Origin of the sequence: Thermomonas fusca (assembly GCF_005862345.1) — a bacterium.
Lineage (GTDB): Bacteria > Pseudomonadota > Gammaproteobacteria > Xanthomonadales > Xanthomonadaceae > Thermomonas > Thermomonas fusca.
In genome coordinates this window covers 283,195-336,444 of the sequence record NZ_SROY01000002.1, presented here as the reverse complement: position 1 = coordinate 336,444, position 53,250 = coordinate 283,195, and the positions used below count along the sequence as shown (strand labels likewise).

54 protein-coding genes, 1 tRNA gene and 2 pseudogenes (2 of these 57 cut by a window edge) are annotated in these 53,250 nt (G+C 68.7%); 20 read left to right on the top strand and 37 right to left on the bottom strand.

All coding sequences use genetic code 11. From position 1 onward, the window contains the following. Nucleotides 1–732, bottom strand: the 5' portion of a protein-coding gene (locus E5S66_RS05820; protein WP_171033482.1) for an FHA domain-containing protein. 24 nt of this gene lie to the left of the window's left edge; the window shows 732 of its 756 coding nt (coding positions 1–732); it begins with the start codon at nt 730–732; its stop codon lies beyond the left edge, outside the window. Nucleotides 733–828: 96 nt separating this feature from the next. On the opposite strand from E5S66_RS05820, the gene E5S66_RS05815 reads away from it, so the two are divergent. Then, entirely contained in the window at nt 829–1,143 is a 315-nt protein-coding gene (locus E5S66_RS05815) for a DUF3301 domain-containing protein (protein WP_425472172.1), read from the top strand. Between the two features lie 57 nt (nt 1,144–1,200). Here the strand turns inward: E5S66_RS05815 and E5S66_RS05810 are convergent, their stop codons facing one another. The 6 genes from E5S66_RS05810 to E5S66_RS05785 all read right to left on the bottom strand — a co-directional run bounded on the left by E5S66_RS05810 (nt 1,201) and on the right by E5S66_RS05785 (nt 6,055). Further along, nucleotides 1,201–1,662 carry a ClpXP protease specificity-enhancing factor gene (locus E5S66_RS05810; protein WP_138348333.1) on the bottom strand — a complete coding sequence of 154 codons (462 nt, stop codon included), beginning with the start codon at nt 1,660–1,662 and terminating at the stop codon, nt 1,201–1,203. Next, on the bottom strand, nt 1,662–2,297 hold the full coding sequence (locus tag E5S66_RS05805) for a glutathione S-transferase N-terminal domain-containing protein (protein WP_138348699.1): 636 nt from the start codon (nt 2,295–2,297) through the stop codon (nt 1,662–1,664). The genes E5S66_RS05810 and E5S66_RS05805 overlap by 1 nt, the downstream gene beginning before the upstream one ends. 119 nt (nt 2,298–2,416) lie before the next feature. Next, nucleotides 2,417–3,160 carry a cytochrome c1 gene (locus E5S66_RS05800; protein ID WP_138348331.1) on the bottom strand — a complete coding sequence of 248 codons (744 nt, stop codon included), beginning with the start codon at nt 3,158–3,160 and terminating at the stop codon, nt 2,417–2,419. Further along, complete coding sequence (locus E5S66_RS05795; RefSeq protein WP_138348329.1) at nt 3,153–4,436, bottom strand: cytochrome b; 1,284 nt, start codon at nt 4,434–4,436, stop codon at nt 3,153–3,155. Before E5S66_RS05795 ends, E5S66_RS05800 begins: the two co-directional genes overlap by 8 nt. Before the next feature lie 3 nt (nt 4,437–4,439). Further along, nucleotides 4,440–5,039, bottom strand: a complete 600-nt coding sequence (gene petA / locus E5S66_RS05790; protein ID WP_138348327.1) for a ubiquinol-cytochrome c reductase iron-sulfur subunit — start codon at nt 5,037–5,039, stop codon at nt 4,440–4,442. 95 nt (nt 5,040–5,134) lie between these two features. Beyond that, complete coding sequence (locus tag E5S66_RS05785; RefSeq protein WP_138348325.1) at nt 5,135–6,055, bottom strand: lytic transglycosylase domain-containing protein; 921 nt, start codon at nt 6,053–6,055, stop codon at nt 5,135–5,137. Between the two features lie 139 nt (nt 6,056–6,194). On the opposite strand from E5S66_RS05785, the gene miaB reads away from it, so the two are divergent. Next, a complete protein-coding gene (miaB, locus tag E5S66_RS05780) occupies nt 6,195–7,595 on the top strand; it encodes a tRNA (N6-isopentenyl adenosine(37)-C2)-methylthiotransferase MiaB (protein ID WP_138348323.1) in 1,401 nt (466 codons plus the stop codon). Between the two features lie 60 nt (nt 7,596–7,655). Here miaB and E5S66_RS05775 read toward each other — a convergent pair whose 3' ends face one another. Beyond that, the gene (locus E5S66_RS05775; RefSeq protein WP_138348321.1) at nt 7,656–7,967 is read right to left on the bottom strand and encodes a cupin domain-containing protein; all 312 of its coding nucleotides are present in this window, start codon (nt 7,965–7,967) and stop codon (nt 7,656–7,658) included. Between the two features lie 17 nt (nt 7,968–7,984). Further along, nucleotides 7,985–9,646 (bottom strand): amidohydrolase, encoded by a 1,662-nt coding sequence (locus E5S66_RS05770; RefSeq protein ID WP_138348319.1) that lies wholly within the window; start codon nt 9,644–9,646, stop codon nt 7,985–7,987. Nucleotides 9,647–9,760: 114 nt separating this feature from the next. Between E5S66_RS05770 and E5S66_RS05765 the strand changes: the two genes are divergently transcribed. The 5 genes from E5S66_RS05765 to corA all read left to right on the top strand — a co-directional run bounded on the left by E5S66_RS05765 (nt 9,761) and on the right by corA (nt 14,436). After that, on the top strand, nt 9,761–10,738 hold the full coding sequence (locus E5S66_RS05765) for a PhoH family protein (protein ID WP_138348317.1): 978 nt from the start codon (nt 9,761–9,763) through the stop codon (nt 10,736–10,738). Between the two features lie 9 nt (nt 10,739–10,747). Continuing rightward, entirely contained in the window at nt 10,748–11,230 is a 483-nt protein-coding gene (ybeY, locus tag E5S66_RS05760; protein WP_138348315.1) for an rRNA maturation RNase YbeY, read from the top strand. A gap of 75 nt (nt 11,231–11,305) precedes the next feature. Beyond that, nucleotides 11,306–12,184, top strand: coding sequence for a CorC family transporter (locus tag E5S66_RS05755; protein ID WP_138348313.1), 879 nt, complete (start codon nt 11,306–11,308; stop codon nt 12,182–12,184). Beyond that, nucleotides 12,171–13,409, top strand: a complete 1,239-nt coding sequence (locus E5S66_RS05750; protein ID WP_138348311.1) for a lipoprotein N-acyltransferase Lnb domain-containing protein — start codon at nt 12,171–12,173, stop codon at nt 13,407–13,409. The genes E5S66_RS05755 and E5S66_RS05750 overlap by 14 nt, the downstream gene beginning before the upstream one ends. A gap of 31 nt (nt 13,410–13,440) precedes the next feature. Next, the gene (corA, locus tag E5S66_RS05745) at nt 13,441–14,436 is read left to right on the top strand and encodes a magnesium/cobalt transporter CorA (RefSeq protein ID WP_138348309.1); all 996 of its coding nucleotides are present in this window, start codon (nt 13,441–13,443) and stop codon (nt 14,434–14,436) included. Here the strand turns inward: corA and E5S66_RS05740 are convergent. The 4 genes from E5S66_RS05740 to E5S66_RS05725 form a co-directional block, all read right to left on the bottom strand. Beyond that, nucleotides 14,433–14,612, bottom strand: coding sequence for a hypothetical protein (locus tag E5S66_RS05740; protein WP_083960981.1), 180 nt, complete (start codon nt 14,610–14,612; stop codon nt 14,433–14,435). The two genes, corA and E5S66_RS05740, sit on opposite strands and share 4 nt — an antisense overlap. A 51-nt stretch (nt 14,613–14,663) precedes the next feature. After that, on the bottom strand, nt 14,664–15,917 hold the full coding sequence (locus E5S66_RS05735; RefSeq protein WP_138348307.1) for a DUF819 family protein: 1,254 nt from the start codon (nt 15,915–15,917) through the stop codon (nt 14,664–14,666). Between the two features lie 124 nt (nt 15,918–16,041). Beyond that, complete coding sequence (locus tag E5S66_RS05730) at nt 16,042–18,108, bottom strand: S9 family peptidase (RefSeq protein ID WP_138348305.1); 2,067 nt, start codon at nt 18,106–18,108, stop codon at nt 16,042–16,044. 59 nt (nt 18,109–18,167) lie between these two features. Further along, on the bottom strand, nt 18,168–20,138 hold the full coding sequence (locus tag E5S66_RS05725) for an OPT family oligopeptide transporter (RefSeq protein ID WP_138348303.1): 1,971 nt from the start codon (nt 20,136–20,138) through the stop codon (nt 18,168–18,170). Nucleotides 20,139–20,339: 201 nt separating this feature from the next. Here E5S66_RS05725 and E5S66_RS05720 point away from each other — a divergent pair, with 201 nt between their 5' ends. Next, complete coding sequence (locus tag E5S66_RS05720; protein WP_138348301.1) at nt 20,340–22,349, top strand: M13 family metallopeptidase; 2,010 nt, start codon at nt 20,340–20,342, stop codon at nt 22,347–22,349. A 63-nt stretch (nt 22,350–22,412) separates the two neighbouring features. Here the strand turns inward: E5S66_RS05720 and E5S66_RS05715 are convergent, their stop codons facing one another. Both E5S66_RS05715 and E5S66_RS05710 read right to left on the bottom strand, forming a co-directional pair. Next, nucleotides 22,413–23,084 (bottom strand): rhomboid family intramembrane serine protease, encoded by a 672-nt coding sequence (locus tag E5S66_RS05715; protein WP_138348300.1) that lies wholly within the window; start codon nt 23,082–23,084, stop codon nt 22,413–22,415. A 41-nt stretch (nt 23,085–23,125) separates the two neighbouring features. Then, nucleotides 23,126–23,464 carry an MGMT family protein gene (locus tag E5S66_RS05710; RefSeq protein ID WP_425472171.1) on the bottom strand — a complete coding sequence of 113 codons (339 nt, stop codon included), beginning with the start codon at nt 23,462–23,464 and terminating at the stop codon, nt 23,126–23,128. Between the two features lie 47 nt (nt 23,465–23,511). On the opposite strand from E5S66_RS05710, the gene E5S66_RS05705 reads away from it, so the two are divergent. Next, on the top strand, nt 23,512–23,922 hold the full coding sequence (locus E5S66_RS05705; RefSeq protein WP_138348296.1) for a hypothetical protein: 411 nt from the start codon (nt 23,512–23,514) through the stop codon (nt 23,920–23,922). Nucleotides 23,923–24,006: 84 nt separating this feature from the next. Here the strand turns inward: E5S66_RS05705 and E5S66_RS05700 are convergent, their stop codons facing one another. Together E5S66_RS05700 and E5S66_RS05695 are read right to left on the bottom strand one after the other, a co-directional pair. Continuing rightward, nucleotides 24,007–25,128: an inorganic phosphate transporter gene (locus E5S66_RS05700; RefSeq protein ID WP_028838925.1), complete on the bottom strand. Its 1,122-nt coding sequence runs from the start codon at nt 25,126–25,128 to the stop codon at nt 24,007–24,009. A 13-nt stretch (nt 25,129–25,141) separates the two neighbouring features. After that, nucleotides 25,142–25,768: a DUF47 domain-containing protein gene (locus tag E5S66_RS05695; protein ID WP_138348294.1), complete on the bottom strand. Its 627-nt coding sequence runs from the start codon at nt 25,766–25,768 to the stop codon at nt 25,142–25,144. A 304-nt stretch (nt 25,769–26,072) separates the two neighbouring features. Between E5S66_RS05695 and E5S66_RS05690 the strand changes: the two genes are divergently transcribed. Further along, on the top strand, nt 26,073–27,392 hold the full coding sequence (locus E5S66_RS05690; protein WP_425472170.1) for a hemolysin family protein: 1,320 nt from the start codon (nt 26,073–26,075) through the stop codon (nt 27,390–27,392). A 42-nt stretch (nt 27,393–27,434) separates the two neighbouring features. Here the strand turns inward: E5S66_RS05690 and E5S66_RS13905 are convergent. The 4 genes and pseudogenes from E5S66_RS13905 to E5S66_RS05675 form a co-directional block, all read right to left on the bottom strand. Then, nucleotides 27,435–28,178 (bottom strand): annotated as a pseudogene (locus E5S66_RS13905) (putative bifunctional diguanylate cyclase/phosphodiesterase); the annotation flags it as partial. Between the two features lie 69 nt (nt 28,179–28,247). Then, nucleotides 28,248–28,919, bottom strand: a pseudogene (locus E5S66_RS13900) (diguanylate cyclase domain-containing protein); the annotation flags it as partial. 650 nt (nt 28,920–29,569) lie between these two features. Further along, the gene (locus E5S66_RS05680) at nt 29,570–30,496 is read right to left on the bottom strand and encodes a phosphate/phosphite/phosphonate ABC transporter substrate-binding protein (protein ID WP_138348292.1); all 927 of its coding nucleotides are present in this window, start codon (nt 30,494–30,496) and stop codon (nt 29,570–29,572) included. Nucleotides 30,497–30,534: 38 nt separating this feature from the next. Then, nucleotides 30,535–31,332: an RNA methyltransferase gene (locus tag E5S66_RS05675; protein WP_138348289.1), complete on the bottom strand. Its 798-nt coding sequence runs from the start codon at nt 31,330–31,332 to the stop codon at nt 30,535–30,537. Nucleotides 31,333–31,428: 96 nt separating this feature from the next. Here E5S66_RS05675 and E5S66_RS05670 point away from each other — a divergent pair, with 96 nt between their 5' ends. Then, nucleotides 31,429–32,250: an inositol monophosphatase family protein gene (locus E5S66_RS05670; protein WP_028838919.1), complete on the top strand. Its 822-nt coding sequence runs from the start codon at nt 31,429–31,431 to the stop codon at nt 32,248–32,250. Between the two features lie 94 nt (nt 32,251–32,344). On the opposite strand, the gene secF is transcribed toward E5S66_RS05670, so the two are convergent. The 6 genes from secF to E5S66_RS05640 form a co-directional block, all read right to left on the bottom strand. Next, nucleotides 32,345–33,307 carry a protein translocase subunit SecF gene (gene secF, locus E5S66_RS05665; RefSeq protein WP_028838918.1) on the bottom strand — a complete coding sequence of 321 codons (963 nt, stop codon included), beginning with the start codon at nt 33,305–33,307 and terminating at the stop codon, nt 32,345–32,347. Between the two features lie 12 nt (nt 33,308–33,319). Next, the gene (gene secD / locus E5S66_RS05660) at nt 33,320–35,188 is read right to left on the bottom strand and encodes a protein translocase subunit SecD (RefSeq protein WP_138348287.1); all 1,869 of its coding nucleotides are present in this window, start codon (nt 35,186–35,188) and stop codon (nt 33,320–33,322) included. A 55-nt stretch (nt 35,189–35,243) separates the two neighbouring features. Then, complete coding sequence (gene yajC, locus E5S66_RS05655; protein ID WP_028838916.1) at nt 35,244–35,585, bottom strand: preprotein translocase subunit YajC; 342 nt, start codon at nt 35,583–35,585, stop codon at nt 35,244–35,246. Between the two features lie 106 nt (nt 35,586–35,691). Continuing rightward, nucleotides 35,692–36,816: a tRNA guanosine(34) transglycosylase Tgt gene (gene tgt, locus E5S66_RS05650; RefSeq protein WP_138348285.1), complete on the bottom strand. Its 1,125-nt coding sequence runs from the start codon at nt 36,814–36,816 to the stop codon at nt 35,692–35,694. 138 nt (nt 36,817–36,954) lie between these two features. Beyond that, a complete protein-coding gene (gene queA / locus E5S66_RS05645; protein ID WP_138348283.1) occupies nt 36,955–38,028 on the bottom strand; it encodes a tRNA preQ1(34) S-adenosylmethionine ribosyltransferase-isomerase QueA in 1,074 nt (357 codons plus the stop codon). Between the two features lie 11 nt (nt 38,029–38,039). Next, on the bottom strand, nt 38,040–38,471 hold the full coding sequence (locus tag E5S66_RS05640; RefSeq protein WP_138348281.1) for an Lrp/AsnC family transcriptional regulator: 432 nt from the start codon (nt 38,469–38,471) through the stop codon (nt 38,040–38,042). A 140-nt stretch (nt 38,472–38,611) separates the two neighbouring features. Here E5S66_RS05640 and E5S66_RS05635 point away from each other — a divergent pair, with 140 nt between their 5' ends. Then, the gene (locus E5S66_RS05635) at nt 38,612–40,105 is read left to right on the top strand and encodes an aminotransferase class III-fold pyridoxal phosphate-dependent enzyme (protein WP_138348279.1); all 1,494 of its coding nucleotides are present in this window, start codon (nt 38,612–38,614) and stop codon (nt 40,103–40,105) included. Nucleotides 40,106–40,194: 89 nt separating this feature from the next. Then, nucleotides 40,195–40,827 carry a uracil phosphoribosyltransferase gene (gene upp / locus E5S66_RS05630; protein WP_138348277.1) on the top strand — a complete coding sequence of 211 codons (633 nt, stop codon included), beginning with the start codon at nt 40,195–40,197 and terminating at the stop codon, nt 40,825–40,827. Nucleotides 40,828–40,834: 7 nt separating this feature from the next. Here the strand turns inward: upp and E5S66_RS05625 are convergent, their stop codons facing one another. The 7 genes from E5S66_RS05625 to rsmD all read right to left on the bottom strand — a co-directional run bounded on the left by E5S66_RS05625 (nt 40,835) and on the right by rsmD (nt 45,940). Further along, entirely contained in the window at nt 40,835–41,221 is a 387-nt protein-coding gene (locus E5S66_RS05625; RefSeq protein ID WP_138348275.1) for an MAPEG family protein, read from the bottom strand. Nucleotides 41,222–41,229: 8 nt separating this feature from the next. Continuing rightward, nucleotides 41,230–42,120, bottom strand: a complete 891-nt coding sequence (locus tag E5S66_RS05620; protein ID WP_138348273.1) for an MBL fold metallo-hydrolase — start codon at nt 42,118–42,120, stop codon at nt 41,230–41,232. A 24-nt stretch (nt 42,121–42,144) separates the two neighbouring features. Further along, nucleotides 42,145–43,866, bottom strand: a complete 1,722-nt coding sequence (ggt, locus tag E5S66_RS05615) for a gamma-glutamyltransferase (RefSeq protein ID WP_138348271.1) — start codon at nt 43,864–43,866, stop codon at nt 42,145–42,147. After that, nucleotides 43,863–44,123, bottom strand: a complete 261-nt coding sequence (locus tag E5S66_RS05610) for a YfhL family 4Fe-4S dicluster ferredoxin (RefSeq protein WP_138348269.1) — start codon at nt 44,121–44,123, stop codon at nt 43,863–43,865. The genes ggt and E5S66_RS05610 overlap by 4 nt, the downstream gene beginning before the upstream one ends. Nucleotides 44,124–44,272: 149 nt before the next feature. Then, nucleotides 44,273–44,761, bottom strand: a complete 489-nt coding sequence (locus E5S66_RS05605; protein ID WP_138348267.1) for a hypothetical protein — start codon at nt 44,759–44,761, stop codon at nt 44,273–44,275. A 59-nt stretch (nt 44,762–44,820) separates the two neighbouring features. Further along, nucleotides 44,821–45,321 carry a pantetheine-phosphate adenylyltransferase gene (coaD, locus tag E5S66_RS05600; RefSeq protein WP_028838905.1) on the bottom strand — a complete coding sequence of 167 codons (501 nt, stop codon included), beginning with the start codon at nt 45,319–45,321 and terminating at the stop codon, nt 44,821–44,823. 4 nt (nt 45,322–45,325) lie between these two features. Further along, complete coding sequence (rsmD, locus tag E5S66_RS05595) at nt 45,326–45,940, bottom strand: 16S rRNA (guanine(966)-N(2))-methyltransferase RsmD (protein ID WP_138348265.1); 615 nt, start codon at nt 45,938–45,940, stop codon at nt 45,326–45,328. Nucleotides 45,941–45,967: 27 nt separating this feature from the next. Here rsmD and ftsY point away from each other — a divergent pair, with 27 nt between their 5' ends. The 4 genes from ftsY to E5S66_RS05575 all read left to right on the top strand — a co-directional run bounded on the left by ftsY (nt 45,968) and on the right by E5S66_RS05575 (nt 49,874). Next, the gene (gene ftsY, locus E5S66_RS05590; protein WP_246037156.1) at nt 45,968–47,113 is read left to right on the top strand and encodes a signal recognition particle-docking protein FtsY; all 1,146 of its coding nucleotides are present in this window, start codon (nt 45,968–45,970) and stop codon (nt 47,111–47,113) included. Between the two features lie 66 nt (nt 47,114–47,179). Next, complete coding sequence (locus E5S66_RS05585) at nt 47,180–48,478, top strand: AsmA family protein (protein WP_138348263.1); 1,299 nt, start codon at nt 47,180–47,182, stop codon at nt 48,476–48,478. Beyond that, a complete protein-coding gene (gene mutY / locus E5S66_RS05580; protein ID WP_138348261.1) occupies nt 48,475–49,608 on the top strand; it encodes an A/G-specific adenine glycosylase in 1,134 nt (377 codons plus the stop codon). The genes E5S66_RS05585 and mutY overlap by 4 nt, the downstream gene beginning before the upstream one ends. Next, nucleotides 49,605–49,874 (top strand): oxidative damage protection protein, encoded by a 270-nt coding sequence (locus tag E5S66_RS05575; protein ID WP_138348259.1) that lies wholly within the window; start codon nt 49,605–49,607, stop codon nt 49,872–49,874. Before mutY ends, E5S66_RS05575 begins: the two co-directional genes overlap by 4 nt. Here the strand turns inward: E5S66_RS05575 and E5S66_RS05570 are convergent. Further along, nucleotides 49,856–50,281 (bottom strand): DUF6491 family protein, encoded by a 426-nt coding sequence (locus E5S66_RS05570; protein WP_138348257.1) that lies wholly within the window; start codon nt 50,279–50,281, stop codon nt 49,856–49,858. The genes E5S66_RS05575 and E5S66_RS05570 overlap by 19 nt on opposite strands. Nucleotides 50,282–50,433: 152 nt before the next feature. Here E5S66_RS05570 and E5S66_RS05565 point away from each other — a divergent pair. The 3 genes from E5S66_RS05565 (at nt 50,434) to E5S66_RS05555 (ending at nt 52,296) form a co-directional block, all read left to right on the top strand. Then, nucleotides 50,434–50,509 (top strand) — tRNA-Phe (locus E5S66_RS05565). Between the two features lie 112 nt (nt 50,510–50,621). Then, on the top strand, nt 50,622–51,185 hold the full coding sequence (locus E5S66_RS05560; RefSeq protein WP_138348255.1) for a cysteine hydrolase family protein: 564 nt from the start codon (nt 50,622–50,624) through the stop codon (nt 51,183–51,185). Further along, entirely contained in the window at nt 51,118–52,296 is a 1,179-nt protein-coding gene (locus E5S66_RS05555; protein WP_425472186.1) for a DNA topoisomerase IB, read from the top strand. The genes E5S66_RS05560 and E5S66_RS05555 overlap by 68 nt, the downstream gene beginning before the upstream one ends. Before the next feature lie 45 nt (nt 52,297–52,341). Here the strand turns inward: E5S66_RS05555 and E5S66_RS05550 are convergent, their stop codons facing one another. Then, entirely contained in the window at nt 52,342–52,860 is a 519-nt protein-coding gene (locus E5S66_RS05550; protein WP_138348251.1) for a hypothetical protein, read from the bottom strand. A gap of 17 nt (nt 52,861–52,877) precedes the next feature. Then, a protein-coding gene (locus E5S66_RS05545) for an FAD-dependent oxidoreductase (protein WP_138348249.1) crosses the window boundary here: on the bottom strand, nt 52,878–53,250 show its 3' portion. 1,127 nt of this gene lie beyond the right edge of the window; the window shows 373 of its 1,500 coding nt (coding positions 1,128–1,500); the start codon falls outside the window, past its right edge — the gene reads right to left on this strand; its stop codon occupies nt 52,878–52,880.

Genomic DNA, 53,250 nt, shown 5'->3' with positions numbered 1-53,250 from the left:
GCCGGCCGCTGCCAGCAGCAGCGCCCCCAGCCACGGCCAGCGGTTGGGCATCGAGGTGCCTGCGACCTTCGCCCGCATCGGCTGGCCGGGCATCAGCAGCTGGAAGCGCTGGGTATCGACGCGGATCTCGTCGCCATGCACCGCCGACGCGCGGGTGATGCGCTTGCCGTTGAGCCAGGTTCCATTCGCCGAACCCAGGTCCTCCAGCAGCACCTCGTCGCCGGCCGGGGTGAGCCGCGCATGCAGCCGCGAGATGCTGTCGAGGGGAATGCGCAGCCCGGCATCGTCGGCGCGGCCGATGGTGAGGCTGGCCTGCAGTGGGAAGCTGCGGCCGAAGTGATCACCGGACAAGCCGCGCAGGACGAACTTCGGCAGCACCGGCCGCACCATCGTGGCGTTGCGGTCTGCGGCTTCGGGGCTGCGCATCGCAGCGGGATTCGCCGTGCCCTCGGCCGCCGCGTCCAGCAGCCGGATGCGGCTGGCGGCCAGGTCCAGCGTATCGCCGGCGCGCAGCGCGATCAGGCCCTCGACCGGGCGCTCGTTGACCAGCACGCGGATGCCGTTGGGCACGCGCATCTGCACGCCTTGCGCGCCTACCTGCAGTTCGCAGTGCAGCGGTTCGACGCCGTCGGCAGCCAACACCACGTCGGCATCCGGCGCCGATCCGATCCGATACGCGCGCGGCTCGAGCAGCATCTGCGGTCGGTCGCCCTCGGGAAATACGAGTTTCATCATCGTGCAGGAGCCTGTCTCTTCGATGTCAGGGGCGCGCTTGCGCTTCCGGCCGGGTACCACCACATTAGGGCGATGCCGACCTTGCTAATTCTAATGATCGTGGGTGCCACGATGTTCTTCACGTTCACCGCCGCGCGCGCCGCCGCCGAGCGCGCCGCCGAGATCGGCCGCGACGCCTGCGCGTCTGCAGGCGTGCAGTGGCTGGACCAATCGGTACACGCCAACGGCCTGCGCCTGCGGCGCAAGGACGACGGCTGGCTGGGCCTGGAGCGCAGCTTCCACTTCGAGTATTCGGAGGACGGCCACGACCGCCACATCGGCCGGGTGGTGCTGCTGGGCGGAAAGCTGGTGGGCTTCAGCGGTCCGACACGGGCGGCGCAATCCATGGTCCGCAGCTTCAACTCCTAGCGGCGGACACCTCCGCACAACGATCTGCCACATCGGCCACACGGGCCCCGCTGCCGGCTACTTGACGATGCGGAGGTGCGCGCCACGCTTGGGCGGATCGGCTTCCGGTGGGGTTTCATCGGCAGCCGCGGGAACAGAAGCCGCTGCATCCGCATCCACTTCGACCTCACCGGGCTCGCTCGAATGCGGGTCCGGCGGCAGCGCCATGCCCTGGCCGGTTTCGCGGGCGTAGACGGCGATCACCGCGGCCATCGGCACCACCACCGATTGGCTGGCGCCATTGAAGCGCGCGGAAAAGCGCAGCGCGTCGTTGTCCATTTCCAGACGCACCACCGCCCGTTCGGCGATGTTGAGCACCACCTGGCCGTCCTTGACCGTGTGCGGCGGCACCCGCACGCCGTGCATGCGCGCATCCACCAACACGTGCGGGGTCATGCCGTTGTCGGCAATCCACTCGTACAGCGCGCGCAGCAGGTACGGGCGCTGGCTGGTCATCGGCGGCGGGACCGGCTCGCCCATCAGAGCGAGAGCTCGCGCAGGTTCTTTTCCTGGTCGGTCAGGCTGCGCACGAAGCCGGGATTGCGGAAGATGCGGTTGCCGTATTCCTCGATCACCTTGCCGTCCTTCGGCAGCGCCACGCCCAGCGCCTCCAGCCGCCAGATGATCGGCGCCATCGCGCAGTCGGCCAGGCTCATCTCGCCGTTGAGGAAGAACTTGTAGGCCTTGAACAGCGGCACCGACTGGGCCAGCAGCTCCTTCAGGCGCTTGCGCCCGGCTTCGGCCTGCTGCTTGTTCCCCAGCTGGATGGCCTGCACCTGCGGCACCCAGTCGTGCTCGATGCGCAACATGGCCAGGCGCAGGCGCGCGCGGGCCAGCGGTTCCACCGGCATCAGCGGCGGATGCGGGTAGCGCTCGTCCAGGTATTCGCTGACCACGCTCGCCGCGTACAGCACCAGGTCGCGTTCGACCAGTGTCGGCACCGAATGGTAGGGATTCAGGTCGATCAGGTCCTCCGGCGGACTCTGCGGATCGACGGGAATGAGGTCGTAGGTGACACCCTTGGCCGCCAGCACCAGCCGGACGCGATGGCAGAGAACATCGTCGACAGCGGAAAACAGGGTCAAGGCATTACGCATGCGCGGACTCACAGCCATCATCAGGACCACTCCCGCGCCCGGCCGTTGCCGGACGCACCTGCGCCGCCCGCACGATGCGGGCGGCCGTCAAGCTTCGTTCCCCATGGCGGGCGTCCCTGCCATCAGCAGCCGCCCTGTCAGTGAACGTCCCGCCAGTATTCGTGCTTCAGCAACCAGGCGATGAAGGCGAAGAAGACCAGGAACAGGATCGCCCACACGCCGACGTTCTGCCGCTTCAGCGCCACCGGCTCGCCCACGTACTCGAGGAAGGCGGTGATGTCGCGCACGGTACGGTCGAACTGCTGGGCGTTCTCGCTGCCCGGCTGGCTGATGGTGAAACCTTCGACCGGCATTTCACCGGTCGCGTCCTTCTTGCCGTACACCGGCTGCTGCACGCCCTGCAGTTCCCACAGCGGGTTCGGCATCGAGGCGTTGACGAACAGGGTGTTGTTCCAGCCCACCGGACGGGTCTCGTCCAGGTAGAACGACTTCAGGTAGGTGTAGACCCAGTCGCTGGTCCGCACGCGGGCAACCAGGCTGAGGTCCGGCGGCGCCTTGCCGAACGCGGCCACGCCCATTTCCGGGGTCATCGCGGAGATCACGTGGTCGCCGATCTTGCCGCCGCTGAAGTTGAGGTTGGCCATCACGTCCTCTTCGGACAGGCCAAGGTCTTCGGCGATGCGCGCATAGCGGATGTACTTCAGCGAATGGCAGCCACCGCAGTAGTTCATGTACAGGGCGGCACCCCGCTGCAGCGAGGCCTTGTCGTTCAGGTCGACGCCGGACTGCTGCAGGTTGCCGCCGACATTGGCGAGCGCCACGGTGCTGAGCAGGAGGCCGGCAGCGAACACCGCCGTGCGGGTCAGGAAGTTCTTAGTCATGCATCGTCACCCGGTCAGGCACCGGCTTGGTCTTGTCCAGCTTGGACCAGACCGGCATGGTGATGAAGAAAGCGAAGTAGAGGAAGGTCAATATGCGGCCGATGATGGCTTCGACCGGGTCGGTACCCGGGCCGGCGCCGATCTTGGCCAGCCACAGGAAGCTGACCGCGAACATCAACAGCATGCTCCAGCTGATCCAGCCGCGGTAGCGGTAGGACTTGACCGGCGAACGGTCCAGCCACGGCAGCAGGAACAGCATCACGATCGCGCCGAACATCACCAGCACGCCCCACAGCTTGATGCCGAAGAACGAGGGCACCACGCGCAGCATCGCGTAGTAGGGGGTGAAGTACCACACCGGCTTGATGTGCGGCGGGGTCACCAGCGGGTTGGCCTCGACGAAGTTGTCGTGCTCGAGGAACCAGCCGCCGAAGGTCGGCGCGAAGAAGATCACGAACGCGGCGATGATCAGGAAGCAGCCGATGTAGAACAGGTCCTTCACCGTGTAGTACGGGTGGAAGGGAATGCCGTCGGTGGGCGCCTTCTCGGACCAGCGGTTGCCCTTCGGGCCCTTCTTGATCTCGACGCCATCGGGGTTGTTTGAGCCGACTTCATGCAGGGCGAAGATGTGCAGCACCACCAGCAGCAGCAGTACCAGCGGCATCGCGATCACGTGCAGCGCGAAGAAGCGGTTCAGCGTCGCGTCGCCCGGATTGAAGTCACCCATGATCCATTCGGTCAGGCCGCCACCGATCACCGGGATCGCGCCGAACAGCGAGATGATCACCTTGGCGCCCCAATAGGACATCTGGCCCCACGGCAGCACGTAGCCCATGAAGGCCTCGGCCATCAGCACCAGGTAGATCACCATGCCCAGCAGCCAGACCAGCTCGCGCGGCTTGCGGTAGCTGCCGTACATCAGCCCGCGGAACATGTGCAGGTAGATGACGATGAAGAACAGCGATGCGCCGGTGCTGTGCATGTAGCGGATCAGCCAGCCCCACTCCACGTCGCGCATGATGTATTCGACCGAGCCGAAGGCTTCCGCCGCGCTCGGCTTGAAATGCATCGTCAGGAAGATGCCGGTCAGGATCTGGTTGACCAGCACCACCATCGACAGCACGCCGAAGATGTACCAGATGTTGAAGTTCTTCGGAGCGTAGTACTCCGACATGTGCTTGCGGTAGGCCGGCATCATGCCGGGGGCGCGCTCGTTGACCCAGTCCATCACGCCGTTGGCGGCGTTGCAGGCGGTCTGCACGATCTTGTTCGTCATGGCTTACGCGGCTCCCTTCGGATCAACACCGATGACCAGGGTGCTGTCGTTCTCGAAGTGATAGGGCGGCACCGGCAGGTTGGCCGGCGCCGGCTGCGCCTTGTACACGCGACCGGCGAGGTCGTAGCGCGACTTGTGGCAGGGGCAGAAATAGCCGCCCTTCCAATCCGGATCGAACGGCTGCGGCTTGACCTCGGCATGCAGCTCGGGGGCGCAGCCCAGATGGGTGCAGACGCCCACCAGCACCAGGATTTCCGGCTTGATCGAACGCCATTCGTTCTTGGCGTACTCGGGCTGCTGGTCGGCGTTGTTCGACTTCGGGTCGGCGACCAGCGCATCCATCTGCGGCAGGATGTCCAGCATCGCCTTGGAGCGACGCGCGATGAAGATCGGCTGGCCGCGCCAGTTGATGACCAGCTGCTGGCCTTCCTCAAGCGCGCCGATGTCCTGGGACACGGGCGCACCTGCGAAACGCGCACGCGCGCTGGGGCTCCACGACTTGATGAACGGCACCGCCGCAAAGCCGGCGCCCACCGCTCCCACCACCGCGGTCGTCGCGGTGAGGAACCGGCGTCGACCGGTGTTGACCTCTTCGTTGGCCATCCCGCACTCCGAAAGAAAATTGCACGAAAACACGCTGCGGCTGGTCGGCGCGAACGCTGGCCGGACGCAAAAGACAGGGAAGTGTAACGGAACGCTTAACGAGCCGACAATCCGCCGCGCAGCGGAGACGCCACCGGATTGAGCACGCCGCGATAACGTTCGGCCAGCACGCCCACCCGCTGGACGTAGCGCTGGGTCTCGCTGTAGGGCGGCACGCCGCCGTACTTGTCCACCGCACCCTCGCCGGCGTTGTAGCCCGCCGCGGCCAGGGTCAGGTTGCCGTTGAAGCGCTTCAGCAGCCAGGCCAGGTAGCGCACGCCGCCGCGGATGTTCTGGGTGGCATCGAAGGCGTTGGCCACCCCGAAACGGCTGGCGGTGGCCGGCATCAGCTGCATCAGCCCCTGCGCCCCGACCCGCGACAGCGCCCTGGGGTTGAACGCGGATTCGGCATGGATGATGGCGCGCACCACGGCCTCGTCCACCCCGTGTTCGCGCGCGGCGGCGCGGATCTCGTCCTGATAGGCGACGGTATTGAGCCGCAGGGTGCGGAAGTTCATCCCGGGCATCGCGCCGCAGGCGTAGCACTTCTCGATATAGCTGTAACTGATGGTGCGCACCGACGCCGTCGGCAGGCCGGCAGGCCGCACGCTGGTGTAGTTGCGCACGCCGGCAGCATCCACGAACGAATACACCTGCCCGCGCACCACCCGCGGTGCCGCAGGCGTGGAGGCGGATGCTTTCTTCGCGACCGTGACCGGCGCGGCGGCCGCTGTCGCCACGACCATCGGCTGGACCACGGCAGGCTGGGCGGCCACCGGCTGCGGCGCGATCCGCGGCTTCGGCGCACGGCCGGCGCGGTAGCTGCCCACCAACTTGCATTGGGCGCCCGGCAACCGCTTGCTGACGTAGCTGTCGACGCCGTCGCGGCCGGCGCACTTGTAGATCCCGCCGGCAAACGCAGGCAGAGGCAGCGCAAACAGCGCGCACAGCAGCAGAGAAACGAGCCTTCCCCTCATGGGCGGCAAGTCTCCGCGCATCGGCGCAAGTTGGCAAGTCCATGATTTTAAATGGCTCTCGTTCAGATGGCGTGACCTGCCGGTAGAATTGTCTCCCCATCACCGGCCCGGATTCCCCGCCGCGCCCCGGACACCCGCCATGACCGATCTGCATCCGCTGCCCTCGCCGCCCGCCGCCCGCCCAGCGCGTCCGGGGGCGAAAAAGCTGTTCATCCAGACCCACGGCTGCCAGATGAACGAGTACGACTCCGCCCGCATGGCCGACGTGCTGCACGCCGAAGAAGGCATGGAACTGACCACGAACGCCGAAGAAGCCGACGTGATCCTGATCAATACCTGCTCGATTCGCGAAAAAGCGCAGGAAAAGGTGTTCAGCCAGCTGGGCCGCTGGAAAGGCCTGAAGCGCGGTGACCGGCCGGTCCTCATCGGCGTCGGCGGTTGCGTGGCGTCGCAGGAAGGCGCAGCGATCCTCGATCGCGCCCCCTACGTGGACCTGGTGTTCGGCCCGCAGACCCTGCACCGGCTGCCGGAATTGCTGCGCGGGCGCCGCGAATCCGGCCAGCCGCAGGTGGACATCAGCTTCCCGGAAATCGAGAAATTCGACCGCCTGCCCGAGCCGCGCGCAGACGGCCCCACCGCCTTCGTTTCGATCATGGAAGGCTGCAGCAAGTACTGCTCGTACTGCGTGGTGCCCTATACCCGCGGCGAGGAGATCAGCCGCCCGTTCGAGTCGGTACTGACCGAAGTGGCCGAACTGGCGGCGCAGGGCGTGCGCGAGATCAACCTGCTGGGCCAGAACGTCAATGCCTACCGCGGCCCGTTGGGCGATGGCGGCGATGTTGCGGATCTTGGCCTGCTGATCCGCGCGATTGCCGAAATCGACGGCATCGGCCGCATCCGCTTCACCACCTCGCACCCGCTGGAGTTCGGTGATTCGCTGATCGAGGCTTACCGCGACGTCCCCAAGCTGGCCAATTACCTGCACCTGCCGGTGCAGGCCGGCAGCGACCGCATCCTGTCGGCGATGAAGCGTGGCTACACCGCGTTGGAGTTCAAGCAGAAGATCCGCAAGCTGCGCGCGGTGCGGCCGGACATTTCGGTCTCCTCGGACTTCATCGTCGGCTTCCCCGGCGAAACCGAGGCGGATTTCGAGAAGACCATGAAGCTGATCGAGGACGTGGGCTTCGACCAGAGCTTCTCCTTCATCTACTCGCGTCGGCCGGGCACGCCCGCAGCCGATCTCGAGGACACCACCGGCAGCGAGGAAAAGCACGCCCGGCTGGACCGCCTGCAGAAGCACATCAGCGCGCACGCAGCGACCATTTCGCAGGCGATGGTGGGGACGGTGCAGACCGTGCTGGTGGAGGGCCCGTCGCGCAAGGACCCGAACGAACTGACCGGCAAGACCGAGAACATGCGCTCGGTGAACTTCGCCGCGCCGAAGCGGCTGGTCGGCCAGTTCGTGGACGTGCTCATCACCGAAGCACTGACCAATTCGCTGCGCGGCAGGGTGGTGACGGCAGGCGAAGTCGCTGCCTGAGGCGGCCGGGAAGCGGTCGGCGGACCAGACGCCGCGGAGCGGCATCGCCCCGGGACACGCTCAGATGCTGCCTTCGCGTTCGACGACCAGGATCCTGGCTTCACCAATGGGATGGGCGACGTGCTCCGTGCCGATCGCGGCATAGAACACGTCGCCGGTTCCAAGCACCGTGCGATGTTCGACGCCGCTGTCCCTGTAACGCATCTCGACGCGACCATCGAGCACGGCGAAGACCTCCTCGCCGTCGTTCACGTGCCATTTGTACGGCTGGTCGGTCCAGTGCAACCGCACGGTGACGCCGCCCATGTTGGCGATGTCCAGTGCGCCCCAGGGTCGGTCGGCGGTGAAGGCGCTTGCGCGAAAGACTTCCATGGTGCCGCCGGCTCCCGCTACGGCTTAGCCGCCTCGTAAACCGGCTTGCCGTCCACATAAGTCGCCTTGACCGTCAGCGTGCGCAGGGCCGCATCCGGCACTGCCAGCGGGTCTTCGGCCAGCACCACGAAATCGGCGCGCTTGCCGGCGGCAAGGCTGCCGACTTCCGCCTCGGCGAAACCGGCATAGGCGGCCTCGAGGGTGAAGCCGCGCAGCGCTTCGAAGGCGGTCAGCTTCTCGTCCGGGTACCAGCCACCCGCCGGCAGTCCGTTCGCATCGGCGCGGCTGACCGCGGCGTACAGACCCAGCCGCGGGTCCACCGATTCCACCGGGAAGTCCGAACCCAGCGCCAGATGGGTGCCGGCATCGCGCAACTGGCGCCAGGCATAGGCACCAACGATGCGTTGCGGCCCCACCCGATCCTCCGCCCACGGCATGTCGCTGGTGGCGTGGGTGGGCTGCATCGAGGCGATGACGTGCAATTGCGCCAGCCGCGGCAGATCCTCGTGCGAGAGGATCTGCGCGTGCTCGATGCGCCAGCGGTGGTTGCCGGCGGCGTCCTTGCCCAGCTCGCGGGCGTAGGCGTCCAGCGCGATCCGGTTGCCGCGGTCGCCGATGGCATGGGTAGCCACCTGCACGCCGCAGCGGTGCGCCTTGGCCACCGCGGCAGCCACCTCCTCGGGCGACATCACCAGCAGGCCCAGGTTGCCGTGGTCGTCGCTGTAGTCGGATAGCATCGCCGCGCCGCGGCTGCCCAGCGCGCCATCGGCGTACAGCTTGACCGCGCGCATCTGCAGGCGGCCGGATGGGTGCCGGTAAAGGCCGTTGGCGCACAGGGATTCCAGCGCGGCGGCATTGCCGTCGGCCATCGCATAGACGCGCAGCGGCAGCTGGCCGCGGTCGGCCAGGCGCTGGTAGCGCTGCAGTTCCACCAGCGGGATGCCGGCGTCGTGCACGCCGGTGAGGCCGTGCTCGACCGCCGCGCGCATGCCCAGCTCCAGCGCCTTTTCGGCGGTGGCTTCGCTGGCGGCGGGCTGGGCGGCGTCGACCAGCGCCATCGCGTTGTCGATGAACACGCCGGTCGGCTGGCCCTTGTCGTCGCGGCGGATGCTGCCGCCATCCGGCTGCCAGTCGCCGGACAGGTCGCGCTTCACCGCGCGCATCGCGGCGCTGTTGGCCCAGCCGGCGTGGCCGTCGATGCGCGACAGCCAGACCGGGCGGTCGGGGAATGCGGCATCCAGGTCGGCGGCGGTCGGGAACGCCTTCTCCGGCCAGTCGTTCTGGTCCCAGCCGCGCCCGATCAACCATTCACCGGGCTTCAGTTCCTTCTCCTTGACCCGCAGCCGCTCCACGATCTCGGCCTTGCTGGCGGTGTCCACCAGGTCAGCGGTGAGCATCGCCCAGCCAAGCCCGGACATGTGGCCGTGGGCGTCGATCAGACCGGGCACCACGGTGGCGCTGCCCACGTCGAGCCGCTTCGCACCAGGATGGCGCGTCAGAACTTCCTTCGCGTCGCCGACGTCGAGCACCTTCCCCGACGCATCGAAGGCCATCGCCTGCACCTGCGGGCGCGCGGCGTCCATGGTGTGGATGCGGCTGGCGGTCAGCACGGTGACATCGGCGGCCCACAGCGGTATGGCCGCCAGCGCCAGCAGCACGGCACAGGTGAGTTTGCGCATCTTGATTCCCGGGTAAAAACAATCCTGCAACAATGCGGCAAGCCGCCGGCGGGAGGCAAGCCGCGCTGCCGCAACGTGGCGGGCGGGCGCCGGTCGCGCTACCCTGCGCGGTCTATGCCACACCGCGATTTCACCCTCGAGCCGGACGACATCGAACGTCTGGCCAACCTGAGCGGGCCGTTCGACGCCCACCTGCGCCTGATCGAGCTGCGCCTTGGCGTTGCCATCGCCAATCGCGGCGGCGTGTTCCGCATCGAGGCGGAGGATGCCGATGCGGCCGCGCGCGCGGAATCCTTCCTGCGCCAGCTCTACGAGGACGCCGCCGACGAGCCGCTGGACGAGCACGCCGTGCACCTGCGGCTGGGCGCGTTCGCGGGTGACGAACCCGCACCCGCGGCGCCCGCAAGCCAGACGCCGGAAGACATCGCGGTGCGGGTCAAGCGCGGCACCCTGCGCGGGCGCGGCGCCAACCAGCGCAGGTACCTGCACGAAATCGCCAGCCATGACATCAACTTCGGCGTCGGCCCGGCCGGCACCGGCAAGACCTTCCTTGCCGTGGCGATGGCGGTGGATGCGCTCAACCAGTCGCGGGTGCAGCGGCTGATCCTGGTGCGGCCGGCGGTGGAGGCCGGCGAGAAGCTCGGCTTCCTGCCCGGCGACCTGACCCAGAAGGTCGACCCCTATCTGCGCCCGCTGTACGACGCCCTCTACGAAATGCTGGGGGTGGAAAAGGTGGCGCGGCTGCTGGAGCGCAACGTCATCGAGATCGCGCCGCTGGCCTACATGCGCGGACGCACCCTGAACGATGCCTTCGTGATCCTCGACGAGGCGCAGAACACCAGCATCGAGCAGATGAAGATGTTCCTGACCCGGCTGGGCTTCGGCAGCACCGCGGTCATCACCGGCGACCTGACCCAGATCGACCTGCCCAAGCACCAGAAATCCGGCCTCAAGGACGCGGCGGAGGTGCTGCACGGCGTCGAGGGGGTGAGCTTCACTTTCTTCGAGGCGCGCGACGTGGTTCGGCACCCGCTGGTGGCGCGCATCGTCAACGCCTACGAGGCGCGCGATGCCGGCAACGGACAGGCGTAGGATGCGCCCATGACCAAGGGCCCGATCCGTCTCGATGTCGCCGTCGGCTATGCCGCGCCGCGCGCCGGCGTGCCTGCCGCGGTGAGCTTCCGCAAATGGGTGGCGGCTGCGCTGGAAGGCCGCATCCGAGAGGCCGACCTGGCCATCCGCATCGTCGACGAAAAGGAAGGCCGCGCGCTCAACCACCACTATCGCGGCAAGGATTACGCCACCAACGTGCTCAGCTTCCCGGCGGAGCTGCCGGAAGGCCTGCCGAAAGGCGTCAGGCTGCCGCTGCTGGGCGATCTGGTCCTGTGCGCGCCGGTGGTCGCCCGCGAAGCACAGGAACAATCCAAGCCGCTGGGCGCGCATTACGCCCACCTGACCGTACACGGCTGCCTGCACCTGCTGGGCTGGGACCACGAGGACGCGCAGGAAGCCGAGGCGATGGAGCAACTGGAGCGGGAGATCCTGGCCGGCCTGGGCCTGCCCGATCCCTACCTCGACGCCTGAAACGCACCGTTCCTGCCGCTTCCACGCGGATTCGCTAGACTCCCCACCGTTGCAACCACGAGGCCCCCACGCCCCATGTCCGAGGACGACAGTCGGCTCCCGGCCGACTCTGAAGAAAAACCCGCCGAAAAACCGCACCGGTCCTGGCTGGAGCGCATCAGTGCGGCGCTGTCCGGCGAGCCGACCAGCCGCGAGGACCTGATCGAGTTGCTGCGCGACGTGCAGGCCGATGGCCTGATCGGCCCCGATACCCTGCGAATGATGGAAGGCGCGGTGAACATCGCCGACATGACCGTGGGCGACGTGATGGTGTCGCGCTCGCAGATGGTCGCGCTGCCCGCGGACGGCAAGTTCCTCGACCTTATGAAGCAGGTGGTGGAATCCGGCCACTCGCGCTTCCCGGTGCACGGCGAGGACAAGGACGAGATCCTCGGCATCCTGTTGGCCAAGGATCTGCTGCGCGGGGTAGTGGCCGACAACGGCCCTGCCAGCATCCATGAGCTGCTGCGCCCGGTGGTGCTGATTCCGGAATCCAAGAACCTCAACGTGCTGCTGCGCGAGTTCCGCCAGTCGCGCAACCACATGGCCATCGTGATCGACGAATACGGCGGCGTGGCCGGGCTGGTCACCATCGAAGACGTGCTGGAGCAGATCGTCGGCGACATCGACGACGAGCACGACGATGCCGCCGACGAGGGCGTATTGATCGCGGCGCAGGCCGACGGCCAGTTCGTGGTCGATGCGCTGACCCCGATCGACGATTTCAACGAGCGTTTCGGCGCCGACTTCGCCGAGGACGAGTACGACACCATCGGCGGCCTGCTCACCGCCGCCATCGGCCACCTGCCGGAAGCCGGCGAGGAGCTGACCCTCGGCCGTTTCACCTTCCGGGTGGCCCGCGCCGACGCGCGCCGGCTGCTGGCGCTGCACGTGGGCGTGCATGCGGAACCGTAGCGTGACCGCTCCCGCGGTGGCGGGATCGGCGCGCCTGAGGATGGGGATCGCCAGGCTGCTGTTGGCCGCCGTTCTTTTCGCCTGCCTTGTCGGCAACGCACTGGCGCAGGCGCCCCCTGCCCCGCGCATCGGCGTGGTGACGATGGGTCCCGGCGACATTTTCTGGGAGCGTTTCGGCCACGACGCCATCGTGGTCGACGACCCCACGCAGCCCGGACCGGTCAGCTACAACTTCGGCTTCTTCGACCTGCAGGAGGACGGCTTCGCCCAACGCTTCGCCAAAGGCGAGATGCGCTACCTGCTGGTGGCGCTGCCGCTGGAAGAAGACCTGGCCTACTACCGCGAGGTCGGACGCGGCGCGAGCCTGCAATGGCTGGACCTGGAGCCCGCACAGGCGCGCCGGCTGGCCGCCGACCTGGCCGAGAACGCCAAGCCCGAGAATGCGCGCTATCGCTACGATTACTACACCGACAACTGCGCCACGCGGGTGCGCGACGCACTCGACCGCGCGCTGGACGGGCGCCTGCGCAAGCAGCTGGAAGGCCGCTCCAGCGGCGACACCTACCGCAGCGAATCACTCCGCCTGGCCGCGCCCGCGCCGTTGATGTGGCTGGGTTTCGACATCGCCATCGGGCCATTCGGCGACCGCGCACTGACCCGCTGGGAGCAGGGCTTCCTGCCGCGCCGGCTGGCCGACGATCTGCGCAAGGTGACCCGCGCCGACGGCCGCCCGCTGGTGGCGGCGGAGGTCGAGCTGCTGCCGCAGCGGCAGGCCGCCGAACCGGTCGAGCATGCGCAGCCACTGTGGCCGTGGCTGCTGGCGGGCACCACCCTTGCACTGCTCGCGCTGGCGCTGGGCAGGCGCTACCCGCGCACGCTGGCCGGACTGGCCGGCGGCTTCTGGTTGCTGTGCGGGTTGCTCGGCGCGGTGCTCGCGCTGAGCTGGGCGTTCACCGAACACCGCGCGCTATGGACCAACCGCAACCTGCTGCTGATGGACCCGCTGTGCCTGCTGCTGCTGCCCGGTGCCTGGGCGCTGCTGCGCGGGCGCATGCCATCGAAGCGCTTCCGCGCGCTGCTGCTGGCGGTGGCGGTGCTGGCGGCACTGGCCTGCCTGCCGCTGTGGCTGCAGGCGGTGCCACAGCGCAACGGCCACTGGATCGCCCTGCTGCTGCCGCTGCATCTGGCGTTCGCGCGGCTGTGGTCGCGTCCTGTCCGCGCTTGATGGCCCGGATCCGCGCAGGCAGGATGCGGCGATGAGCAGCCCGCCCCTCCAACCCGCCTGCGTGGTCAACTGCGCCGCCTACGACCGCAGCGGCCAGCGCCGGGACATCACCCTCGAGCAGATCAGCGACGTGCTCGCCGTCGACGACGGCAGCTTCGTCTGGGTGGGCCTGTATGAGCCGGAGGAGTCCCTGCTCGACGCGCTGCAGGAGGAATTCGGCCTGCACGACCTGGCGGTGGAGGACGCCCACCATGCGCACCAGCGACCCAAGCTGGAGCCCTACGGCAGCACTCTGTTCATCGCCGCGCATACCGCGCAGCGGATCGATGGCCATGTGCGCTTCGGCGAGACCCACGTCTTCATCGGCCCGCGCTTCCTGATGACGGTGCGGCACGGCGCCTCCCTCAGCTTTGCGCCGGTGCGGCAGCGGCTCGAGCGCGAGCCGGAGGTGCTGGCGCACGGACCCAGCATCGCCCTGCACGCGGTGCTCGACTTCATCGTCGACAACTACCAGCCGATCGTCTCCGACTTCGAGGCCGAGCTGGACGCGCTGGAACAGGATGTGTTTGCCGAAAGCTACAAGCGCGGCACCATCAAGCGCCTGTATGCGCTGCGCAAGGAATTGACCCAGATGCGGCTGTCGGTGGCGCCGATGCAGGACATCCTGTCCCAGCTGATCCGCACGCCGGTGTTCGCCATCCCCGACGACGTGAAGCCCTATTTCCGCGACGTGCTGGACCACGCCGCGCGCGTCGGCGACAGCATCGACACCCTGCGCGAGATGGTGGCGGCGGCGATGAACGTGAACCTCTCGCTGGTCACCGTGGCGCAGGGCGAGATCGTCAAGAAGCTGGCCGGCTGGGCCGGCCTGCTGGCCGCGCCGACGCTCATCGCCAGCTGGTACGGGATGAATTTCCAGCACATGCCGGAACTGCAGGGCCGCTACGCCTATCCGGTGCTGATCGGCGTGGTGGCGCTGTTCTGCGTGCTGCTGTACCGCTACCTGCGGCGGATCGGCTGGCTCTAGCGCGAGGGGGCCGAGTCCCAGCCATGGTGGCGACGATCCTTGCCGCTGCGCCGCTCGCCGCGATCAAGGTCGAAACGGATCATCTCCCGACGCTCGGCGTTGATACGGCGTTCGCCGCGACGGCGCTCCGGGCCGGTGTAGCCGACGCGGTACTGTGGTTCCCTGGAATGAAACATCGGCCTCTCTCCCTGGCGGTACAGCCGCCCCCATGACGGGCAACGAAGTTTTCAGCCGGCGCCGGCCAGCGAGCGCAGCATCAGCCCGGTGAAATAAGCCAGCACGGTGCCGGTGGCATAGCCCAGCGTACCCAGCAGCGCGCCCACCGGCGCCAGCGAGCGATGGAAGGCCGAGGCCACCACCGGCGCACTGGCCGGGCCGCCGATATGGCTCTGCGAGCCGATCGCGAAATAGAAGAACGGCACGTTCAGCAGCCGCCCGACCAGCCACAGCAGGACGATGTGGATGCCCAGCCAGACCACACCGAGCAGGAACAGCAGCGGCTTGTCGAATAGCGCGCCGATTTCCATCTGCATGCCGATCGCGGCAATGAGGAAATACAGCAACAAGGTGCCGATGGTCGACGCGCCGGCGCCTTCCAGCGCGCGCGCGCGGGTGAAGCTGAGGCCCAGGCCGGCCATGGTGCACAGCCCGATGATCCACACGAACGGCTGGTCCAGGCTGACCGTATGCGCCCAGCCGACGTTGGCGCCGAACCACGCCGACAGCGGGCCGGCCAACGCGTGCGCCAGCCCGACCGCGCCGAAGGCGATGCCCACGATCACCATCATGTCGGCCAGGGTCGGGATCCGCTCGTGCTGCGCGCGATAGGCCTCCACCCGCTGCTTCAGGTCGTCCAGCGCAGTGGTGTCGGCGCCGCTGCCGGCGTCGATGCGCGCGGCGCGCTGCGCCATGAACAGCAGCAGCGCCATCCAGGCATAGCCCACGCCCACGTCGACCACCGCGAACTGGCCGAAGGTGGTGGCGTCGACGTCGAAGATCTCCTTCATCGCCATCATGTTGGCGCCGCCGCCGATCCAGCTGCCGGCCAGCGCCGCCATCCCGGCCCAGGTGTCGCCGGCCATGGTTTCCGGCGCGATCGCGCGCATCGCCAGGAACGACAGCACCGCACCCAGCATGATGCTGGCCGAGGTTGCCGCGTACATCGCCAGCAGCTTGGGCCCAAGCCGCAGGATCGCCTTCAGGTCCACCGACAGGGTCAGCAGCACCAGCGCCGCCGGCAGCAGCACCCGGCTGGCAACCGGGTTGTAGAGCTGGCTGTTGGCGCCGTCGATCAGGCCGACCGAGTTGTAGATGCCCGGCAACAGGTAGCACAGCAGCAGCGGCGGCACGATGTTGTAGAAGCGCTGCCAGCCGCCCGGCCTGGACGCGGTCCAGAACACCAGGCCCAGCGTGCCTGCGATCAGCCCGAAAATGACGATGTCGTTGTCGATCAAGGGGGCGGGGAGTACCGCTGCCGTCATGCCTTGGATTTCCTGTGGGTTGCCTGCGGCACCAGCTCGCCGCTGCCGCCATGCCTGTCGTGCGCGGGTGTGGATGGCCCGGGCACGCCGCTGCGGCGAACCCGGGCCTTGTGCTGTTGCCGTTTTACTGGCCGATGTGCTGCTTCAGCCAGGCGTTGACCGTGTCGTGCCACTGCACGCTGTTCTGCGGCTTCAGCACCCAGTGGTTCTCGTCCGGGAAGTACAGGAACTGCGACGCCACGCCCTTGCGCTGGTTGGCGGTGAACAGCGCGATGCCCTGCTCCACCGGGATGCGGAAGTCCTGCTGGCCGTGGATCACCAGCATCGGCACCTTGAAGTTGGCGACATGGTTGGCCGGGTTGAACTTCTGGTAGCCGGCGGGGTTGTCATACGGCGTGCCGCCGTTCTCCCACTCGCTGAACCAAAGCTCCTCGGTGGCATAGCCCATGGCGTTGTTCTCGAACACGCCGTCGTGGCTGACCAGGCACTTCCACGGCTGGGTCCAGTTGCCAGCGATCCAGTTGACCATGAAGCCGCCGTAGCTGGCGCCCAGCGCGCAGGCCTTGCCGCCGTCGAGGAAGGCGTACTTCTGCTGCGCCGCGGCCCACCCCTTCTGCAGATCTTCCAGCGGACGGTCGCCCCAGTGCCCGCTGATCGCGTCGGTGAACTTCTGGCCGTAGCCGGTGCTGCCGTGGAAGTCGATCATCACCACCGCATAGCCCTGCCCCGCATAGGTTTGCGGGTTCCAGCGATAGCTCCAGCCGTTGCCGAAGCTGCCCTGCGGGCCGCCGTGGATCAGGAAGGCGACCGGGTATTTCTTCCCGGGTTCAAAGTTCCAAGGCTTGACCACGTAGCCGTGCACGGTCTCGCCGCTCCAGCCGATGAAGTTGAACTGCTCGAACGCACCCCAGGCCACGTCCGGCAGCATGTCGCCGGCGCTGGGGGTGATGGCGCGGATCGGCGCCTTGCCGTCGGCGCTGGTGGTGGCGATGACATCGCCGGTCTTCAGCGTGTTGCGAGAGAACGCCAGGGTCGGACCGGCCAGGTCGAAGGCCGAGACGCTGCCGTCTTTCACCACGCTTTCCACCTCGCCATTGGCCAGCGAGACGCGGAACAGCGGATGCTGGCCCAGCTCCTGCGCGGTGGTGTAGATCCACTTGCCGTCGGCGGACAGGGTGATCCCGTCGGCGGAGGCATCCCAGCGCGGCGCGATCTCCTTCGTCTTGCCGGAGGCGATGTCCATCGCCATCAGCGCGAAGCGATCGGCCTCGAAGCCCGGACGCGCCATCGCGCGGTAATACAGGGTCCTGCCGTCGGCGCTGAACACCGGGCCGGCGTCCCAGGCCTTGTTGGCGGCGGTGACGTTGCGTGCGCCGCTGCCGTCGACATTGACCAGCCAGAGGTCGAAGTTGGTGCTCCACGGCTCCTCGCGGTTCGACTGACGCACGCTCATCGCCACCGACTTGCCATCGGGCGACCAGGCGAAATCACCCAGGTCGCCGAACGGCTTGGACGGGATATCGCCATGGATGTCGCCGCTCAGCAGCGTGGCCGAGGTCAGCATGGCATCGCCGCCCAGCCTGGCTGCGAACACACGGTTGAGGCGACCGTCGTTCCACGCGTCCCAGTGGCGGATGAACATGCGTTCGAACAGCAGGCCGGTGCTCTTGCGGGCAGCCTCGTCGTCGAGCTTTTTCTTCGTGCAGCCAAGATCGGCCCTGCAGTCCGGGAACACGGCCAGCGCCAGCGCCACCTGCCTGCCGTCGGGCGACAGCTTGTAACCGTCCACGTCGAGCGCGAAGTCGGTCAGGCGCTTCGCTTCGCCGCCGGCCGCGGGCATCGCGTACAGCTGCATCGAGCCCGACTTCGCGCTCATGAAGTACAGCGTCCCGCCGTCCGGGGAGAACGCCGGCGAGTTCACGCTCCAGCCTTCCGGCGACACCTGCTTCGGCGGCGCGTTGTCGCGCGTCGCCAGGTTGCGCATCCACAGGGTGGTGGCCGACTTGTTCGTCTCCTTGTCGACCACGCGCTTGGCGAACACCAGCACGCGGCCGTCCGGCGACAGCGTGGGCGCGGAATGGCGATCCATGTAGGCCATGTCACGCACTTCGAAACCGCGCTGGGCGGCATTCGCGGCGACGGGCAGCGACAGGGCAAGGGCGAGCGGGAGGATGGCGTGGCGAAGGTTCATGGCGATGGTTCCATGCAGCTGAAAATGGGGACGCCCGCGCTGGCGCGGGCGTCGATGGATCAGGCGTTCGGGTTGGCCTTGGCGCCGGTGCGGTACAGCAACCAGGCGACCAGCGCGAGCACGGCCAGGCCGACGTATTTGCCGAACTGCAAACTCTCCGGCGCGGCAATCACGTCGGCGCGGCCGGACAGCACGATCGGGATGGCGATGAAGATGCCCATCAACGCCTCGCCGGTGATCAGGCCGGCGGCGAACAGGGTGCCGGGGCGATGCAGGCGGTCGCGTGCGGCTTCATCGTGGGTGCCGACCATGCCGTGGCGCTTCTCGACCAGATACGCCAGCAAGCCGCCGAGGAAGATCGGCACCATCAGTTCCAGCGGCAGGTAGATACCGATGGCCGCGGCCAGCACCGGCACGCGGAAGGTCTTGCCGGTGGCCTTCAGCCATTCGTCGAGGGCGATGATGGCCGCGCCGACCACCGCGCCGATGCCGATGACCGTCCACGGCAGTTCGCCGCCGAACATGCCCTTGGCCACCGAGGCCATCAGCGTGGCCTGCGGCGCCGACAGCGCATTGGGATGCTCGGGCGTCGGCGCGCCGATGCCGTAGGCCTGCGCCAGCAGGTTCAGCACCGGCGCCATGATCAGCGCGCAGGAGAACGCGCCGATGCCCAGCATCAGCTGCTGCTTCCACGGCGTGGCACCGACGATATAGCCGGCCTTGAGGTCCTGCAGGTTGTCGCCGCCGACCGCCGCCGCGCAGCACACCACCGCACCGATCATGATCGCGGCGACTGCGCCCAGCGGCGCGCCGGAGGCGCCCACCGCCATCTTGCCGCCCTCGCCCAGCAGCACCAGCAGCACCGCGGAAGCGAACAGGATGGTGGCGATGGTGATCCCGGACACCGGGTTGTTGGAGGAGCCAACGAGGCCGGCGAGGTAGGCCGACACCGACACGAACAGGAAGCCGGCGACGATCATGATGATCGCCATCGGGATGCTCACGCTCCACATGCCGACGATCGCCTGGTACAGCAGCAGCAGCGGCACCACGAACGCGACCAGCGCCACCAGCATCCACTTCATCGGCAGGTCGCGCTCGGTCTCGGCCACCTTTTCGCCACTGCCCTTGCGCGCAGCGGCGATGCCGCTCTTCACCCCGGACAGCAGCGACTTGCGCAGCGAGAACAGCGTCCACACGCCGCCGATCAGCATCGCGCCGACGCCGAGGTAGCGGATCTTCGCCGACCAGATGGCGCCGGCGATGTCTTCCGCACCCGCGCCTGCAATGCTGGTGGCCAGCGCCGGGTCGGTGTCGAGGAAGAACATGTGGTACAGCGGGATGGCGATGTGCCAGGACAGGATCGAGCCGGACACCACCACGATCCCGATGTTGAGCCCGACGATGTAGCCCACGCCCAGCAGCGCCGGCGACAGGTTGGTGCCCATGTAGCCCAGGTACTTGCCGAAGAAGCCGGCGCCCGCGGCGGTATCCGGGATCAGGCGCATGCCGCTGGCGGCAGCGGCCTTGATCAGCCCGCCCAGCGTCGCCGACAGGGCCAGTATCTTCAGGCCGGGGCCGGGGTTCTCACCCGCCTTCAGCACTTCCGCGGCCGCCTTGCCTTCCGGGAACGGCAGCGGCTCCTCGACGATCATCGAGCGCCGCAGCGGCACCGAGAACAGCACGCCGAGCAGGCCGCCGAGGCCGGCGATCGCCAGCACCCAGGAATATTTGAAGTCGTCCCAGTAGCCCAGGATGATCAGCGCCGGGATGGTGAAGATCACGCCCGCCGCGATCGACGAACCCGCGGACGCACCGGTCTGCACGATGTTGTTTTCGAGGATCGTGCCGCCGCCGAGCAGCCGCAGCACGCCCATCGAGACGACCGCTGCGGGAATCGCGGTGGCGATGGTCAAGCCGGCGAACAGGCCGAGGTAGGCGTTGGCGGCGGACAGGATCACCGCCAGAACGATCGCCAGGATCACCGCACGCAGGGTCAGCTGCGGCACGGCTTTGACAGGGTTCGACATCGGACATCCTCGTCGGGAAGGCAAGCGACGAAACCTAGCCGCTGCCGGGCGGCAAGTCCAGTGCAGCAGGTTCCGGCCCGCGCCACCAACACGCAGGCGGGCGCCCCGGCACCCGGTGAAGTCGCGCTGAACCGGCGTCGCCGGCAGCGTCGGAACCCGCTGCTAAACTCGGGCGCTTCCCCCGCGAACGAGATCCGCCGCATGCCGACACCGCGCCCGCTTGCCATCGCCCTGGTCATCGCCCTTGCCGCCGGACTGGCCTCGCCCGCCGGCATGGCCGCGAAGAAGAAGCCGGCGTCGAAGAAAGCAGCGACGCCCCCGGCCTGCACCGATTTCTATGCCGAAGCCAACAAGGGCTGGCTGGCCGCCAACCCGATGCCTTCAAGCGGTGCCATTTCCGCGCTGGGCCAGCTCACCGCGCGCGCGCAGCAACAGCAGCGCGACCTGCTGGACGCGGCCATGAGCGCGCCGCAAAACAACGTGCAGAAGCTGCTGGGCGACTTCTGGGCCAGCGGCCTGGACGAAGCGTCGGTGGAGCGCGACGGCGCCGCGCCGGTGGCGCCGCTGCTCAAGCGCATCGATTCGATCCGCAAGCCGAAGGACATCGCGCCGGCCATCGCCGCGCTGCATCATGTCGGCATTCCCGTCGCCTTCCATTTCGGCGCCGACATCGACCTGCGCGACCTCGACCGCCACCTCGGCTACTTCAGCCAGGGCGGCCTGGGCCTGCCCGACCCCGCCTACTACACCCGCGAGGACGCCGATACCAAGGCGCTGGTCGCACGCTACGCCGATTACATCCGCAAGATCCTCGCGCTGACCGGCGTGGCGCAGAAGGACATCGAAACCCAGACCGCGCTGGTGCTGGACCTGGAAAAGCGCATCGCCAGCCTGGCGCGCCCGCTGGTGGACCTGCGCGATCCGCGCAATACCTTCGCGCCGGTTGCCACCGCCGGGCTGGGCAAGCAGTACCGCAACCTGCAGCTGGATGCGTTCCTGCAGGTGCAGGGCGTGAACGACGACACCGTGTCGCTGGCCAACCCGGCGATGTTCGCCCAGCTCGACGCGCTGGTCGGTTCGCTCAAGCCCACCCAATGGCAGGCCTACCTGCGCTGGCGGGTGGGCGATGCGATGGCGCCCTATCTGTCGAAGTCCTGGCGCGAAGCCGCGTTCGGTTTCCGCGGCAAGGTGCTGCTGGGCCAGGCCGAACCCGCGCCGCGCTGGCAGCAGACGCTGGATGCGATCAACCTGGCCGCCGGCCCGATGCTGGGCCGCGAGTACGCCGCCGCGCACCTGCCGGACGCCACCCGCAGGCAGGCCGAAGCCATCGCCGACCAGGTCCGCGACGCGTTGGTGCAGCAGGTGGCGGGCGGCAGCCTGCTGGGCGAGGCCGCCAAGGACGAGGCGCGCAAGAAGCTCGAGCGCCTGCGCATCGAAATCGGCACCCCGCGCTACGATCTCGACTACACCGTGCAGCCGATGGGCCGCGGCAGCTTCGGTGGCAACATGCTGATCGCCTCCACCTGGCGCCATCGCCAGGAGATGAAGCGGATCGGCAAGGGCAACGCCAACCGCCGCTGGGACGTGCTGCCGCAGCAGCCGGCGCTGGCCTACGACCTCGCCCACAACCGCCTGATCGTGACCGCCGCCATGCTGCAGGCGCCGGTGCTGGACGCGGCGATGCCGGCCGATGCCCAGTTCGGCGCATTCGGCGCGCTGGTCGGCCACGAGCTCAGCCACGCCATCGATGGCCGCGGCCGCCATATCGATGCCAAGGGCGAGATCCGCGACTGGTGGAGCCCCGCCGAAACCGGCGCCTGGGAGACTCTGGCGCAGAAGGTGACTGCGCTGTACGCCGGCCTGCCCTATCCCGGCCTGACCGGCACCCGGGTGGACGGCGCGCTCACCCGCGATGAAAACATCGCCGACCTGGCTGGCCTGGAACTGGCCCATGCCGTGCTGGTTGCGGCGCGGCCGGATGGCGGCGCACAGGCGGACAAGGCCTTCTACACCGGCTGGGCGCAGCTGTGGGCGCAACAGGTCACCCGCGACGAGGCCGAGATCCGCGCCCGCCAGGACGTGCGCGCGCCGGGTCCGTGGCGCGCCAACGCCGCGGTGATGCAGCAACCCGCCTTCGGCGCCGCCTATGCCTGCAAGGCGGGCATGCCGATGCAGCCGAAGCCGGAAGACCGCGTGGTCATTTTCAACTGAGTAAACCCGGGGCGGGAAGCGGCCCGGAGCGGGGTTCCGGGGCTCCCCCCACGCGCCGGCGCCTCAGCGCACGATGCGCATTTTCGGCCCGCCCCGGCCACCGCGCCCGCCGAACGGCGGCTGGCCGCGCCAGTGGCGAATCAGCAGCCAGCCGAACAACATGCCGCCGAGGTGGGCAAAGTGGGCCACGCCCGGCTGCAGGCCGGTGATGCCCACGCCCAGTTCGAACAGGCCATAGACGATCACCAGCGTGCGCGCCTTCATCGGGATCGGCGGGAACAGCAGCATCACCCTTTGGTGCGGGAACAGCATGCCGTACGCCAGCAGCAGCCCGAACACGCCGCCGGATGCACCGATGGTGGGATAAGGGTCGGCGCCCTGCGCCAGCGCATAGGAACCGACCAGCAGCTGGCAGACGCCGGCGCCGGCCACGCAGACCAGGTAATAGGTGAGGAAGCGGCGCTCGCCCCAGGTGTATTCCAGCGGCGCGCCGAACATCGCCAGCGCCAGCATGTTGAAGGCCAGGTGCATGAAGCCACCATGCAGGAAGCTGTAGCTGAGCAGCTGCCAGGGCATGAACGCGGGCGCCATGCCGGCCGGGTCGAAATCGACATCGCCCCACGGCCACAGCATCAGCGCGACCAGCCGCTGGTTGCCGAGCAGCCACTGCAGCAGGAAGCCGACGCCGTTGGCGATCAGCAGTGCCTTGGTGACGCGGGGAAGATTGAACGGCATCCGTGCGGCTTTCCGATTACATTGCAGCGCATCATAGCCGCTCAGCGCGGCGCCCACAGGGCCGCATCCAGCGTCCCTTCATCCTCCGGCATGCGAACCCGACCGTTGCGGGGCTCGACGCCATCGGCACGCAAACGCCGGCATTGTTCGGCGAACTCCGCCGATTCCGGCGGGAACGCGATACGCCCGTCGGAACGCAGGATGCGGTGCCATGGCAGCCCCGGATCCTCGTTCTGGCCGAGGATGCGCGCGACCAGCCGCGCCCGTCCGGGCAGGCCGGCGCGCCGCGCGATGGCGCCGTAACCGGCCACCTGCCCGCGCGGCACCGCGCGGATCGCGGCCAGGATGCGTTGCTCGGGCGTGGTCGGCGTCGATTTCATGTTCCGGGTTAGCATAGCCCGACACCCCTCGCCGATCGCCGCCCGCCATGAACAACTTCGAGCAGATCCGCAGCCACCTGGTGTCCTCCGGTTACCGGCTGACCTTGCTGGACCCGTTCGTGGCCTGCGTGGAGCTGTCGCTGGCGCAGGGCAAGCGCCACCAGGCGATCTTCCTGGCCGAGCTGCAGGACGACGACGACCGCAACTACCTGCGGGTCAGCACTGCGATCGCGCCGACCACCGGCATGGACGCCCGCCGCGCGCTGGCATTCAACTGGCAGAGCCGGGTCGGCTATCTGGCGGTGGGCGAACTGGACGGCGTGCCCTACCTGCAGCTGTGCGAGAACCGCCCGTACGACTGCCTCAACGCGGCGGAGATCGACCGTCTGGTGCTGGAAATCGGTGGTACCGGCGATGAGATGGAGCGCCGCATGTCGGCCGGCGGCGACCTGCTGTAGGCATCGCCCCCTGCGGCAACGAAAAAACGCCGGCACTGGCCGGCGTTTTCCGTTTTGCCGCTATCCGGCGGTCGCAGTGCAGGCTCAGGCCCAGCCCAGCGCCTCCAGCAGGCGCAGCAGCCCGTAGGCGATGCCGCCCGCGGCCGGGATGGTCAGGATCCACGCCCACACGATCCGCTCGATCACGCCGAACTTCAGCGCACGCGGGTTCTTGGCGAAGCCCACGCCCATGATCGCGGTGGAGATGCTGTGGGTAGTGGACACCGGCATGCCGAAGTGCGCCGCCACGGTGAGGATGGTGGCCGAACTGGTTTCCGCGGCGAAGCCGTTGATCGGGTGCAGCTTGACCATCTTGTGGCCCAGGGTCTTGATGATGCGCCAGCCGCCCGACGCGGTGCCGGCCGCCATCACCAGCGCGCAGGCCAGCACGATCCAGGTGGCGATGTCCTGCTCGCCGGCATTGCCCGGATGCAGGAAGCCCAGCCAGCCCGGCAGGTCGTCCAGCGCGCCGCTGGCCTCGGCGCCGAACAGGGTCAGGGCGATGATGCCCATGGTCTTCTGCGCGTCGTTGTGGCCGTGCGCATAACCCATGTAGGCCGCCGACAGGATCTGCGCCTTGCCGAAGAACTTGTTGACGAAGTTCGGCCGTGCCAGCCGCCCCAGCCATCCGCCGGCCCGCGACAGGCCGGCGATCAGCGCCCACAGCGCCACCATCACCAGCATGCCCAGCAGGAACCCGGCCAGCGGCGAACTGATCATCGGCACCACGACCTTCCACAGGATGCCCTTGTTCTGGGTCCAGTCGCCAAGGGTCTTCGACCAGATCAGCGCGTTGAAGTCGTTGTGCGACGCCGCCAGCGCCGCGCCGATCAGGCCGCCGATCAACGCGTGCGAGGACGACGACGGCAGGCCTTTCCACCAGGTGATCAGGTTCCAGACGATCCCGCCCAGCAGGGCGCACAGGATCACCTGCGAGGTCACCTGCACGACTTCGGTGTCGATCAGGCCGGAGGCGATGGTCTTGGCCACCGCGGTGCCCATCAGCGCACCGATCAGGTTCGTTGCCGCCGCCAGCATCACCGCCTGCGCCGGCGACAGCACCTTGGTGGCCACCACCGTGGCGATGGAGTTGGCGGTGTCGTGGAAGCCATTGATGAATTCGAACACCAGCGCGGCGAAAATCACCACAAGCACAAGCGTCAGCATGACGTCGGTCCCGTCAGCTGTTCTTGAGGACGATCTGGTAGGTCACCACGCCGGCCTCGCGGCAGCGGTCGATGGCCTTTTCCAGGATCTCGAAGAACTCCTTGAGCAGGAACATCTGCAGGCTGTCGAGCTTGCCGGAATAGATCTCCCGGTACAGCTCCAGCATCAGCCGGTCGGCCTCGTTCTCGATCGAACGCAGCTTCTCGTTGAGCTTGGTCATGCGGTCGAGGTTCATCCGCTCCAGCTCGTCCACCATCTGCACCACCACCTCGGCGGCCTGCTCCAGCATCGCCGCGCGCGGGGCGAAGTCGATGTGGGCCAGATGCTCGGTGGCCAGCGCATAGCGGTCGGCGAACTTCTCGATCTGCTTGGGGATCTTGTGCAGCGCCGAACCCAGCGCCTCGATGTCCTCGCGCTCGATCGGAGTGATGTAACTGTCCACCAGCGCCTGGCTGATCTTCTCGGCGGCGGTGCGCTCGCGCAGGCGCGCCAGCTTGAAGGCGTCCAGCGCGGGTTGGCGGTCACCCTCCCTCATCATCGCGTGCAGCGCCTTGGCGCTGTCGTGGGCGGCGGTGGCCGCGTCGTCCAGCAGCGAGTAGAACTGCGCGCCGGAGCCGAAAATGGTTTGCAGGGAGAACATGGGTGGTGGCCCCGGGTCTGGAGTTGAGGTGAAGATGAAAAAACGGTTGCAAAGATAATGCGCAATTATGACGCCCGCGTAACAGCTTGGCACTGACCCCCCGCGCCCGGGTTCCCGCACGGGCAGAGGACGGAGCCGCCACCGCGGCCTGTTATGATGCCCCCGCGCTCCGGCGCAGCCCATGGACGATCATCCTCCGCCGCCGTCATGCCCCTGCCCTAGCCGCGCATCCTGCCGCGGCCGACGCGCCGTGCCCCGCCCGGCTTCCCCGCTCCATTCCCCCGCCTGCGCCCGGTAACGCCCCGTGCTGGAACTGCTGCTGATCGTCCTCGCCCTGATCCTGCTGAACGGCTTCTTCGCGCTGTCGGAGATGGCCGTCGTCACCTCGCGCAAGGGGCGGCTGAAGCAGCAGGCCACCACCAGCCGGGGCGCCCACAAAGCACTGGAACTGGCCGAACACCCGGAACAGTTCCTGTCCACCGTGCAGGTGGGCCTGACCCTGATCACCATCCTCACCGGCATGCTCGGCGGCGAGGCGCTGGGCGCGCTGATCGGCGAATGGCTGGCCAGGGACGCGCCGACCCTGGGCGAATATGCCCGCCCGCTCGGCACGGTACTGGCAGTCGGCCTGATCACTTACCTCAGCATCGTGCTGGGCGAACTGTTGCCGAAGCGGCTGGCGCTGCTGGCGCCGGAACGGCTGGCCGCCGCGGTGGCGCTGCCGATGCACTGGCTGTCGCGGCTGGCAAGCCCGGTGGTGTGGCTGCTCAGCGCCACCGTGCGCGCGCTGCTGCGGCTGCTGCGCGTCGACGGCCGCGACGGCTCGCAGATCACCGAAGAGGAAATCCAGCTACTGGTGAGCGAAGGCCACGAACAGGGCGTGTTCGACCTCGACGAGCGCAACATGCTCAACCGGGTGATGCGCCTGGGCGACCGCACCGCCGACAGCCTGATGACCCCGCGCACCCGCATCGCCTGGCTGGACGCCTCCGCGCCGCTGGCGGAAAACCTGACGACGATGCAGGAACACGAATACTCGCGCTACCCGGTCTACCGCGGCGACGACAGCGACGTGGCCGGCGTGCTGGAAGTGAAAACCCTGCTGGACGAACTGGGCAGGCCGCAGCCAGAGCTGTTCCGCGACCTGCGCCCGGCGCTGTTCGTGTCCGAATCCACCCACTCGATGAAGCTGCTGGAGATCCTGCGCGAGGAACAGCAGTCGCTGGCGCTGGTGGTCGACGAATACGGCGATATCCAGGGCATGGTGACGGTCAGCGACATCGTCGACGCGGTGATCGGCCGGCTGAAAACCGCAGGCGCGGGCGACGATGACGAGGAAGCGCTGGTGGTCACCCGCGACGACGGTTCGCTGCTGGTGGACGGCGGCCTGCACGTGGACGAGCTGCGCGAGCTGACCGGCGAGCGCCTGGCCGACGCCGACGAACTGGAATACCGTACCGCCGCCGGCCTGGTGATCGCGCGCTTCGGCCGTATCCCGCACGTGGGCGAGCACTTCCGGATCGGCCCGTGGCGGGTCGAGGTGGTGGACCTGGACGGGCCACGCATCGACAAACTGCTGCTGCAGCGCGACCCCCAGCAGCCCCGCATCGAAGGCGACGGCTGAGGCACGGGCCGCGCGAGCGCGCAATGCCGCGCGCCGCTGCTGTCAGCCCAACTGGGCGACGAATTCCGGCCCGCCCATCGGGTGGCCCAGCCAGTAGCCCTGCACCAGGTCGCAGTCGCGCTCGCGCAGCAGTTCGAACTGCCCCGCCCGCTCCACGCCTTCGGCCACCACGGTGACGCCCATCGAATGCGCCATCGCCACGATCGCGCTGGTCAGGGCCAGGTCATCCGGGTCGCGCAGCAGGTCGGTGATGAAGCTGCGATCGATCTTCAGCCCATCCACCTGCACCCGCCGCAGGTGGCTGAGGCTGGAATAGCCGGTGCCGAAGTCGTCCAGCCACACCTTGACGCCCAGCCCGCGAAGGCGCGCCAGCAGCGCGGCGGCATTGGCCTCGTCGCTGATGACCGCGGTTTCGGTCAGCTCCAGGTGCAGCCGCTCCGGCGGCAGGCCGCTCTGCTGCAGCGCGTCCGCCACCTGCTGGAGCAGGTCGCCGCTGCGCAGCTGGCGGGCCGACACGTTGACCGACACGAATGGCGCCTCGCCGGCGCCGGCCGGCACCGGCCAGCTGGCCGCTTCGTGGCAGGCATTGCGCAGGGCCAGCAGGCCGATCGCCTCGATCAGGCCGCTCTGTTCGGCCACGTCGATGAACACCGACGGCGCGATCGCCCCGTCTTCCGGGTGGTTCCAGCGCAGCAGCGACTCCGCGCCGACCAGCACGCGGTCGCGGGTGCGGTAGATCGGCTGGTAGACCAGGGTCAGCTCGCCGCGCTCCCATGCGCCGCGCAGGTCGTGCTCCATGCGCACGCGCCGCTCGATCGCCTGATCCATGGTGCGGCTGTAGAAGCGGTAGCAGTTCTTGCCCGCCATCTTCGCCTGGTACATCGCGATGTCGCCGTTCTTCATCAGCAGCGAAGCGCTGCCGGCATCGTCCGGGAAGATCGCCACGCCCACCGATGTCCCCAGCAGCACCTGCCGCCCGTTCAGCAGCATCGGCTCGCTGAGCGACAGCACCAGCGCCTCGGCCAGCCGGATCGCCTTGCCGCGCACGTCGCCATCGGGTTCCGGGCCGCCGGGCTGCAGCAGGATCACGAATTCGTCGCCGCCGAACCGCGCCACCAGGGCATCCGCATCCTGCACCGCCAGCACCGCGCGCTCGATGCGCGCGGCCACCTGCAGCAGCACCTCGTCGCCAGCCTCGTGGCCGAGTGTGTCGTTGACGCGCTTGAAGTCGTCGATGTCGGCGAACAGCAGCGCCAGCTGGCAGCCGGTGCCCTGCTGCTCGCGCAGGCGCTGCTCCAGCGATTCGCGGAACGCGAGCCGGTTCGACAGCCCGGTCAGGGCATCGCTGTAGGCGACCCGGCGGATATCGCGGTCGTGTCGAACCACGCTTTCGCGCATGCGGCCGAAGGTGCGAATCAGGTCGCCCAGTTCGTCCTTGCGGCGGCTCTCCGGCACCGGGGATTCGAAGTCGCCGGCCTCGAACTGGCGGGCCGCATCGCCGAGCATGCGGATCGGCTTGACCAGCATCCGCTGCAGCACCCATGCGCCGATCAGCGCCAGCGTGCCGAACGCGCAGCACAGCAGCAGCAGCCAGTTCAGGCTGCGCTGATTGACGTCGTCGAAGCCGGCGCGCAGCCCGTCCAGCGCGCGTTCCTCGGCGCGCGCCGCGGTCGCCATCGAATAGCCGATGCGCACGCCGCCGAGGCGTTCGTCGCCGATCGTGATCGGGTAGGACACATCCAGCAGTTCGTCGGTCTGGCGGGTGTGCGGCCCCTTGGCGGCGACGATCTCGGCGGCAAAGCCGTCGTTCATCGGCTGGCCGAAGGCGGCGATGTCGCCCGAGCCGTCGTGCAGGATGCGGCCCTTGGGGTCGTAGACCAGCACGTAATCCACGTCAGGCACTCGCAGCGCGCTGCGGGTGAGGATTCCGATCGCGTCGAGATCGAAGTAGTACAGCGGGTTGGCCAGCGCGTCGGCGAGCTGCCGCACCTGCGCTTCGCCACCGGCCCGCATCTGCTCGGACAGCAGCGAGTGGGTGCTCTGGCGGGCGATGCCCACGACTTCGCGCTGGCTGCTCTGCTGGCGGTTCCACAGCATCACCATCATCAGCACGACGATGCCGAGTACCACCAGGATCCCGACCTGGAAGCGCAACTGCAGGTTCAACCCGGTTCGCTTCACTCGACCTCCGCGCGCACGCGCTGCACGCCGGTTGCCAGCTGCTCCAGCGCGCGGCGTTCGTCATCGTCGATCGGCACGAACCGCACCGTGTCCATGAACCGCCGCAGCGCCTCGACGGCCTCGGGGTCGTTGGCCGCATCCATCAGCACCTCGCGCAACCGGGCCTCCACTCTGGGATCCATGCCGCGACGCGTCAGTATCAGCGCGCGCGGCACGTCCGGGGTGCGCGCGATGACCCGGAAATCCTGGGAAAAGGTCGGCGGCATGCGGGCGGGATTGATCCAGTCCAGGTTGCTGAGCACCCCGGCGTCGACCATCCGCTTGTGCACCCAGGTGGTGATGTTCAGTTCGGTGCGGGCGAACACGTAGCCCACCCGGTCCGACGCCGGCTTGTCCATCGGCGACAGCAGCAGCTCAAGCGACTGGCCGTTCTCCAGCAGCTGCGCCGCCGGCAGGAAGTAGGCGCTGGTCGACAGCGGGCTCTGGAACGCCACGCTGCGCCCGGCAAGATCCTGCAGCGACTGCACCGGGCTGTCGCGACGGACGAAGAACAGGCTGTGGTAACGGGTGGCGCCCTCGCGCTCGCTGATCAGTAGCGAACGGGCCACGCCGCGGTATTCCAGCAGCGCGGCATTGCCAGCGGTCTCGTTGATCCAGTCGACCCGGCCACGCCGCAGGTAACTGGTCATCTGCTGCAGGTCCTTGGCCATCAGGATGCGGCCGCTGCGGATGCCGACCGAGGCCATCCGCGGAATCACGTAGTCGAGCAGCGGCTTGAGCTGGTCGTAGTGCGCCTTGGGATCGTCGCTGACCCTGCCCAGCACCAGCACGCTGGCGTCATCCGCGGAGGGCGTGCCCTGCGCGCGGGCAAACGGCGCCCACGCCAACAACAGGCACAGCAGCGCTGGCATCAGGCGGCGCATGGATGCGGACAATTCCCCATTTCTTCCCGGCGACGAGGCTAACCGATTTTGCCGTCGCTTGAACCCTCTCCGGCCAAACGCGCCATCCGTTGGGCATCGGCCAGCACGCCGCGCAGCAGGCGGATCTCGGCGCTGTCGAGGTTGGCGCGCAGGTACAGGCGTCGCAACTTGCGCATCGCCGACTCCGGCGCGCGCCCCTTGTGGAAATCGATCTGGTCCAGCGTCTCGGCCAGCTGCCCGAACAGGCCTTCCAGCTCGGCATGCGAGGCGACACCTTCGCCGGGCGGCGGCGTGCGCACGGCCTCCGGGGCGGCGCTGCCGGCCTCCCCCATCAGCGCGCAGCGCAGCTCGTAGCTGAGTACCTGCACCGCCGCGGCAAGGTTGAGCGAACTGAATGCCGGGTCGGACGGGATGTGCACCGCCGCGTGGCAGAGCTGCAGCTCGTCATTGTCCAGGCCGGTGCGTTCGCGCCCGAACACCAGCGCCACCGGCCCGCTGGCCGCCGCCAGCACCGCCCGCGCGCCGGCATCGCGCGGGTGCAGCGGCTCCAGCTGGATGCGCCGGCTGCGCGCGGTGGCGCCGAGTACCCAGCGGCAGTCGGCCACCGCCTCGGCCAGGGTGGCGAACACCGGCGCGGCCTCCACCAGGTCGTCCGCACCGGCGGCCATGGCCTGGGTATCGCGGTCCGGCGCCTTTTCCGGCGCCACCAGCACCAGCTTGGACAGCCCCATGGTTTTCATCGCCCGCGCCGCGGATCCGATGTTGCCGGGGTGCTGGGTGCCGACGAGGACGATGCGCAGCTGGTCGGCGAGTGCGGTGTTCGATGATGCATTCATGTGCGAATGGTAAACTTTGCAACCCGGCCGCTGCGCCGGGATTCGCTCTTTTCCGTCGTCGCCCCCTCCACCTCACTCGATCGAGGCGCTTTCGCCATGCAAAAACCCGTCGTCAACGTCATGGTCAAGGCAGCCCGAGCGGCCGGTGGCGTGCTCCTGCGCAACATGAACCGGCTCGACGCGATCAACGTGATCGAGAAGGACCGCCTGGACTACGCCAGCGAAGTGGACGAGCAGGCCGAGCAGGCGGTGGTCAAGGAACTGCGCCGCGCCTTCCCGGACGCCGGCTTCCTCGGCGAAGAAGGTGGCGCGCAGGGCCGCAAGGGCGGCACGCTGTTCGTGATCGACCCGCTCGACGGCACCAGCAATTACCTGCACGGCTTCCCGCACTGGTGCGTGTCGATCGCCATGGTCGAGCAGGGCGAAGTGCAGCACGGGGTGATTTTCGACCCGCTGCGCAACGAGCTGTTCACCGCCAGCCGCGGCAGCGGCGCGGTGCTCAACGACCGCCGCATCCGCGTCTCCGAGCGCAAGGACCTGAACGGCGCGATGCTGGGCACCGGCTTCGCCCCGCGCGAGCGCGCGAGCGCGCCGGCCCAGCTGGAATGCGTGCGGGAGCTGCTGCGCAGCGCCGAGGATATCCGCCGCACCGGTTCGGCCGCGCTCGACCTTGCCTACGTGGCCTGCGGCCGCAGCGACGGTTACTTCGAGGCCGGCGTGAAGCCGTGGGACATCGCGGCCGGCGTGCTGCTGGTGCGCGAAGCCGGCGGCCGGGTCAGCGATTTCAAGGGCGCAGCAACCGGCCCGATGGACGCGCGCGGCATCCACAGCCGCCAGCTGTTGGCCGGCAACCAGAAGCTCAGCATCGAGCTGCAGAAGGTGATCGTGCAGTCCGGCTACGCCGCCGCGTTCGGCTGATCCCGCCGCCCGTCGCCAACGAAAAGGCCGCGCATCGCTGCGCGGCCTCTTCTTTTGTACTTCGCCCCGCACAAGGCGGGGCAAAGGCAAGCACTTAAGGACGACGCGCCAGCTCGGCGTGGTCCTTGGCCTTCGGCATCAGGTCCTGCTTGCTCACCCGCAGCGGGCCCATGGTCAGCAGCGCGCCGGAGATGAAGATCGACGACAGCGTGCCGATCACGATGCCGATCATCTGCGATTCGGCCATGCCGCGCAGCGAGTCGCCGCCGTAGATGTACAGCGCCAGCGAGGTCAGGAAGGCCACGAACGACACGATCACGGTACGCGAGAGCGTCTGGTTGACCGACTTGTTCAGGATCTCCACCGGGTCTGCGCGCATGCTGCGGAAATTCTCGCGCACGCGGTCGAACACCACGATGGTGTCGTTGATCGAGAAGCCCATCACCGACAGGATGCCGGCCAGCACGTTGAGATCGAATTCGTGCCCGCTGATCGCGAACCAGCCGGCGCAGACGATGACGTCATGCATGGTGCCGATGGTGGCGGCGATCGCGAACTTCTTCTCGAACCGCATCGAGATGTAGGCCAGGAAGCCGATGATCACGAACAGCACCGCGTACATGCCGTTCAGGGCCAGATCCTTGCCGACCTGGGCGCTGATCACCGAGCTGCTGCGCTTGCTGGCGGGGTTGCCGGCCAGCGAGGCCGCCTTGGCCACCGCGTCGCCGATGCTGCTGGCGCGGTCGGCGCCGCCTTCCTGGGTGCCCTCGGCCTGCAGGCGCACCAGCAGGTCGTTGCCGCTGCCGAAGTTCTGCACCTGCGCGCCGCCGAAGCCAGCCGCGTCCAGCTGCTTGCGCACCGTGTCGACGTCAGGGGCCTTGTCGTAGCGCAGCTCCACGCCGATGCCACCGGTGAAATCCAGCGCGAAATTGAAGCCGCGCGTGACCATGGCGCCTATCGAGACGACCATCAGCAGGACGGCGATCGATACCGACACCCATCGCATCCGCATGAAATCGATGCTGCTGTCGTAGGGGAACACATTGAACGGTTTCATTTACGTGCTCCTTTAGATCGCGACCGACTTCAGCTTGCGCTTGCCGCCGTAGATCAGGGTGGCGATGCCGCGCGAGACCGACACCGCGGTGTAGGCGGAAGTGATGATGCCGAGCATGGTGGTCATGCCGAAGCCCCTCAGCGGGCCGCTGCCGAACGCGAACATGGCAAGGCCGGCGAGGAAGGCGGTGACGTTGGCATCGAGGATGGTGCCGGACGCGCGGTCGTAGCCTTCGGCGATCGCCTTCTGTGGCGGCAATCCCAATCGCAATTCCTCGCGGATGCGCTCGTTGATCAGCACGTTGGCGTCCACCGACATGCCCACCGTCAGCGCGATGCCAGCAAGGCCCGGCAGACTCATGGTGGCACCGATCACCGACATCAGCGCGAACACCATCATCAGGTTGATCAGCAGCGCAAGGCAGGTGACCAGACCGAACACCCGGTAGTAGAACAGGAAGAACACCAACGCGAACACGAACGAGGAGCCCACTGCCAGCAGGCCGCGTTCGATGTTTTCCCGGCCCAGGCTGGGGCCGATGGTGCGCTCGTCGACGAAGTCCATCGGCGCCGCCAGCGCACCTGCGCGCAGCAGCAGCGCCAGGTCGGAGGCTTCCTTCATGCTTTCCAGGCCGGTGGTCTGGAACTCCTTGCCCAGCGTGCCCTGGATGGTGGCGACCGAGATGACCTGCTCGCTGGTGCGGGTGGTATGCACCTCCTTGCCGTCGATGATCTTCACCTCGGGGATGCGCTCGATGTACACCACCGCCATCGGCTTGCCGACGTGGGCGCTGGAGTAGTCGAACATCCGCTGGCCGCCGACCGCGTTCAGGCGCACCCGCACGGCCGGCGTGCCGCTTTGCGAATCGAAGAACGACGAGGCGCTCTGCAGCTGCTCGCCCGAGGTGATCACGCGCTTGTTGAGCAGCACCGGCAGCGGCTTGCCATCCGGGCCGATTTCCTTGCGGGCGTAAACGCGCGCTTCCGGCGGCACGTTGCCGGTGTCGCGCGCCTCGACCGCATTGCCCTCGACCACGCCGCGGTATTCCAGGGTCGCGGTGGCACCGAGGATGCGCTTGGCCTGCGCGGTGTCCTGCACGCCGGGCAGCTGCACCGCCACGCGGTCGGCGCCCTGGCGCTGGATGATCGGTTCGGCCACGCCCAGTTCGTTGATGCGGTTGCTGAGGGTGCCGATGTTCTGCTGCACCGCGTCGGTCAGGATCTTGTCCAGCTCGGCCTCGGGGATGCGCACGCTCAGCGTCTCGCCTTCGGCCTCGATCTGGTAGGTCGGCATGTCGCGGCCGATCAGGCCGCGTGCTTTCGCCATGTCCTGGCCTGCGCCAAGCTTGGCGACCACGGTGCCGCCGGCGGTGGGTTCGACCGAGATGTAGCGGATGCGGTTGTCGCGCAGCAGGCTGCGGATGTCCTCGGCGGTGGCTTCGAAGCGCTTGGTCAGCGCCGCCTGCCGGTCCACCTGCATCAGGAAATAGACGCCGCCGCGCAGGTCCAGGCCCAGGAACATCGGCTTGGCGCCCAGCGCCTGCATCCACGCAGGCACGGTGGATGCCTGGTTCAGCGCCACCACGTAGCTGCTGCCCAGTTCGCCGCGGACGATATCGGCCACCCGGGTCTGCACGTCATCGCTGGCGGTGCGCACCAGCAGGTTGCCGTCCTTGTCGATCTCGCTGCCGACAACCGCGATCGACGCCTGCTTCAGCAGGCCATCGACGCGCTGCTTCAGCGCTTCATCGATCTTCGCGCCGCGGTTGGCGGTGATCTGCACGGCGGGATCCTGCGGGAACGCGTTCGGCACCGCGTACAACACGCTGAGCGCCAGCGTCAGCAGGATCAACAGGTATTTCAGGCGGGAATATTCAAGCATCGCGGCACCCCGCGCACGCCCCCGGGGGCGCACGCCTCTTGCGGCTGGGAATGGATCAGGCGGACTTCAACGTGCCCTTGGGCAGAACGCTGGCGATGGCGCCCTTCTGCACGCGCAGCTGCACGCCGCTGGCCACTTCGACGGTGATGAAGGCATCGCTCATCGCCACCACGGTGCCGGCAATGCCGCCGCTGGTGATGACTTCGTCGCCCTTGGACAGCTTGTCCAGCATCGCCTTGTGCTCCTTCTGGCGCTTCATCTGCGGGCGGATCATCAGGAAATACATGATCGCGATCAGGATGACCGGGAACAGCAGGGTGGACATCATGCTGGGGGCGGCGGCGGGAGCGGCGGCCTGAGCATTGGCAACGGGAATCAGGAAATCGAGCGGGTTCATCGGGAATCCGTGGTCAGCGAAAACAAAAGGTCTGGCCGAGGCCAGCCGGGGATTATGCCACGCCCGGGCCCGACCCCTCCCCTGCCACAGGGGGTCGGGGGAGCCATCAGCCGCGCATGGCGTAGAAAGACTCGCGGAACTCCGTGAAAGTTCCCGCCGCGATGGCATCCCGCATCTGGGCCATCAGTCGCTGGTAGTAGCGCAGGTTGTGCAGCGTGCCCAGCATCGGCGCCAGCATTTCGTTGCAGCGGTCGAGGTGGCGCAGGTAGCTGCGGCTGAAGCCGCCGGCGCAGGCCACGCAGTCGCAACCCTCTTCGATCGGCCGCAGGTCGTGCTCGTACTGGCTGTTGCGCACGCGCACCACGCCGGTGGAGGTGAAGAAATGGCCGTTGCGGGCGTTGCGGGTCGGCATCACGCAGTCGAACATGTCGATGCCGCGCGCCACCGCCTCCACCAGGTCCTCCGGCCGCCCCACCCCCATCAGGTAGCGCGGGCGGTCGCCCGGCAGTTGCGGACAGGTGTGGTCGAGCATGGCGTTGCGCTCGTCCTCGCTCTCGCCCACCGCCAGCCCACCCACGGCGTAGCCGTCGAAGCCGATCTGCTGCAGGCCTTGCGCCGACAGCGTGCGCAGGTCGTGGTGCACGCCGCCCTGGACGATGCCGAACAGCGCCGCATCGTTGCCTTCGTGCGCCTTCTTCGAGCGTTCGGCCCAGCGCAGCGACAGCTCCATCGACTTCTCGACCACCCGCCGGTGCACCGGCTCGCCGTCCTTGCCGTTCACCGGCGGACACTCGTCGAAGATCATCACGATGTCGCTGCCCAGCACCTTCTGGATGTGCATGGACTCTTCCGGGCCGAGGAAGACCTTGCGGCCGTCGATGGGCGCGGCGAAGGTCACGCCGGCCTCGGTGATCTTGCGGCGGTGCGCCAGCGAGAACACCTGGAAGCCGCCGGAGTCGGTCAGGATCGGCCCGTCCCAGCGGGCGAAGCCATGCAGGCCGCCGTGCGCTTCGATCACTTCGAGACCGGGCCGCAGGAACAGGTGGAAGGTGTTGCCGAGGATGATCTGCGCGCCGAGGTCGCGCACCTGCTGCGGCAGCACGCCCTTGACCGAACCGTAGGTGCCCACCGGCATGAATGCCGGCGTCTCGATGACGCCGCGCGGGAAGGTGATGCGGCCGCGGCGGGCGGCGCCATCGGTTTTAAGAAGCTCGAAGAACATGCGGCTCATGGGATATCGCCTGCGTCGGTACCGGCCATGGGGTACTCCTTGTCGGCGCGGGGGAACCTCCTGTTCCACGCGCCGTCGCGCGCCATCCATGGCGCGCTCTTCGGAGCACCCCATGGCCGGCACCGCCGCGTGGAGGATTCAGCGCGCATCGGTCGCCTCCGGCCACAGCAACATCGCATCGCCGTAGCTGAAGAAGCGGTAGCGCTGGCGCACCGCGTGTTCGTAGGCCGCGAACATCCGCTGCTTGCCGGCGAATGCCGACACCAGCATCAGCAGGGTCGATTCGGGCAGGTGGAAATTGGTCATCAGCCCATCGATGCTGCGGATCCTGTAGCCGGGGAAGATGAAGATGCTGGTATCGCCAGCGAACGGCAAAAGTTCGCCATCGACCATCGCGCTCTCCAACGCGCGCACCACCGTGGTGCCCACGGCAATCACCCGTCCGCCGGCGGCGCGCGCCCGCCGCACCTTGGCGACGAGTTCCGCACCGACGTTGATCCATTCGCTGTGCATGCGGTGGTTGTGCACGTCGTCCACCCGCACCGGCTGGAAGGTGCCGGCGCCGACGTGCAGGGTGACGTGGCCGAACTCGACCCCGCGCGCGCGCAGCGCGTCCAGCAACGTCTCGTCGAAATGCAGGCCGGCAGTGGGCGCGGCCACGGCGCCGGTTTCGCGCGCGAACACGGTCTGGTAGCGCTCGGCGTCGGCCGCATCCGGGCGGCGTTCGATGTAGGGCGGCAGCGGCAGCTGGCCGGCGTGCTGCAGCCATGCCTCCAGTGGGTCATCGACATGGAAGCGCAGCTGCCAGAAACCGTCATCGAGGCGCGCCAGCACCTCCGCCTCGCCGCCCGCATCCAGCGCGACCCGGCTGCCGACCTGCGGCGGCTTGCTCACGCCCAACTGCACCCGCGCCTCGTTATCCGGCAACAGACGCTCGATCAGGATCTCCACCCGCCCGCCGGTGGCCTTGGCACCGAACAGCCGCGCCGGGATCACCCGGGTGTCGTTGAACACCAGCAGGTCGCCCGGCAGCAGCAGCGACGGCAGGTCGCGCACGTGCAGGTCGGCGAAGGGGGCATCGCCCGGCGGCACGTGCAGCAGGCGGCTGGCCGAACGCTCGGGCAGCGGCGCCTGGGCGATCAGCTCCTGCGGCAGGTGGTAGTGGAAATCGGAGGTCTTCAAAGGCGCGGGTGCGGCGAGGGAGCCGCGCATTGTATGTCGCGTCAGCGTTCGAACTTGGTTGAAAGGACGATCGAGGTATTGGTGCGCTCCACCCCGTCGATGACGCCGATGCGGTCGGTCAGCACGTCCATCTCGCCGACCGTGGCGGTGACCGCCAGCGCGATCAGGTCGTTGTCGCCGCTGATCGAATACAGAACCCGCACCTCGTGCATTGCCTGCAGCGCCTTTACCACCGCGGTCATCTGCTTGGGCCGCAGGGTGATGAGGATGTGCGCGCGGATGCGGCTGCGCTCCAGTTCGTCGTCCACCCGCACGGTATAGCCGCGGATCACGCCCTGCTGTTCCAGCCGCGCGATGCGGTTCTGCACGGTGGTGCGCGACAGCCCCAACCGGCGGGCGATGTCGGCGGTGGCGGCGCGGGCGTCCTCTCGGAGCAGGGACAGCAGCTGTTCGTCGGCAGGGGAAATTCGCATATCGCCGAATGATAACGGCGTTCCGCCCATTTTGCTCGGCGGACAAGGCGAATTCACCCTACCGAATGACGCCAATCCCGCCATAATGTGGGTTTCGCCAGCCGCGGTCCCGCGGCCCGGCCCTGGACGGGAGACCCTATATGAGCCTGATCGACACCCTCGCCCCGCTGCGCGCCCACGGCAAGGTCCGCACCGTCGGCCTGGACGACGCCGTCATCCTCGATTTCGCCGCGCGCGACCCGCAGCTGGGCGAAGCCATCGCCGCCGCGGCCGCCGAATACGCGCGGATCGGCGAGGAGTTCCCGGAGCTGCTGGGGCTGGACGAAAACGCCCAGGCCGCGCAGGTGCAGGCCGATTTCATCAACTTCTACGCCGCCGATGCCACCAACCCCTACGTGGCGCTGGCCGCGCGTGGCCCCTGGATCGTCACTCTGAAGGGCGCCGTGCTGTACGACACCGGCGGCTACGGCATGCTGGGCCTGGGCCACGCGCCGCAGGCGGTGCTGGATGCGATGGCCAAGCCGCAGGCGATGGCCAACATCATGACCCCCAACGTCTCCCAGCTGCGCTTCACCCGCGCCATGCGCAGGGAGATTGGCCAGACCCGTGGCGGCTGCCCCTACACCGCTTTCATGTGCCTGAACTCCGGCTCCGAGTCGGTGTCGCTGGCCTCGCGCATCGTCGATGCCAACGCCAAGACCCAGACCGACGCCGGTGCCCGCCACGCCGGCAGGGCGATCAAGCGGCTGGTGGTGAAAGGCGCCTTCCACGGCCGCACCGAGCGCCCGGCGCTGTACTCCGACTCCAGCCGCAAGACCTACCTGCAGCACCTGGCCAGCTTCCGCGGCGAGGACACGGTGCTGACCGTGGCGCCGTACGACAAGGACGCGCTGCGCAAGGTCTTCGCCGAGGCCGATGCCAACGGCTGGTTCATCGAGGCGATGTTCCTCGAGCCCGTCATGGGCGAAGGCGACCCCGGCCGCAGCGTGCCGGTGGACTTCTACAACCTGGCCCGCGAGCTGACCCGCGCCCACGGCAGCCTGCTGCTGGTCGACTCGATCCAGGCCGGCCTGCGTGCCACCGGCTACCTGTCGATCGTGGACTACCCCGGCTTCGCGCAGGTCGAGGCGCCGGACATGGAAACCTATTCCAAGGCGCTCAACGCCGGCCAGTACCCGCTGTCGGTGCTGGCGGTCAGCGAGGCCGCGGCCGACATCTACAAGCGCGGCCTGTACGGCAACACCATGACCGCCAACCCGCGCGCGCTGGACGTGGCCTGCACCGTGCTGGCCTCGCTGACGCCGGAACTGCGCGCCAACATCCAGCAGCGCGGCCGCGACGCCGTGGCCCTGCTGGAAGCGCTGCAGGCCGAACTGGGCGGCCCGATCACCAAGGTGCAGGGCACCGGCCTGCTGTTCTCCTGCGAACTGACCAAGCAGTTCAAGGGCTACGGCGCCGGTTCCACCGAGGAATGGATGCGCGAGCACGGCATCGGCGTGATCCACGGCGGCGAGAACTCGCTGCGCTTCACCCCGCAGTTCGCGGTCACCAGGGAAGAACTGGAACTGGTGGTCAACGTGGTCAAGCGCGCGCTGCTGGAAGGCCCGCGGGTGTCCCAGGCCGCGGCGGCCTGAACCGGCGCATTTGCGACGATGCAATGCAGCGGGGCGGCCATTGGCCGCCCCGTTTGTTTTTGCGTGCGCTGTCCGGCTAGGCTTGCGCCATGAAGACCATCACCGTCGACCATCCGCTGGTTCGCCACAAGCTAGGCAAGCTGCGCGACATCGCCACCGACCCGGTGCACTTCCGCCAGCTGGCCGGCGAGATCGCAGGCTTGCTGGCATTCGAAGCCACCCGCGACCTGCCCACCGAACCGATGACCGTGCAGACCTGGGCCGGCCCGCTGCAGGTCGAGCACGTGCGCGGCGAAGACCTGACCCTGGTGCCGATCCTGCGCGCCGGCCTCGGTTTCCTGCCCGGCGTGCAGGCGCTTCTGCCGGCGGCCCCGGTCAGCGTGATCGGGCTGCGTCGCAACGAGGCCACGCATCGCCCCGAGGGCTATTACCAGCGCCTGGCCGACCGCATGGACCAGCGCACCGCGCTGCTGATCGACCCGATGCTGGCCACCGGCGGCAGCGCCGCGGCGGCCGTCAGCATGCTCAAGCAGGCGGGCTGCCCGCGGATCAAGTGCATCTTCCTGGTCGCCGCCCCGGAAGGACTGGCGGTGCTGGAAGCCGAACATCCCGACATCGAAGTGTTCGTTGCCGCCATCGACGAGCGGCTGGACGAGAACGCCTACATCCGCCCCGGCCTGGGCGATGCCGGCGACCGCCTGTTCGGGACGCCGGTGGACTGAGCGCGGCTCAGCGCAGCGCCAGCCAGAGCCCGGCCAGCGCCATCAGCAGGAACACCAGCCAGGTCAGCGCGGTGCCCCAGAAGCGGCCGAACGAATAGCCGCCGCCGCGCGACAACCCCAGCGCGTGCAGCACCCGCCCCAGCAGCAGCGCGCCGCCGAAGCCCCAGGTCGCCACGGCCGGCAGCCCGCACAGTTCCAGCAGCGCCAGCACCAGCAGCGCGAACGGCGCGTGCTCGACGAAGTTGCCGTGCACCCGGATCCGGCGCGCCAGCAGCTTGTCGCCGCCATCGCCCAAGCCGATCTTGTGGGCGTGACGATGCCGTGAGATCGGCACCAGCAGGGCCAGCATCAGCAGCACGTGCAGGGCGGCGAACAGCAGGGTGATCTTCGGCATCGCGGTGCTCAGGCGGTCAGGGTGCGGGCGTGCAGTTCGGGATGCTCGTGCGCGGTGCCGAACTTCCCCTTTTCATCGCGCACCACCTGCGCCAGCGCGCAGCCGGGATCATGGGTGAAGAACAGGTGCACGCCGCGGGCCAGCTTGTCTTCGAGGAATTCGCGCTTCTCGTCGATCAGCAGCTCTGCGTTGCGGTCGTAGCCCATGGTGATCGGCACGTGCACCCACGGCCGGCCGGGGATCAGGTCGGCGCAGAAGACCACGCCGCCGTGCGGCTGCCCCTCCACCGTTTCGGCGCCGACGATCTCCGCCAGCATCAGCCCCGGCGTGTGGCCGTCGCTGTGGTGGAAGCGCACGGCCTCGCCCAGCGCCTGCGAATAATCGCCGTCCACCAGCTCCAGCCGGCCGCTGGCCTGCAGCAGCGCCGGCAGCTCGGGGATGAAGCTGGCGCGGTCGCGCGGGTGCGGATGCAGCGCGCGTTGCCAGTGCTGCGCGCCGACCACGAAGGTGGCGTTGGGGAACAGCAGCTCCGGCGCGCGGCCTTCCGCCCACGGCGCCAGCAGGCCGCCGACGTGGTCGAAGTGCAGGTGCGAGAGCACCACCACGTCGATGTCCTCGTGGCTGAAGCCGGCGCTGGCCAGCGAATCCAGCAGCACGTGGCGGTCTTCCACCACGCCGTAACGCTCGCGCAGCGCCGGCGCGAAGAATGCGCCGATGCCGGTTTCGAACAGCACGGTCTTGCCGTTGAGCGGACTGGCCAGCAACGCGCGGCAGGCAAGGTCGATGCGGTTGTGCGCATCCACCGCCATCCAGCGTTCCCACAGCGCGCGCGGCGCGTTGCCGAACATCGCGCCACCGTCGAGCTTCTGCGAATTGCCCAGGATCGACCAGAGTTTCATGGCGGGAACGTACCCCTCGCTGCGTTACGGCTGCGGCAGCACGGCTGCCTTGCCTTCCGGGTAGCGCGGGTCGCTGCCGCCGCGCAGGAGGTTGCCGTCGCGCACCCACTCCACCGTCTGCAGGTTGCCCCAGACATGGCTGGAACCGCGCCCGCCTTCGGCTTCCGCCGGCGGCAGGTCAAGCGTGTGGCCCATCGCCCGCAGCGCGTCCGCGGCCTGCGCCGAGATCGCGCCCGGTTCGGCACCGATCACGTCCGGCAACCACTGGTGGTGGTAGCGCGGCAGCGCGGCCACCTGCTGCGCATCCAGTCCGGCGTCGTAGCCGAGGATGCCCAGCAGGACCATGGTGATGATGCGGCTGCCGCCCGGCGTGCCCAGTACCACCACCTTGTCCTTCGATTCCATGAAGGTCGGGGTCATCGAGCTGAGCATGCGCTTGCCGGGCTTGGGCGCGTTGGCTTCATAGCCCATCACCCCGAATGCGTTGGGGGTGCCGGGCTTGAGCGCGAAGTCGTCCATCTCGTTGTTGAGCAGCACGCCGGTGCCCGGCGGCACCAGCCCGGAGCCGAACAGCAGGTTCACCGTCTGGGTGGCGGCAACCCGGTTGCCCTCGGCGTCGATGATCGAGAAATGGGTGGTTTCCTCGTCTTCCAGCGGCGTGGGCTGGCCCGACAGCAGGTTGCTGGGGGTGGCCTTGGCGGGATTGATGGTGGCGCGCAGCCCGGCGGCGTAGTCGGCGCTGGTCAGCAGCCGTTGCGGCACCTGCACGAAGTCGGGATCGCCGAGGTAGAACGTGCGGTCGCGGAAGGCGCGGCGCATCGATTCCACCACCAGGTGCACGCGTTCGGCCTCCGGCATCGCCTTGAGGTCGTAGGGCTCGAGGATCTGCAGCATCTGCGCCAGCGCGATGCCGCCCGAGGACACCGGCGGCGCGGTGACGATGTCCCAGTCGTGGTAGCGGAAGCGGATCGGCTCACGCTCTTTCACCCGGTAGCCAGCCAGCTCGTCCAGCCGCCACTGCCCGCCCTGCGCGTTGACGCCGGCCACCAGCTTGCTGGCGGTGGTGCCGCGGTAGAAGCCATCGAAGCCCTGCGCGGCCAACCGCTGCAGGGTGGCGGCCAGGTCGGGCTGGCGCAGCAGGTCGCCTTCGGCGATCGGCTTGCCATTCGGCGAGAACACCGCGCGGGTGCCGGGGTAGCGATCCATCACCTTGCGCTTGGCCGCGTAGCCGCGCGCCATCCGCGCGTACACGGGGAAGCCGTCGCGGGCGATCCGGATGGCCGGGGCCAGCGACTGCGACAGCGGCAGGCGGCCGTATTTTTCCGCCACGTGCACCAGCATCGCCGGCAGACCGGGGATGCCGGCCGCCCACGGCCCGTTCTGGGCGCGGTCGGGATCGAGATTGCCGTCCTTGTCGAGGAAGCGCTCGGGCGTGGCCGAAGCCGGCGAGGTTTCGCGCGCGTCCACGAACACGTCGCGCCCGCTCCGGGCGTCATGCAGCAACCACAGGCCGCCGCCGCCCAGCCCGGAGCTGATCGGCTCGACCACAGACAATGCCGCCGATACCGCTACCGCGGCGTCGAAGGCGTTGCCACCCCTGCCGATCACCTCGATGCCGGCGTCGGTGGCCAGCGTGTGTGCGGACGCGATCGCGGCGCCGGGCGGATGCGCGGCCGGATCGACGGGAGCAGCGGTTGCCGCCAGTGGCAGCAGCAGGGCGAACAGCAGCGACGCGATACGCTTCATTCGGTGACTCCTTGGGCACGCAGCCGGAACAGCTTGGCCAGCAATTGTTCCTCCGATTCCGGATGTTCCGGATCGGGATCGATGCATTCCACCGGACAGACCGCCACGCACTGCGGCTCGTCGAAATGGCCAACGCACTCGGTGCACAGGCCGGGATCGATCACGTAGATCTCCGGCCCCATCGAGATCGCCTTGTTCGGGCAGACCGGTTCGCAGACGTCGCAGTTGACGCAGAGCTCGTTGATCTTGAGCGCCATTTCCTTCCCGTGATTCTGGGCCGCCGACGCCGGACCGTGGCCAGGCCCGGCGCGCGTCCCGCATGGCGCATCGCGGGCATGGCCCGCGCGGACCGCGCCCCGCGACGGGCCACGGGGGCACGCCGGTGCGGGGCGCGAGCGCCGCTAACTCATTTTGCTTCTTCGAAGATGTAGTTGACGCCGGCCGGCTCGACCGCCGCCTTGACCCGCTCGCCCAGGATCGGGGTGCCGATGAAGACCACCTTGACGCCGTTCATGGTGCCCGGCGCGACCTGCTTGAACGCGGTCTCGATCATCTCGACTTCCTTCTCCGGCACCGGCGATGCGAACACCAGCATGTTGCCTTCGGTGATGCCGCGGCCCAGGTCCGTTTCCAGCTTCTCCAGCTGGCGCTCGTACTTGCCGCCGAAATCCTCGGTGTCGTTCTTGGGCAGGAAGTACACGAACGGGCTGTTGGTGATGCCGCCCATGTGCGGGATCAGCTTGTACTGCAGGTAGGGCACCCAGTCCTTCTGCTCGCCGCTGGTCGGCAGCGGGACGGCGGCAACGGCCTCGGTCTTGGGGGCTTCTTCCTTCTTGCAGGCGGTGAACGGCAGTGCGAGGCAGGCGACGACGAGCAGGCGGGACAACATGTTCATGGACTTTCCCCGGGGCATGGCAGTGGCGATGGATACAACGTTGGCATGCGGATCGCGGATCATTTCGACCCGCCCCGCCATTGCGCTTCGAGCGCCGCCACGACCGCGGCGGGCACGAAGCCGGACACATCGCCGCCAAGGCGCGAAATCTCGCGCACCAGCGACGACGAAATGAAACCGTATTGCTCGGCCGGGGTCAGGAACAGCGTCTCGACCTCGGGGATCAGGTGGCGGTTCATGCTTGCCATCTGGAATTCGTATTCGAAATCGGACACCGCGCGCAGGCCGCGCAGCAGCACGCCGGCACCGCATCCGCCGACGAAATGCGCCAGCAGCGAGTCGAAACCGCGCACCTCCACGTTGGGATGATGGCCCAGCGCCTCGCGCGCCAGCGCGACGCGCAGATCCAGCGGCAGCGCCGGCCCCTTGCTGGGGCTTGCAGCCACGCCGACGACGAGCTTCTCGAACAGCGGCGCCGCCCGGTTCACCAGGTCCAGATGGCCGTTGGTGATCGGGTCGAAAGTGCCGGGATAGACCGCGATGCGGGCCGCCGCGCTCATGTCGTCAAGGTTTCGCCGCGTTCTGGATGCCCGGAAGTGTAACCCGCCGGTAAAGCGCGTAGCGCACGTCGCGGGTGCCGCTTTCGCGATGCAGTGCCCATTCCGCGGGCAGATCCGGCGCGCATTCGGCCGGACTTTCGAGATAAATCCATGCCTCCGCCGCCAGCCGCGCCGGCAGCAGCTCCAGCACCGCCGGCCACAGCCCGGCCGCGAACGGCGGGTCGACGAAGGCGATGTCCCACGGTTCTCCGGAGTCGTCGCGCAGGAAAGCCAGCGCATCGCCGCGCCGCACCGCCACCCTGCCCTGCGCATCCAGCCGCGCCGCCGCACCCGCCAACGCCTGCGCCAGCGCGCCGTCGGCTTCCACCAGCTGCACATGGGCCGCGCCGCGCGAGGCCGCTTCCAGCCCCAGCGCACCGCTGCCGGCGAACAGGTCCAGCACGCGCGCACCCGGCAGCACCGGCTGCAGCCAATTGAACAGGGTTTCGCGGACGCGGTCGGAGGTGGGCCGCAGACCGGGCCGGTCTGGCACAGGCAGACGCGTGCCGCGCCACTGGCCGGCGATGATGCGGACGCTGCCGACGCCGCCCGCGGCGGGCTTGCCACGGCGCGCGTTCATCGGGGCGAACAGGGGGCGAGTGCTAACATGACCGCCATTCTCCGACATTCCCACGGCCTCATGGTCAGCTGGTTCCGCCGCAAGAAACCCGACGCGCAAACCCCCACGCCGGAAGCGGCCCAGCCCCCCGTTGCGAATGCCACCCCGGCCGAGCTTCCGGCGGATGCGCCGACGTCGGCGCCACTGCTGCCCGAGCCCGAGATCCTAGACGTTGCGGCCGCCGAGCCTGCGCACTCCGAACCCGCAGCGGCCGGCAAGACCGGCTGGCGCGAACGCCTGCGCGGCAGTGCCTTCGCGCGCAGCTTCAGCGGCCTGTTCTCGCGCAACCCCAAGCTCGACGACGAGCTGCTGGACGAAATCGAAACCGCCCTGCTCACCGCCGACGTCGGCGTGACCGCCAGCACCGCGCTGGTGGAATCGCTGCGCAAGCGCATGAAGGCACGCGAATTCGCCGATGCCAATGCGCTGTTGAAAGCGCTGCGCGCCGACCTGATCGCGCTGCTGGTGCCGGTGGCGAAGCCGCTGCAGATCGATGCTTCGAAGAAGCCTTTCGTGCTGCTGACCATCGGCGTCAACGGCGTCGGCAAGACCACCACCATCGGCAAGCTGGCCCGCCGCTACAAGGACGAGGGCCGCAGCCTGATGCTGGCGGCCGGCGATACCTTCCGCGCCGCCGCGGTCGCGCAGCTGCAGGCCTGGGGCGAGCGCAACGGCGTGGCCGTCGTGGCGCAGGGCCAGAACGCGGATGCCGCCTCGGTGGCGTTCGATGCGCTGCAGGCGGCGAAGTCGCGCGGCGTGGACGTGCTGATCGCCGATACCGCCGGCCGTCTGCACACCCAGGGCGGACTGATGGACGAGCTGGCGAAAGTGGCGCGGGTGCTGCGCAAGCTCGACGCCGAAGCGCCGCACGAGGTGCTGATGGTCATCGACGGCACCACCGGCCAGAACGCGATCAACCAGGTCCGCAAGTTCAACGAGAAGATCCCGGTCACCGGGCTGGTGGTCACCAAGCTCGACGGCACCGCCAAGGGCGGCGTGGTGTTCGCGCTGGCCCGCGAGTTCGGCATTCCGATCCGCTACGCCGGCATCGGCGAACGCCCGGAAGACCTGCGCGTGTTCGATGCCGAGGCCTTCGTCGATGCGCTGCTGCCAGCCGAGTTGGGGCGGGCCTGAACCGGCCGGCCGCGCGAAGCGCCTGCCTGCGCGGCGTGAATGGCCAGTGCCGCATGATGCCGCGCAATGGACGACATCGCTGACGCCATGAAGCGCGATCCGGACGCGAGCCCACGCAGGCCCCTGCTGCGACGGTTGCTGCGCGGCGTCGCGATTCTCCTCGCCCTGCTGCTCGGTCTCCTGCTGCTGGCCGGCTGGCTGCTGCAACCCAGGCGCGCGGGCGCGACCCTGCTGTCGCTGGCGGGCGATGCGCTGGGCCTGCAGCTGCGCGCGCAGGAGATCGACTACCGCCTGCGCGGCACGCCCCAGCTGGTGCTGCGCAACGTGGAAGCAAAACGCCCCGACGACACCACCGCACTGCTGCGCGCCAGGCGCGTGTTCGTCTCGCTGCCCTGGCGCACGCTGCGCAGCCGCGGCACCGACCTGACCGTGCAGCGCATCGAGCTGGACGCGCCGGTGCTGGACATCCCCGCCCTGCAGCGTTGGCTGGCCACCCGCCCGCCCAGCGGGAAAACCCGCATTCCGGTGCTGACCGGCGGCTTGCGCGTGCGCGACGGCCGCATCGACAACGACGACTGGCGCATCGACGGCCTCGCCATCGACCTGCCTTCCCTGCATCCGCAGCGCCCGCTGCGCGCGCACGTGCGCGGGCGCTACCTCGATGCGCCGCTGTCGATCCCGGCCGACCTCGCCATCGCCGTCGCCCATCCGCAGCGCCTGCTGGACGGTGCGCACGCCGGCGTCGCTGGCGTCGGCACTCTGACGCTGGCCGGCGCCGGCTGGCGGATCCCTGCGCAGGTGTTCCTGGTCGGGCCGCTGCGGCTGGGCAAGGACTCGGCGCTGATGAAGCCGGCCAGGATCGGAATCGCCGCGCGCTATCTGTCCGGTTCCACCACCGCCCCGTTCCGGCTTGGCCTGCACGGCCCGATGGCCTTCAACAACGCGACCTGGCGGTTGGTGCCGGTGACCGTGGTGCTGGACGGCGACGGCCCGGTGCCGGATGCGCGCGCGCGCGGCAGCGTGTCGGTGGGACGGCGACTGCGCCTGCATCTGGACGGCGCGCTGGCCGCCTGGCCGCAAAGCTGGCCGGCGCTGCCGCCGCCGCTGTCGGCATCCACCTCGCCGCTGCCGTTCGCGCTGGACTACAGCGGCGCGATGGCGTTTTCCGACCCCGCTTCGCTGACCCTGTGCCGCGACGCCACCGCGCTGGACGCGCGCTTCCGCCTGCCGGAGGTGCTGGCATGGCTGGATGCGGGCAGCGCCGGCTCGCCGCTGCCGCCACTGGCCGGGACGCTGTCCACGCCCAGAGTCGAAATCGCGGGTGCGACGCTGGAAGGCGTGGAAGTCGAGCTGGGCGACGAATGAGCGCCCGCAGTCCAGCCACACCTCGCCGTTCCGGCCGCGGCGAAGCGCCTGATTCTTCATCCACGCAGCAGGCGCACGGCCTCGCCGATGGCGAAATCGCCGCGCGCCTGCTGGCATGGTTCGACCGCCATGGCCGCGTCGACCTGCCCTGGCAGCATCCGCGCACGCCGTACCGGGTGTGGCTGAGCGAAATCATGCTGCAGCAGACGCAGGTATCGGTGGTGAGCGGCTACTTCGAGCGCTTCGTCAGCGCCCTGCCCGATCTGCCAGCGCTGGCGCGCGCCTCGCAGGACGAGGTGCTGGCGCTGTGGTCCGGGCTTGGCTACTACGCCCGCGCGCGCAACCTGCACGCCACCGCGAAGCTGTGCGTGGAGCGCCACGGCGGCGACCTGCCGCGCGATCTCGATGCGCTGATCGCGCTGCCCGGCATCGGCCGCAGCACCGCAGGCGCCATCCTGACGCAGGCATGGAACGACCGCGCGCCGATCCTCGACGGCAACGTCAAGCGCGTGCTGTGCCGGCTGTTCGGCATCGACGGCTGGCCGGGCACGCCTGCGGTCGAGAAACAGCTGTGGTCGATTGCCGCAAGCCTGCTGCCGGATGCGCGGCTTGCCGACTGGACCCAGGCGCAGATGGATTTCGGCGCCACCCTGTGCACCCGCGCCAGTCCCGCCTGCGCGATCTGCCCGCTGCAGGACGCGTGCGTTGCCCGCCGCGAAGGCCGCATCGCCGAACTGCCCGCGGCCAAACCGGGCAAGCCGCTGCCGCAGCGCGAAACCCGGATGCTGATCGTGGAAGACCCGGCCGGCCGCGTGCTGCTGTGGCGCCGGCCGCCCACCGGCGTCTGGGCGTCGCTATGGTCGCTGCCGCAGCACGAAAGCAGCGACGAGGCGCAAGCATGGTTCCAGCGCCACCTCGATGGCGATTTCGCCAGCGCGCGCGCCCTGCCCGCGCTGGACCACGGTTTCACCCACTTCCGCCTGCGCATCCACCCGCGGCTGATCGCCGTCAGCGGCCCGCGCGCGGCCATCGGCGATAATGCCGACCTGCGTTGGGCAAGCCGCGCGGAACTCGCCACGATCGGCCTGCCCGCGCCGGTGCGGAAACTGCTTCAGGAGCAAACGGAATGACCCGCAAGGTGCACTGCGTGGTGGATAACATCGATACCGACGGTCTGGACTTCCCGCCGTGGCCGGGCGAAGCCGGCAAGCGGGTCTTCAACGAGGTCGGCAAACCGGCGTGGCAGCGCTGGCTGGCGCACCAGACCATGCTCATCAACGAGAACCGGATCTCGCCGATGAACCCCGAACACCGCGCCTTCCTCGAAGCGCAGATGGTGAAGTACCTGTTCGAAGGCGGTGCCGACAAGCCGCCGGGTTACATGCCGGAGGCCTGAGCCCCGGCTTTCTCGCGCAGCCCTTTCTCGGCTGCCCGCAGCGCCTTCACGTCGAGCGGGCGGATTTCCTGGATCAGGCAGCTGAGCTGGGAGCCGGGCGCAATCACCTTGTCGAAGCGCGACAGGGTCATCCCGCTGAAGGACGACAGGCCAAGGAACGGCGAGCCGTTGCTCCATGCCAGACACGGCCCGGACAGGCGCAGCAGCCAGCTTTCGTTGGGCCGCATCTGCAGGACCACGTGCTGGTCGTCGATGCGCTCCCAGCCCATCGGGTCGATGTAGCGGATCTGGTTCACCGGCGCGCCAGCATGCTGCTGGTACAACGCCAGACGGTCGGTATCGCTGATCCGGCCGGTGGCGCAAGCCGCCAGCACCAGCGCGATTGCAGTGGCAATGATCGCCTTCATGGCGCTCTCCTGACCATTGGATATCGCCATCCTCCTCCCCCGATGCCGAACGCCTGCCCAACGGCTACGGCGACCGCCTGCGGCCCCCGCCTCGAAAATGGGTTGCCCAACCGGCCGGCGATCCGTATCATGCGCGGCTCGCAGCACAGCTTGGCTCGGTAGCTCAGTTGGTAGAGCAGGGGATTGAAAATCCCCGTGTCGGCGGTTCGATTCCGTCCCGAGCCACCAAATTCAGCGCCCAACTGTCCGCAGTTGGGCGTTTTCGTTCGTGCCCGCGCAACCGCCCCCGACCCGGCGCACTTCAACCCCCGTTGACGGCGCTCGTGCGAGCGTTTTGGGCATGCCGGAATCCGCGCTGCTCATCGTCGACGTGATCAATCATTTCGCCTTCGACGGCGCGCGCCCGCTTGCCACCGCGGCTGGCGCGATCTGCGCGCCGCTGCGTGCGCTGCGCGATCGGTTCGATGCGGCCGGCTGCCCGGTGATCTATGCCAACGACAACTGGACGCACTGGCAGGGCGGCTTTCCGGAACTGGTGGCGTCCTGCCATCAACGCGGCGGGGCATCGGCGCGGCTGGCGGAAGGGCTGGCGCCGGAACCCGGCCACTACCATGTGCTGAAGCCGAAGCATTCCGCATTTCGCGCCACCGCGCTGCCGATCCTGCTGCTGCAGCTCGGCGTCGAGCGACTGGCGATCACCGGCATCGCCACCGATTCCTGCGTGCTGGCCACCGCACTGGACGCGCACATGCGCGGCTACCGGCTGTGGGTGCCGGGCGACTGCACGGCCGCGCGCACGCCGACGCTGCAGCGCGCGGCGATGCACGTGCTGCGGCATACCTGCGACGCGGAAGTGGCGGCAAGCAGCGGCAGGCGTGATCCGTTCGGGCTCGCTCGCAAGTGAGGGGCCGGCTTGCACGCGCCTGGTTGCTGCCGCCCGGCCGGCGCCGCGGCACTGGCGGCAGTTCGCTGACCAGGGACGCCGCGGGATGAGCGGGCGCGCGCGCCTGCGCCATGTCAGCGACGCCCTGCCCGGCATCCGCAGGCAAGGCCGCACCCGCTTCCACTACCTGTCGGCCGGCGGCCGACGCGTTCGCGATGCCAAGACCCTGGCGCGGATTCGCGCGCTGGCCATTCCGCCGGCGTGGACCGACGTGTGGATCTGCAATGACCCGCGCGGCCACCTGCAGGCCACCGGCCGCGACGCCAAGGGCCGCAAGCAGTACCGCTACCACCCGGCGTGGATCAGCCGCAGCCACCACGACAAGCACGAACGCGTCATCGCGTTCGGCGCCGCGCTGCCGCAGTTGCGGCGGGCGCTGCGCAGGGCGCTGGCCGGGCCGGGGTTTCCCAGGGACAAGGTGGTGGCGATGGTGGTGGCGGTGATGGCCACCACCCTGATCCGGGTCGGCAACGACGAATACGCCTCCAGCAACCGTTCCTACGGCCTGACCACACTGCGCAACCGGCATGTGCAGGCGGTGCGCAGCGGCGGGCTGCGCTTCCGATTCCGCGGCAAGTCGGGGCAATCGCAGGAAGTGCCGCTGACCGATGCGCGGCTGGTGCGGCTGGTCCGGCGCTGCCAGCAGCTTCCCGGCCAGCGCCTGTTCCAGTATGTCGAGGCCGGACGCTGCCGGCCGGTCAGTTCCGCCGACGTCAACCGCTGGCTGCAGGACGCGATGGGCGAGGATTTCTCGGCCAAGGACTTCCGCACCTGGGGCGCCACCGCGCTGGCATTCCGGGCTCTGGCCGCCACCCCACTGCCGGAGGGCGATGCCGCCAGCGAGCGCAGCCTGACCGCGCTGGAGAACGCGGTGGTGGAACAGGTGGCGGCCACCCTGGGCAATACCCGCGCGGTATGCCGCAGCGCCTACATCGACCCGCGCGTGTTCGCGGCCTGGCGCAGCGCGCAGTTGCAGCGCCATGTCCGCGGCGCCACCGGGGAACGCCAGTGGGAAGCCGCCACCCTGCGCTTCCTGCGCGCGCAGCGGCGCAAGTCGCGGGTCCCCGCATAGCCCGCGCTTCGGCGCCACCACGCGCAAAGTCACCGGCGCCCCATGTCAGGCTTTCGACCGCGCGCCCACACAATTGCCGCTCCGCGACCGGCGCCGGCTGCCCAGCACCAGTCCGACGCCGAACACGGCATAGGTCGCCCACATCCCGGCCGCGCCGATCTTGCCTTCGAAGCCCGGGCTGAGCCGGCGCGGCACCACCTTGTAGTCCACCCAATAAGCCACGGCGGCGATCGAGGCGGCGCGCAGCGCCTGTCCGCGACGGTCGGTTTCAGCGGGCCGCAGCAGCTGGTAGCCGACTGCCCAGAACACCGAGCTGGCGTGATGGATCAGATAGCCGATGCCGGTATGCCGCCACGAGGCCGCGCTGCGCGAACGCGCCTGCGGATACCAGATCCACTGGCTGGCGGAATTGGTGCCGGCCGCGGCATGGCCGGTACGCAGGTGACTGAACAGCGACACCACCAGCGTGGACAGCAGGCTGGCGACACAGCCGCTGCACTGCGCATCCAGCAGCAGGCGACGCAAGCGTCGCGCGCCGGCCGGCGCATCGTGGACGGCCTGCATGCGCGGCGCCGCGGAGTTCACCGGGCGTCCTCCAGCCGCAGCCGCTCCAGGTCCGACAGCGCCGGCCCGTCCAGCACGCGGCCGTCGGGATGGAAGCGGCTGCCGTGGCAGGGGCAGTCCCAGCCCGGCTGTTCCGGGTTCCACGCCACGTGGCAGCGCAGGTGCGGGCAGACCGGCGACAGCACGGTAAGGGTGCCGTCCGAAGCGCGATAGACCGCAAAGGTCTTGCCTTGGTGATCGACCAGCTTGCCCTGCCCCGGCGCCACCGACGACAGCGATGCCGGTTCCACCTGCCGCAGCCGGTCGCCCACCAGGTGCTTGACCACCGCCGCGTTTTCCTCGGCCCAGCCCTTGGCTGATTTCACCGGGGTAAGCCGCCGCGGCGACAGC

What these genes read in the sequence shown, in the direction of transcription:
- E5S66_RS05585 (WP_138348263.1), top strand. Translation starts at nt 47,180, where the DNA reads ATGGACGACATCGCTGACGCCATGAAGCGCGATCCGGACGCGAGCCCA.
- queA (WP_138348283.1), bottom strand. Translation starts at nt 38,028, where the DNA reads ATGCGCGGCTCCCTCGCCGCACCCGCGCCTTTGAAGACCTCCGATTTC.
- ybeY (WP_138348315.1), top strand. Translation starts at nt 10,748, where the DNA reads ATGACCAAGGGCCCGATCCGTCTCGATGTCGCCGTCGGCTATGCCGCG.
- mutY (WP_138348261.1), top strand. Translation starts at nt 48,475, where the DNA reads ATGAGCGCCCGCAGTCCAGCCACACCTCGCCGTTCCGGCCGCGGCGAA.
- E5S66_RS05785 (WP_138348325.1), bottom strand. Translation starts at nt 6,055, where the DNA reads ATGAGGGGAAGGCTCGTTTCTCTGCTGCTGTGCGCGCTGTTTGCGCTG.
- corA (WP_138348309.1), top strand. Translation starts at nt 13,441, where the DNA reads ATGAGCAGCCCGCCCCTCCAACCCGCCTGCGTGGTCAACTGCGCCGCC.
- E5S66_RS05740 (WP_083960981.1), bottom strand. Translation starts at nt 14,612, where the DNA reads ATGTTTCATTCCAGGGAACCACAGTACCGCGTCGGCTACACCGGCCCG.
- E5S66_RS05675 (WP_138348289.1), bottom strand. Translation starts at nt 31,332, where the DNA reads ATGAATGCATCATCGAACACCGCACTCGCCGACCAGCTGCGCATCGTC.
- E5S66_RS05705 (WP_138348296.1), top strand. Translation starts at nt 23,512, where the DNA reads ATGAACAACTTCGAGCAGATCCGCAGCCACCTGGTGTCCTCCGGTTAC.
- E5S66_RS05800 (WP_138348331.1), bottom strand. Translation starts at nt 3,160, where the DNA reads ATGACTAAGAACTTCCTGACCCGCACGGCGGTGTTCGCTGCCGGCCTC.
- ftsY (WP_246037156.1), top strand. Translation starts at nt 45,968, where the DNA reads ATGACCGCCATTCTCCGACATTCCCACGGCCTCATGGTCAGCTGGTTC.
- E5S66_RS05570 (WP_138348257.1), bottom strand. Translation starts at nt 50,281, where the DNA reads ATGAAGGCGATCATTGCCACTGCAATCGCGCTGGTGCTGGCGGCTTGC.
- E5S66_RS05635 (WP_138348279.1), top strand. Translation starts at nt 38,612, where the DNA reads ATGAGCCTGATCGACACCCTCGCCCCGCTGCGCGCCCACGGCAAGGTC.
- E5S66_RS05725 (WP_138348303.1), bottom strand. Translation starts at nt 20,138, where the DNA reads ATGTCGAACCCTGTCAAAGCCGTGCCGCAGCTGACCCTGCGTGCGGTG.
- E5S66_RS05700 (WP_028838925.1), bottom strand. Translation starts at nt 25,128, where the DNA reads ATGCTGACGCTTGTGCTTGTGGTGATTTTCGCCGCGCTGGTGTTCGAA.
- E5S66_RS05765 (WP_138348317.1), top strand. Translation starts at nt 9,761, where the DNA reads ATGCCACACCGCGATTTCACCCTCGAGCCGGACGACATCGAACGTCTG.
- secD (WP_138348287.1), bottom strand. Translation starts at nt 35,188, where the DNA reads ATGCTTGAATATTCCCGCCTGAAATACCTGTTGATCCTGCTGACGCTG.
- rsmD (WP_138348265.1), bottom strand. Translation starts at nt 45,940, where the DNA reads ATGAACGCGCGCCGTGGCAAGCCCGCCGCGGGCGGCGTCGGCAGCGTC.
- E5S66_RS05695 (WP_138348294.1), bottom strand. Translation starts at nt 25,768, where the DNA reads ATGTTCTCCCTGCAAACCATTTTCGGCTCCGGCGCGCAGTTCTACTCG.
- E5S66_RS05670 (WP_028838919.1), top strand. Translation starts at nt 31,429, where the DNA reads ATGCAAAAACCCGTCGTCAACGTCATGGTCAAGGCAGCCCGAGCGGCC.
- E5S66_RS05805 (WP_138348699.1), bottom strand. Translation starts at nt 2,297, where the DNA reads ATGGCTGTGAGTCCGCGCATGCGTAATGCCTTGACCCTGTTTTCCGCT.
- E5S66_RS05640 (WP_138348281.1), bottom strand. Translation starts at nt 38,471, where the DNA reads ATGCGAATTTCCCCTGCCGACGAACAGCTGCTGTCCCTGCTCCGAGAG.
- coaD (WP_028838905.1), bottom strand. Translation starts at nt 45,321, where the DNA reads ATGAGCGCGGCGGCCCGCATCGCGGTCTATCCCGGCACTTTCGACCCG.
- E5S66_RS05620 (WP_138348273.1), bottom strand. Translation starts at nt 42,120, where the DNA reads ATGAAACTCTGGTCGATCCTGGGCAATTCGCAGAAGCTCGACGGTGGC.
- E5S66_RS05720 (WP_138348301.1), top strand. Translation starts at nt 20,340, where the DNA reads ATGCCGACACCGCGCCCGCTTGCCATCGCCCTGGTCATCGCCCTTGCC.
- E5S66_RS05730 (WP_138348305.1), bottom strand. Translation starts at nt 18,108, where the DNA reads ATGAACCTTCGCCACGCCATCCTCCCGCTCGCCCTTGCCCTGTCGCTG.
- E5S66_RS05815 (WP_425472172.1), top strand. Translation starts at nt 829, where the DNA reads ATGATCGTGGGTGCCACGATGTTCTTCACGTTCACCGCCGCGCGCGCC.
- E5S66_RS05605 (WP_138348267.1), bottom strand. Translation starts at nt 44,761, where the DNA reads ATGAACATGTTGTCCCGCCTGCTCGTCGTCGCCTGCCTCGCACTGCCG.
- E5S66_RS05750 (WP_138348311.1), top strand. Translation starts at nt 12,171, where the DNA reads ATGCGGAACCGTAGCGTGACCGCTCCCGCGGTGGCGGGATCGGCGCGC.
- E5S66_RS05575 (WP_138348259.1), top strand. Translation starts at nt 49,605, where the DNA reads ATGACCCGCAAGGTGCACTGCGTGGTGGATAACATCGATACCGACGGT.
- E5S66_RS05755 (WP_138348313.1), top strand. Translation starts at nt 11,306, where the DNA reads ATGTCCGAGGACGACAGTCGGCTCCCGGCCGACTCTGAAGAAAAACCC.
- E5S66_RS05775 (WP_138348321.1), bottom strand. Translation starts at nt 7,967, where the DNA reads ATGGAAGTCTTTCGCGCAAGCGCCTTCACCGCCGACCGACCCTGGGGC.
- E5S66_RS05795 (WP_138348329.1), bottom strand. Translation starts at nt 4,436, where the DNA reads ATGACGAACAAGATCGTGCAGACCGCCTGCAACGCCGCCAACGGCGTG.
- E5S66_RS05625 (WP_138348275.1), bottom strand. Translation starts at nt 41,221, where the DNA reads ATGCCGAAGATCACCCTGCTGTTCGCCGCCCTGCACGTGCTGCTGATG.
- petA (WP_138348327.1), bottom strand. Translation starts at nt 5,039, where the DNA reads ATGGCCAACGAAGAGGTCAACACCGGTCGACGCCGGTTCCTCACCGCG.
- tgt (WP_138348285.1), bottom strand. Translation starts at nt 36,816, where the DNA reads ATGAGCCGCATGTTCTTCGAGCTTCTTAAAACCGATGGCGCCGCCCGC.
- E5S66_RS05715 (WP_138348300.1), bottom strand. Translation starts at nt 23,084, where the DNA reads ATGCCGTTCAATCTTCCCCGCGTCACCAAGGCACTGCTGATCGCCAAC.
- E5S66_RS05680 (WP_138348292.1), bottom strand. Translation starts at nt 30,496, where the DNA reads ATGCGCCGCCTGATGCCAGCGCTGCTGTGCCTGTTGTTGGCGTGGGCG.
- E5S66_RS05560 (WP_138348255.1), top strand. Translation starts at nt 50,622, where the DNA reads ATGCCGGAATCCGCGCTGCTCATCGTCGACGTGATCAATCATTTCGCC.
- E5S66_RS05810 (WP_138348333.1), bottom strand. Translation starts at nt 1,662, where the DNA reads ATGGGCGAGCCGGTCCCGCCGCCGATGACCAGCCAGCGCCCGTACCTG.
- E5S66_RS05735 (WP_138348307.1), bottom strand. Translation starts at nt 15,917, where the DNA reads ATGACGGCAGCGGTACTCCCCGCCCCCTTGATCGACAACGACATCGTC.
- E5S66_RS05770 (WP_138348319.1), bottom strand. Translation starts at nt 9,646, where the DNA reads ATGCGCAAACTCACCTGTGCCGTGCTGCTGGCGCTGGCGGCCATACCG.
- E5S66_RS05550 (WP_138348251.1), bottom strand. Translation starts at nt 52,860, where the DNA reads ATGCAGGCCGTCCACGATGCGCCGGCCGGCGCGCGACGCTTGCGTCGC.
- secF (WP_028838918.1), bottom strand. Translation starts at nt 33,307, where the DNA reads ATGAAACCGTTCAATGTGTTCCCCTACGACAGCAGCATCGATTTCATG.
- ggt (WP_138348271.1), bottom strand. Translation starts at nt 43,866, where the DNA reads ATGAAGCGTATCGCGTCGCTGCTGTTCGCCCTGCTGCTGCCACTGGCG.
- E5S66_RS05710 (WP_425472171.1), bottom strand. Translation starts at nt 23,464, where the DNA reads ATGAAATCGACGCCGACCACGCCCGAGCAACGCATCCTGGCCGCGATC.
- yajC (WP_028838916.1), bottom strand. Translation starts at nt 35,585, where the DNA reads ATGAACCCGCTCGATTTCCTGATTCCCGTTGCCAATGCTCAGGCCGCC.
- miaB (WP_138348323.1), top strand. Translation starts at nt 6,195, where the DNA reads ATGACCGATCTGCATCCGCTGCCCTCGCCGCCCGCCGCCCGCCCAGCG.
- E5S66_RS05610 (WP_138348269.1), bottom strand. Translation starts at nt 44,123, where the DNA reads ATGGCGCTCAAGATCAACGAGCTCTGCGTCAACTGCGACGTCTGCGAA.
- upp (WP_138348277.1), top strand. Translation starts at nt 40,195, where the DNA reads ATGAAGACCATCACCGTCGACCATCCGCTGGTTCGCCACAAGCTAGGC.